Origin of the sequence: Corynebacterium sp. NML98-0116 (assembly GCF_001767255.1) — a bacterium.
GTDB lineage: Bacteria > Actinomycetota > Actinomycetes > Mycobacteriales > Mycobacteriaceae > Corynebacterium > Corynebacterium pseudogenitalium.
On the sequence record NZ_CP017639.1, the window covers coordinates 288,358 to 346,028 of the forward strand.

The 57,671-nt window shown below is 61.2% G+C and carries 34 protein-coding genes (1 of these 34 running past the window's edge); 27 read left to right on the plus strand and 7 right to left on the minus strand.

The window, feature by feature from the left end; all coding sequences use genetic code 11:
- Nucleotides 1–146: 146 nt before the first annotated feature.
- The 3 genes from BJP05_RS01205 to BJP05_RS01215 are packed head-to-tail and all read right to left on the minus strand — an operon-like array spanning nt 147 to nt 3,380.
- Nucleotides 147–1,910, minus strand: a complete 1,764-nt coding sequence (locus BJP05_RS01205) for a pyruvate dehydrogenase (protein WP_070361814.1) — start codon at nt 1,908–1,910, stop codon at nt 147–149.
- A 47-nt stretch (nt 1,911–1,957) separates the two neighbouring features.
- Complete coding sequence (locus tag BJP05_RS01210; RefSeq protein ID WP_070361815.1) at nt 1,958–3,142, minus strand: alpha/beta hydrolase; 1,185 nt, start codon at nt 3,140–3,142, stop codon at nt 1,958–1,960.
- On the minus strand, nt 3,135–3,380 hold the full coding sequence (locus BJP05_RS01215; RefSeq protein WP_070361816.1) for a hypothetical protein: 246 nt from the start codon (nt 3,378–3,380) through the stop codon (nt 3,135–3,137). The genes BJP05_RS01210 and BJP05_RS01215 overlap by 8 nt, the downstream gene beginning before the upstream one ends.
- An 89-nt stretch (nt 3,381–3,469) precedes the next feature.
- Here BJP05_RS01215 and BJP05_RS01220 point away from each other — a divergent pair, with 89 nt between their 5' ends.
- Nucleotides 3,470–4,312 (plus strand): carbon-nitrogen hydrolase family protein, encoded by an 843-nt coding sequence (locus BJP05_RS01220; RefSeq protein ID WP_070361817.1) that lies wholly within the window; start codon nt 3,470–3,472, stop codon nt 4,310–4,312.
- Here BJP05_RS01220 and BJP05_RS01225 read toward each other — a convergent pair.
- Nucleotides 4,269–5,369 carry a hypothetical protein gene (locus tag BJP05_RS01225; RefSeq protein WP_070361818.1) on the minus strand — a complete coding sequence of 367 codons (1,101 nt, stop codon included), beginning with the start codon at nt 5,367–5,369 and terminating at the stop codon, nt 4,269–4,271. The two genes, BJP05_RS01220 and BJP05_RS01225, sit on opposite strands and share 44 nt — an antisense overlap.
- A gap of 79 nt (nt 5,370–5,448) precedes the next feature.
- Here BJP05_RS01225 and BJP05_RS01230 point away from each other — a divergent pair, with 79 nt between their 5' ends.
- The 12 genes from BJP05_RS01230 to BJP05_RS01280 all read left to right on the plus strand — a co-directional run bounded on the left by BJP05_RS01230 (nt 5,449) and on the right by BJP05_RS01280 (nt 17,840).
- Nucleotides 5,449–6,801, plus strand: coding sequence for a sodium/glutamate symporter (locus BJP05_RS01230; protein WP_070361819.1), 1,353 nt, complete (start codon nt 5,449–5,451; stop codon nt 6,799–6,801).
- A gap of 265 nt (nt 6,802–7,066) precedes the next feature.
- Entirely contained in the window at nt 7,067–9,625 is a 2,559-nt protein-coding gene (gene clpB, locus BJP05_RS01235) for an ATP-dependent chaperone ClpB (RefSeq protein ID WP_070361820.1), read from the plus strand.
- Between the two features lie 22 nt (nt 9,626–9,647).
- Nucleotides 9,648–10,061, plus strand: coding sequence for a DUF4265 domain-containing protein (locus BJP05_RS01240; protein WP_070361821.1), 414 nt, complete (start codon nt 9,648–9,650; stop codon nt 10,059–10,061).
- 23 nt (nt 10,062–10,084) lie between these two features.
- Entirely contained in the window at nt 10,085–10,927 is an 843-nt protein-coding gene (locus BJP05_RS01245; protein WP_070361822.1) for a sulfurtransferase, read from the plus strand.
- Nucleotides 10,928–10,939: 12 nt separating this feature from the next.
- Nucleotides 10,940–12,097, plus strand: a complete 1,158-nt coding sequence (locus BJP05_RS01250; RefSeq protein ID WP_240492780.1) for a hypothetical protein — start codon at nt 10,940–10,942, stop codon at nt 12,095–12,097.
- A complete protein-coding gene (gene pyrE, locus BJP05_RS01255) occupies nt 12,087–12,620 on the plus strand; it encodes an orotate phosphoribosyltransferase (RefSeq protein WP_070361823.1) in 534 nt (177 codons plus the stop codon). The genes BJP05_RS01250 and pyrE overlap by 11 nt, the downstream gene beginning before the upstream one ends.
- Complete coding sequence (locus BJP05_RS01260) at nt 12,607–13,272, plus strand: RNA methyltransferase (protein WP_070361824.1); 666 nt, start codon at nt 12,607–12,609, stop codon at nt 13,270–13,272. The genes pyrE and BJP05_RS01260 overlap by 14 nt, the downstream gene beginning before the upstream one ends.
- A 12-nt stretch (nt 13,273–13,284) precedes the next feature.
- The gene (locus tag BJP05_RS01265; RefSeq protein ID WP_070361825.1) at nt 13,285–14,496 is read left to right on the plus strand and encodes a glycoside hydrolase family 76 protein; all 1,212 of its coding nucleotides are present in this window, start codon (nt 13,285–13,287) and stop codon (nt 14,494–14,496) included.
- A 45-nt stretch (nt 14,497–14,541) separates the two neighbouring features.
- Complete coding sequence (gene fbaA / locus BJP05_RS01270) at nt 14,542–15,582, plus strand: class II fructose-bisphosphate aldolase (protein ID WP_255366129.1); 1,041 nt, start codon at nt 14,542–14,544, stop codon at nt 15,580–15,582.
- 412 nt (nt 15,583–15,994) lie between these two features.
- The gene (locus tag BJP05_RS01275) at nt 15,995–16,231 is read left to right on the plus strand and encodes a ribbon-helix-helix protein, CopG family (RefSeq protein ID WP_070361826.1); all 237 of its coding nucleotides are present in this window, start codon (nt 15,995–15,997) and stop codon (nt 16,229–16,231) included.
- Nucleotides 16,232–16,256: 25 nt separating this feature from the next.
- Complete coding sequence (locus BJP05_RS10880; protein WP_240492810.1) at nt 16,257–16,478, plus strand: type II toxin-antitoxin system RelE/ParE family toxin; 222 nt, start codon at nt 16,257–16,259, stop codon at nt 16,476–16,478.
- Between the two features lie 189 nt (nt 16,479–16,667).
- Nucleotides 16,668–17,840: an aromatic acid exporter family protein gene (locus tag BJP05_RS01280; RefSeq protein ID WP_070361827.1), complete on the plus strand. Its 1,173-nt coding sequence runs from the start codon at nt 16,668–16,670 to the stop codon at nt 17,838–17,840.
- On the opposite strand, the gene BJP05_RS01285 is transcribed toward BJP05_RS01280, so the two are convergent.
- Nucleotides 17,837–18,721, minus strand: a complete 885-nt coding sequence (locus BJP05_RS01285; protein WP_070361828.1) for a hypothetical protein — start codon at nt 18,719–18,721, stop codon at nt 17,837–17,839. The two genes, BJP05_RS01280 and BJP05_RS01285, sit on opposite strands and share 4 nt — an antisense overlap.
- Nucleotides 18,722–18,771: 50 nt before the next feature.
- Here BJP05_RS01285 and BJP05_RS01290 point away from each other — a divergent pair, with 50 nt between their 5' ends.
- The 14 genes from BJP05_RS01290 to BJP05_RS11085 all read left to right on the plus strand — a co-directional run bounded on the left by BJP05_RS01290 (nt 18,772) and on the right by BJP05_RS11085 (nt 54,619).
- Nucleotides 18,772–20,061 carry an adenylosuccinate synthase gene (locus tag BJP05_RS01290; protein WP_070361829.1) on the plus strand — a complete coding sequence of 430 codons (1,290 nt, stop codon included), beginning with the start codon at nt 18,772–18,774 and terminating at the stop codon, nt 20,059–20,061.
- A 257-nt stretch (nt 20,062–20,318) separates the two neighbouring features.
- Nucleotides 20,319–21,482, plus strand: coding sequence for an ATP-grasp domain-containing protein (locus BJP05_RS01295; RefSeq protein ID WP_240492781.1), 1,164 nt, complete (start codon nt 20,319–20,321; stop codon nt 21,480–21,482).
- A gap of 85 nt (nt 21,483–21,567) precedes the next feature.
- A complete protein-coding gene (locus BJP05_RS01300; protein WP_145945224.1) occupies nt 21,568–25,689 on the plus strand; it encodes a YPDG domain-containing protein in 4,122 nt (1,373 codons plus the stop codon).
- A 116-nt stretch (nt 25,690–25,805) separates the two neighbouring features.
- On the plus strand, nt 25,806–26,402 hold the full coding sequence (locus BJP05_RS01305; RefSeq protein ID WP_070361831.1) for a hypothetical protein: 597 nt from the start codon (nt 25,806–25,808) through the stop codon (nt 26,400–26,402).
- 69 nt (nt 26,403–26,471) lie between these two features.
- Nucleotides 26,472–26,897: a helix-turn-helix domain-containing protein gene (locus tag BJP05_RS01310; RefSeq protein WP_168156158.1), complete on the plus strand. Its 426-nt coding sequence runs from the start codon at nt 26,472–26,474 to the stop codon at nt 26,895–26,897.
- A gap of 122 nt (nt 26,898–27,019) precedes the next feature.
- On the plus strand, nt 27,020–27,358 hold the full coding sequence (locus BJP05_RS01315; RefSeq protein WP_070361833.1) for a hypothetical protein: 339 nt from the start codon (nt 27,020–27,022) through the stop codon (nt 27,356–27,358).
- Nucleotides 27,359–28,015: 657 nt separating this feature from the next.
- Complete coding sequence (locus BJP05_RS01320) at nt 28,016–33,319, plus strand: Rib/alpha-like domain-containing protein (RefSeq protein WP_070361834.1); 5,304 nt, start codon at nt 28,016–28,018, stop codon at nt 33,317–33,319.
- Nucleotides 33,320–33,857: 538 nt separating this feature from the next.
- A complete protein-coding gene (locus tag BJP05_RS01325; RefSeq protein ID WP_168156159.1) occupies nt 33,858–39,236 on the plus strand; it encodes a YPDG domain-containing protein in 5,379 nt (1,792 codons plus the stop codon).
- 456 nt (nt 39,237–39,692) lie between these two features.
- Nucleotides 39,693–44,516: an Ig domain-containing protein gene (locus BJP05_RS01330; RefSeq protein WP_070361836.1), complete on the plus strand. Its 4,824-nt coding sequence runs from the start codon at nt 39,693–39,695 to the stop codon at nt 44,514–44,516.
- An 838-nt stretch (nt 44,517–45,354) separates the two neighbouring features.
- Nucleotides 45,355–46,698: a phosphate acetyltransferase gene (pta, locus tag BJP05_RS01335; RefSeq protein ID WP_070361837.1), complete on the plus strand. Its 1,344-nt coding sequence runs from the start codon at nt 45,355–45,357 to the stop codon at nt 46,696–46,698.
- Nucleotides 46,699–47,901, plus strand: coding sequence for an acetate kinase (locus BJP05_RS01340; protein ID WP_070361838.1), 1,203 nt, complete (start codon nt 46,699–46,701; stop codon nt 47,899–47,901).
- 162 nt (nt 47,902–48,063) lie between these two features.
- The gene (locus BJP05_RS01345; protein WP_070361839.1) at nt 48,064–51,336 is read left to right on the plus strand and encodes a Rib/alpha-like domain-containing protein; all 3,273 of its coding nucleotides are present in this window, start codon (nt 48,064–48,066) and stop codon (nt 51,334–51,336) included.
- 13 nt (nt 51,337–51,349) lie between these two features.
- On the plus strand, nt 51,350–53,788 hold the full coding sequence (locus tag BJP05_RS01350; RefSeq protein ID WP_070361840.1) for a hypothetical protein: 2,439 nt from the start codon (nt 51,350–51,352) through the stop codon (nt 53,786–53,788).
- Between the two features lie 540 nt (nt 53,789–54,328).
- On the plus strand, nt 54,329–54,619 hold the full coding sequence (locus BJP05_RS11085; protein WP_145945225.1) for a hypothetical protein: 291 nt from the start codon (nt 54,329–54,331) through the stop codon (nt 54,617–54,619).
- A 610-nt stretch (nt 54,620–55,229) separates the two neighbouring features.
- Here BJP05_RS11085 and BJP05_RS01360 read toward each other — a convergent pair.
- Nucleotides 55,230–57,494: a serine/threonine protein kinase gene (locus BJP05_RS01360; RefSeq protein ID WP_070361842.1), complete on the minus strand. Its 2,265-nt coding sequence runs from the start codon at nt 57,492–57,494 to the stop codon at nt 55,230–55,232.
- Nucleotides 57,481–57,671 carry the end of a transporter substrate-binding domain-containing protein gene (locus BJP05_RS01365; protein WP_240492782.1) on the minus strand. Its footprint extends 814 nt past the window's final position, so 191 of the gene's 1,005 nt are visible here — the last part of the coding sequence; its start codon lies off the right edge, out of view — the gene reads right to left on this strand; it ends in the stop codon at nt 57,481–57,483. Before BJP05_RS01365 ends, BJP05_RS01360 begins: the two co-directional genes overlap by 14 nt.

A 57,671-nucleotide genomic window follows, 5' to 3' on the forward strand; every position in this document is an offset into this window, starting at 1 on the left:
GTCGTGGGAACTTGCTTCGTGGACAGACGACGCGACCTGGGGAAACGCAAGTGCTGGTCGACGCGGGCGAGGCCGGCAACCCCCAAAACGCAAAGTGGCCCCGGACAAAAGCCCGAGGCCACAAAGCCGCAAAACCTAGCGCATCATTACTTGAACGTGATCGACGCTGCGCCGCCGATGTGGCGGAGGTTGGAGCGTGCCAGGTCGATCATGCGGCCGACGCCACCGTCGAGGACGGTCTTGGTTGCGGCGGCGGTGAAGCCCTTCATCATGTCCCAGGTGATGTTTGGTGGCATGGACAGGGCGTCCGGGTCGGTGACGATGTCGACGAGGACGGGGCCGTCGTAGGCGAGGGCCTCCTTGAGCTTCGGGCGCAGGTCGGCGGGGTCTTCGATGCGGAAGGACTTGATGCCGACGCCTTCGGCGATGTTGGCGTAGTTGACGCCGTCGTGGTCGGTTTCGTGCTCGGGGAAGCCTTGGACGAGCATTTCGAGTTTGACCATGCCGAGTGAGGAGTTATTGAACACGATGGTCTTCACTGGCAGGTTGTGCAGCTTGACGGTGAGCAGTTCGCCGAGCAGCATGCCGAGGCCGCCGTCACCGGACCAGGAGATGACCTGGCGGTCGGGGAATGCGGCTTGGACGCCGATGGCCTGCGGGAGGGCGTTGGCCATGGTGCCGTGCAGGAAGGACGCGGACTCGTCGCGCTTGCCGTTGGGGGTGAGGTAGCGGGAGGACCACACGTTGCACATGCCGGTGTCGACGGTGAAGTAGGCGTCTTCGTCGGCGAGTTCGTCGAGGACGGAGGCGGCGAGCTCTGGGTGGATTGGGGTGCGGGCTTCGCGGGCTTCCGTCGTGTACTTGCCGACGACCGACTCTAGTAGCTCAGCGTGACGCTTCAGCATTGCGTCCAGGAAGGAGCGGTCCTTCTTCTCCTCGATGTGCGGGAGGATGTTTTCGATGACGCTCTTGACGTCGCCGATGACGGGGTAGTGCACCTTGGTGCGGCGGCCGATGTGGGCGCCGTCGATGTCGATCTGGGCGACGTTCTTGCTGGGCAGCCAGTCGGTGTATGGGAAGTCGGTGCCGACCATGATGAAGAGGTCTGCCTTGTCGGAGGCTTCGTGGCAGGCGCCGTAGCCGAGGAGGCCGGACATGCCGACGTCGTAGGGGTTGTCGTACTCGATGTACATCTTGCCGCGGAAGGAGTGGCCGACTGGTGCCTTGATTTTTTCGGCGAGTGCGAAGACTTCGTCGCGGGCGTCCTTGGCGCCGTAGCCGCAGAAGAGTGTGACGGTGTCTGCCTCGTTGATGGCTTCGACCAGGCGGGCGGCTTCGGCCGGGTCTGGGTAGACGCGCTTGTTGCCGCCGGTGGCGTAGTTGCCGGACAGGGTTGGGGCGTCGGCAGTGACTTCTTGTGCGAAGACGTCACCTGGGACGACGACGACCGATACGCCGTTGCCGGACATGGTGTTCTGGATGGCGTTGTGGACGACGCGCATGCCCTGGTCGGCGGAGTTTGCCATCTCGCAGTAGGAGGAGCACTCCTGGAAGAGCATTTCTGGGTGGGTTTCCTGGAAGAAGGATGACCCGATGTGGAAGGACGGGATGTGTGAGGCAATCGCGAGGACCTTTGCGCCGTTGCGGTGCGCTTCGAAGAGTCCTTGGACGAAGTGGGTGTTGCCTGGGCCGCAGGATGCGCCGCACACTGCGAGTTCGTCGGTTGCGAGTGCGTCGGAGCCGGCGGCGAATGCGGCGGCTTCTTCGTTGCGGACGTGGACCCATTCGATGCCTTGGGTGCGGACGGCGTCGGAAAGCGGGTTGAGGGAGTCACCGACGAGGCCGTAGATGCGCTTGACGCCGAGCTCCTTCAGCTTGGCAACGAATGCCGAGGCGAAGTTCTGAGCCATTCCTAAAATCTCCTTTTATTTGAAGAATAAATTAACCGCTTATCATGTTACCTTTGTTCCTCCTGGAACTCGAAAGATTGTGTGAGATCTGACACAAAGGCCTCGTCTGTGAAGTAGGCGCTATGACCGCCCGTCACCCCAGGTAGGACGCGCGCGCCGTAGGCGGGATCAGTTGGCGACGCCCCCAGCACCGCCTGCGGACCGGACCTGGTCCACAGGATCGGATCGTCGGGAGAATCCACGGCGACCACGCGGGAATCTGGCCCGGCGAGCTGTAGGTCGCTCACGTGGCTACCGGCGACGCCGGCGCTGCCGACGAGCCAGAGCTGGTCGGTAAGCAGGCCGTGGTGGACGGCGGCCTCGGTGGCTACTCGTGTGCCATAACTGTGGGCGAGGACCACCCGGTGGGCGTTGGGGAAGCGGTCGGTGAGCGCGAGTTGGAAGGCGGAGAGGTCGTCGGCGCCGCGGCGCGCCGGGCCGGGGTCCAGCCCGTTGACCACGTTGGGTGGCGGGTCGTAGCCCTGCCAGAGGATAACGGTCGCGCCGGTGCGCTCGGCGAGGAACTGCGCACGGGCAAGCTCACCGCCCAAACCCTCGGGCCGGCCGGTGGACACGCCGGCGACCATCGTGATCACACGCGCCGGGTCCACGACGTCACCGACCGCCAGCGTCGCCGACACGGGCCCGGCTTCTAGTACGGTCGCGCCCGCGGACTCAACGAGCTCGCGGCGCGCCGGGTCGAGCGCGGCCAGGTTTGTCCGGTGTACCTGACCAAGGTCTACGCCGTGGCGCGCGATGAGCGGCACGTGCCCGCGCGCCGCCTCCAGGTCACGCTCGCGCGCCTTGCAGAGGGCCTCGAGATCGGCGGCGCACAACGTGTCGAAGGTCCGCGAGACCCCGTTCAACACCTGCACGGCCAGCGCGTAGACGGGGCTGTCGCGCAGGGAACGCGCCATCGCGTCGAGGCGCGCCTGCCAGGTGGCGTAGCGGCGCAGTACTTTGGCGGCCTGGGTGAGGTCGTCGGCGGGGTGGGCGAAGGTGGCGTCGACACGCTGGAGGCGCTGCAGGGCAGCGGCAGGTGCGGACCCGCGAAAACCTTCCCCTACCAGGTCGGACCTGGCAACGTGGCACGTCTGGGAACGCGCGCGGAACTCGGCGACGGCGCCATCGATCACGCCCGCGGCGACCATCAGCTGCCCGGCGTCTAGGGCAGGGCGGTACGCATCAGACATGGCGCAACGCCTCCGCGAGGCGGGTGTCGCAGTGGATGCAGTCGTCCGCAAATGAGGCGATGGATTCTAAATGTGCGTTGAGGGCGGTGGTGGAGGCGTCGAAAAGCGATTGGGCGCGATCCTCCAGCGAGTGCAACGCGGCGGCGCTGGCGCTGTCGCGCAGCTCAGCGCGGGGGAGCGACGTGCGGGCGACGCGGTGGGAGCGGGCGAGGGACGGGATAGTCGTTGAGAGATGCATGCACCCATCCTCGAAAACCCGCCGAAGCAGGGCAAGGAAAAACCCTGAAACCCTGTGGATAAAATTTCAGATTCGCTAAAGTTATCCACATGCGTATCGCATTGGCACAATTCACCAGCGGACCTGATAAAATGCACAACCTTTCGCGCATAGAACCCCAGGTCAGGGAGGCCGCGCGCCGGGGCGCGACGCTCATCGTGTTGCCGGAGGCGGCCTCGCACGCGTTCGGGGCCGGCCGCCTCGACTACCAGGCCGAGAATACCGACGGGCCGTTCACGCAGGGGCTGTTTTCGCTGGCCAAGGAGCTGGGCATGACCATCGTCGCGGGCTCGTTCCGCCCGGCGGACACCGTCGGCAGCATCAACCGCGTCTACAACACCACCCTGATCCTCGACGGCCACAGTGACACCCCACGCATCCTCACCTATGACAAGGTGCACCTTTACGACGCCCACAGCTACCACGAGTCCCGCACCGTCAAGGCCGGCGACACCCTGCTCACGTTCCAGCACGGCGACGCCACCATCGGCGTGGCCACCTGCTTCGACATCCGATTCCCGGAGCAGTTCAAGGAGCTGGCGGCGATGGGGGCGCACGTCATCGTGGTGCCCACGAGCTGGGCGGACGGCCCAGGCAAGCTTGAGGAGTGGCGCTTATTGACGCGCGCCCGCGCCCTCGACGCGGGCGTATTCATCGCGGCGGCCGGGCAGTCCCGCCCGAACCACGAGACCGAGGCCGGCGAGAGGTCCGGCCCGACCGGCATCGGGTTCTCCACTGTTGTGGCGCCGGACGGGCACCGGATTGTGGAGGCCGACTACGGCCCCGAGCTCCTCGACGCCGACATCGACATCGCGCAGGTCGCCGCCGTGCAGGAGGACGTCCCGCTGATTAGGCTTTCGGAAACTGGACCGCTGCGTCAGTCGCGCATGTAAGGACCCGGTCAGCCCCCGCAGCTTCGAGTGCCTCGCGGTACTCCGCAACCTCGGCGCCCTTGCCACACAGCACGATCTGGTGGTCCCACCACGTGCCCGGCGCCGACACGAACGCCGGCCCCGGCACCCAAATGGCCTTCGCGGAACTCTCGCCAAACTCGCCCGGGGTCGGCGCGACGCGCGTAACCTGCAGCCAAACTTGAGAATCGGCGAGCGAGTTGATGGTGCGGGTGTCGTAAAAATCGTCCACGTCCTCCCCGCATAGCACCAGGTGAACCTCGGGGCGGATGCGTTCCTCGATGAGCCCGAACACCACCGACTTCGCAGCCGCCCAACCGGTCCCCACCGCCACGAGCAGCATCTTCGGCCGGTTCGCCCGCACCGCAGGGCCTCGCGCGGCCCCCAACGTCAGGTAGTCGCCGACCTCCACATCCGGCCCGTCGAGGTGGAACTCCAGTTGCCCAAAGCGGTTCGGCGGCACCGCCGGAGCCAACGCCCACCACACGCCCTGGTTGCCCGCTCGCATCACCGGCAGCGCCTGCCCCGCCGCATAGCCCACCGCCGCGGAAGCCTCCGCCCGCACGACCCACGCCGACCCGTCCTGCGCAACCTGCGTCACCTGCGCCACCGACGCCGCGGCCACCCCGGCCTCGTCAGCCTCCCGCGACACCCGCTCCATCTCCCGCGCCGCACGCACCAACACCTGCGTATCGACGCCCACAACCCCACCAACGATCTCCGCCACCGCCGGAAACTCCGACGCCGGAAACCCAGTGCGCCGCAGATCCAACGCCCACTCGCGCAGCGGGATAAGGGTTGCCTCAGGGATTGCTGCCCCCGCCGACTCGGACTCCTGGGTGGCGGCGAGGGTGAACGAAGTGGCGTCGACAAGTACTTGGGGCACCTCCGTAGCACCTTCCGGAAAGACCATCGCTGCCTGCGGATACTGCTCCACAATCCGCCCAAACAGGGTGGCGCGCACCTCGGAATCCTGCTCCGCGAGCACTTGCAATGCGGCCGCATTCGGGCCATCCGCGACGGGGGCAAACTTTCTCATAGGGCCAGGGTACTGTTTCTCAGCCTCGGTGAGGTGGACTAGTGTGAGCAGGGAAACAATTAGAGAGAAAGGTGCCGCAGTGGACTACACGCCGTACACACTTCTGACGGATATCGGATGGATCTCCATCCTGCTCATCATCGGAAACGTGCTCCGAAACCGACTGAAAGTGTTACAGGCGCTGCTCCTGCCGGCACCGATCACCGCCGGACTGCTCGGGCTCATCCTCGGGCAAGAAGTCCTCGGCGTGATTCACTGGTCCGACCAAGTCGGCACCTACACAACGCTGCTCATCGCCGTCGTGTTCGCCTCCATGGCCTACTCCATGAACCTCGGCGGCTCCGTCGCCTCAGGCGCCCGCAACATGTGGGGCTACTCGACGGCCATGTTCATGGGCCAGTGGGGCATCTTCATCCTCCTGGGGCTGTACTTCTTCGCGCCATTCTTCGGCACCGAACCATGGTTCGGCATGATGCTCCCGGTCGGCTTCGTCGGCGGCTTCGGCACCGCCGCCGCCGTCGGCTCCGCACTTGAGGACATCGGCATCGCCGAAGCGTCCTCCATCGGATTTACCTCCGCCACCGTGGGAACCCTCGTCGCTATCGTTGGTGGCGTCATCGTTGCAAACTGGGGTATCCGGAAAGGCAAGGCAACCGAACTCCGTGGCACCCTCCCCGAAGACCTGCGCACCGGCTACATCGCCGCTGAGTCCGAGCGCCCCTCCATCGGACGCGCAACCACAAACCCATCCTCCATCGAACCGCTGGCACTCCACGCCGGATTCATCCTCATCACCGTGCTGATCGCCTACACCGTCAACACCTGGATCAAGAGCATGTGGAGCAACGTCTCCATCCCACTGTTCGCCATGGCCTTCGTCATCGGCCTTATCGGCCGCGGCCTGCTCGTCGCCTTCAAACGGCCCAACTACCTCGATCGCGAAACCATCTCCACCGTCTCCGGCGCCGCCACCGACTTCATGATCGCCTTCGGCATCGCCTCCATCGTCCCCGCAGCACTCGCCGGGTACTGGCAGGCCCTGCTCATCATGTTCGTGCTCGGCACCGTCTTCTGCGTCGTATGGATGGCCTGGGCCGGCCCGCTCTTCTTCGGCGAAAACTGGCTCGAGCGCGGCATCTTCGGCTGGGGCTGGGCAACCGCCGCCGTCGCGACCGGTGTCGCCCTGCTCAAGATGGTCGACCCCAAACTGAAGTCCGGCACTCTCAACGAATACGGTGTGGCCTACGTGGGCTTCGCCCCATTCGAGATCGGCATGACCATCCTCGCCCCAATTGCGATTATCGCCGGGTTCACCACCGTGTTCGGCTGGGTGTCGTTCCTGATCGCCGTTGCGGTGGTGGTCGTGGCGTTCGCGCTGAAGTGGGTGCCCGCCAAGAAACACGGCTCAGGGGCCGTGGCTGCCCAGGAATAGGGCCGGCATTTTCCTAGATGGTAGTAACAGGAATGTAGTAATCCGCTTTTTGGGGCCATTTTCGGGGATTACTACAATCCTGTTACTACCATTTGCGTTTTGACGTGGGGTTTCAGAGCGTTTCCAAGGGCTCGCCGAGCCCCAAAATCTGCAACGCCACCCCCGAAAACGCCCCACATCCAACCTTGAGTGGAACAGACTCAACTTCTCGTGCGTTAGGGAGAGTGAACAACAAAACAAAACGCAAAGAGAAAGGAAAACGGACATGTCTTCGTTTAACCCAACTACGAAAACGCAGGAGGCGTTGCAGCAGGCGCTGCAGCAGGCGTCGGCGAAGGGCAACCCGGATATTCGCCCGGCGCATTTACTTGAGGCGATCCTGAAGCAGGAGGACGGCATCGCGGCGCCGGTGCTGCAGGCGACGGGTGTGGACCCGCAGACGGTCGCGAAGGAGGCGGCTGAGCTGGTCAACTCCTACCCGAAGGCGGAGGGCCAGAATATGGCGAATCCGAACTTTAACCGTGACGGCCTGAATGCGTTGAACGCGGCGCAGGAGTTGGCGGGCGAACTCGGCGACGAGTTCGTCTCTACTGAGGTGCTGCTGGCGGGTATCGCGCGCGGGAATGATGACGCGGCGGAGCTGCTGAAGAAGCGCGGCGCTACGTTTGAGGCGATTAAGGCGGCGTTCCAGTCGGTGCGCGGCAATAAGAAGGTCACGACTGAGTCGCCGGAGGATCAGTTCCAGGCGCTGGAGAAGTATTCGACGGACCTGACGGCGCGTGCGCGTGAGGGCAAGATTGACCCGGTCATCGGCCGCGATTCGGAGATTCGACGTGTAGTGCAGGTGCTTTCCCGTCGTACGAAGAATAATCCGGTGTTGATTGGTGAGCCGGGCGTCGGTAAGACGGCGATTGTCGAGGGCTTGGCACGGCGCATCGTGGCGGGCGACGTTCCTGAGTCGCTGAAGGGCAAGACGCTGATTTCGCTGGACCTCGGGTCGATGGTCGCGGGCGCGAAGTACCGCGGCGAGTTCGAGGAGCGTCTGAAGGCGGTGTTGGACGAGATTAAGGAGTCCGACGGGCAGATCATCACGTTTATTGACGAGCTCCACACTATCGTCGGCGCTGGTGCCACGGGCGAGGGCGCGATGGACGCGGGCAACATGATTAAGCCGATGTTGGCGCGCGGCGAGCTGCGGCTGGTTGGTGCGACGACGTTGGATGAGTACCGCCAGTTCATCGAGAAGGATGCGGCGTTGGAGCGTCGTTTCCAGCAGGTGTACGTGGGCGAGCCGACTGTGGAGGACACGATCGGTATTCTGCGTGGCCTGAAGGAGCGCTACGAGGTGCACCACGGCGTGCGGATTCAGGATTCGGCGTTGGTGGCGGCTGCGGAGCTGTCGAACCGTTACATCACGAACCGGTTCTTGCCGGATAAGGCGATTGACCTGGTCGATGAGGCGGGGTCGCGTCTGCGGATGGAGATTGATTCTTCGCCGCAGGAGATTGATGAGCTGGAGCGTATCGTGCGCAGGCTTGAGATCGAGGAGATCGCGCTGCAGAAGGAGTCCGACGAGGCTTCGAAGGAGCGTCTGACGGATTTGCGTCAGGAGTTGGCGGATCAGCGTGAGAAGCTCGGTGAGCTGAAGGCGCGTTGGTCGAATGAGAAGGCGGAGATTGATAAGGTGCAGGCTGCGAAGGAGGAGCTGGAGCAGCTGCGTAACGAGTCGGAGATCGCGGAGCGCGAGGGCGATTACGCGAAGGTCTCGGAGCTGCGTTACGGCCGCATTCCGGAGCTGGAGCAGCAGGTCAAGGATGCTGAGGAGGCGGCGGGGGCGTCGTCAAGGACGATGCTCACGGAGGAGGTTTCTCCTGAGGTGATTGCTGAGGTGGTGTCGGCGTGGACGGGGATCCCTGCGGGCAAGATGATGCAGGGTGAGACCGAGAAGCTGCTGGACATGGAGGCAATCCTGGCTGGTCGCGTTGTGGGCCAGAAGGAAGCTGTCGTGGCCGTGTCGGATGCGGTGCGGCGTTCGCGTGCGGGCGTTGCGGATCCGAATCGTCCGATTGGTTCCTTCCTGTTCTTGGGCCCGACTGGTGTGGGTAAGACGGAGCTTGCGAAGGCGTTGTCGGAGTTCCTCTTCGATGATGAGGCGGCGATGGTGCGCATCGATATGTCGGAGTACGGTGAGAAGCATTCGGTCGCGCGTTTGGTTGGTGCCCCTCCGGGGTACGTCGGCTATGACGCTGGCGGTCAGCTGACTGAGGCTGTGCGTCGTCGCCCGTACTCGCTGGTGCTGTTCGACGAGGTTGAGAAAGCGCACCAGGATGTATTCGACGTGTTACTGCAGGTCCTCGACGAGGGTCGCCTCACGGACGGCCAGGGTCGCACGGTGGATTTCCGCAACACGGTGATCATCCTGACGTCGAACTTGGGCGCGGGCGGTGACCGCGAGCAGATCATGAACGCGGTGAAGGCGCACTTCAAGCCGGAGTTCATCAACCGTCTCGATGATGTGGTGGTGTTCGAGCCGCTGACGAAGGAGCAGCTGGTGGGCATCGTCGATATTCAGCTGGGCACGCTCGCCGATCGCCTTGCTTCTCGACGCCTCCAGCTCCGCGTTTCGGCCGCCGCGAAGGCGTGGCTCGCGGACCGCGGCTACGACCCGGCCTACGGCGCGCGTCCGCTGCGTCGTGTGATCCAGCAGGCGATCGGTGACCGGTTGGCGAAGGAGCTGCTGGCCGGCGCGATCCGTGATGGTGATGTGGTGCAGGTTGATGTCGCGGAAGGCGGCGAGGAGTTGGCGGTGTCGGCAGCGAAGTAGCGTTCGGGCTACACTGCTGTCCATGCAACCAACGACGACGATTTACACACGGGTGGCCGTGCCAGGCGTGGAGAACGAGCAACTTGAGGCTCACCAGCTTGGCGGCGGCCACTTCGTCATTGCATCGGTGCCGTTTGTGGATGTGTCGTTGGCGGTGGGGGACATCGTGGAGTGTGTGCGTGTTGGCGGCATGTTCCACGTGAATAAGGTCGTGGTGCGCGGGGGTGCGTCCACGGTGCGGATTTTGCCGCAGGGGGAGTCGCCGTTTTCGCTGGCGGAGACGTTGTTGGCGTTTGGCTGCCGGGTGGAGATGGGCCCGGGCGGGATGTTGGCGGCGTCGATAGGTGCGGATTGTCCGAAGGCCGGGATTGATGAATGGCTGGAGGGTTTGGCCGCGTCTGGAGTGATCCAGCTCGCACCTGGCTATACAGCGTGAGCCATACGCGTATGGTGTTATGTATGACTGTTTTTATTTCTCCGCAGGAGCTGTACGAACGTATTAAGTCCGGCAAGAAGCAGACGGTGCTCGATGTTTCTTGGGAGCCGGAGGCAGGCAAGGCCTGGCAGAAGTTCCAGTCCGAGCACATCCCGACTGCCGTCTACGGTGACCTGGAGGGCCACCTCGTGGGCATGCCGGGCCGCCGCGAGGGCCGCAACCCGCTGCCGTCGCTCGCCGTGATCGATGAGGCGCTCGAGGAGTGGGGCGTCGAGGCGAACCGCCCGGTCTTCATCTACGACCAGGGCTCCGGCGTCTTCGCCGCCCGGGCTTGGTGGATCATGCGCTGGGCAGGCCTGGAGCACGTCCACATTATCGACGGCGGCTTCCGCGAGTGGGAGGCCGAGGGCCTCAAGACCATCGCCGGCCCGGGCAACGTGGTTGTCCCGCGCGACCTGGAACTGGAGGGCAGCAAGCTTCCGGTGGCAACGCTGGAGGACGTACAGCAGTTCGAGGGCATCCTGATTGATGCGCGTGATGAGAAGCGCTTTGCTGGGCGTCGAGAAGTACTGGACTTGAAGGCGGGCCACATTCCGTCGGCGCTGAACCTGCCGGCCGCGGACCTGTTCTGCAAAGAGACCAGGAAGATCAAGGAGACGGACTACATCCGCGACCGCTTCGCAAGCCTGGGCGTGACGCAGAATACGGACCCGGCGAAGATGATTACGTACTCGGGTTCGGGCAACCACTCCGCGCTGCTCATCGCGGCGATGGAGCACGCGGGCCTGCCGGTGGCCACGCATTATGTGGGTGGCTGGTCGCAGTGGAGTGCACGGTTGGGGAATAAGGTCGCCACGGCACTGTAGTATCAATCTTCGATGATTGCTTACGTGTTGTTTGGGCTGGCCGCGCTGCTCGTGGTCGCGGCTGTCTGGTTGTGGTTTGCACCTGCGTCTCCCTCCTTATCGACGCCCCCTCCGCCACCAGCCGAGCCCTCGCCTGAGGCCGAGCCGGACGTGGAGCCTGAGGTCGAAGAGGAGCCTGCGCTCGAGGTGGAAGAGGAACCGGAACCCGAACCGGAACCTGCGCCGGAGCCAGAGCCACAGCTAGAGCTGGAACAGGCCCCGGAGCCGGAGCCGGAGCCCGAGCCAACACCGGCGCCCGAGCCTGCCCCGAAGCGCCCGCACCGCATGTCGGGCCTGCAGCTGCCGGGCGCGTCGCGCCGGGAGCGCCGCCTGTGGGCGGAGCAGCACGGCTTCCGCTTCTCCAAGGTGGATGAGTACCTGGTCGACGAGTGGCACCGGGGTGCGGCGGCGTCCGGTGCGGAACCGCGCGATGTCGTGGCGGGCCAGGTCTACGGCCATGATGTTCGCGTGGTGGACCTTGGCGGTGTGACGGTGGTGGCCGTCGCAACGGGTGAGGTCAGCGACATCGTGGTGGATATGCGCCGCCCGCAGTTCCAGGCGGATTCCTCGGCGGATTTGGTGCTGGTGGAAACCGTCGAGGGCTTCGAGCTGTTCACGAATGAGCCCGGTCCCGTCCTGCGCTTCATCGATGTGCGCGTGCGCACCGCCCTGCGCGAGATGCCCGAAAGCGTGTGCGCGGTGTGGTGCGAACAAGACTGGGTGTTGGCCCAGCTGGAGCGCGGTTCGACGCCACAGGACTGGGAGGACACGTTCGCGCCGCTGGCGTTGCTGGCGGACGCGGCACGCACGCTGCCACCGCGCGAGGCGGCGGCGCTTGCGCCGGTGCTCGGTGCCGAGGAGGCACTTGAGCCGGAGACCCCGCAGGTGCAGCGCCCGGAGGAACCACTCGAGCTGCCGACCCGCGTCACCGGCGGAGGTTTCGGCGAGCTGGAGGACCACGAGATTGGGGCGGATTCTGTGGCGCCGATCGCGGACGGTTCACCTGCCGATGACGGCGCGCAGCTCTATGATTTGACCAGAGTGCGCCGCGAGCAGCAGCCCTCCACAATTTTCAACGACACGTCAGACACCCCGGACACCGAGAAGGAGCCAACCGATCATGAACGATAAAGCACGCCTCGCAGAGCTGGTGAAGGAACTGGCCGTGGTGCGCGGCAAGGTCACGCTTTCCTCCGGGAAGGAGGCGGACTACTACGTGGATCTGCGTCGTGCGATGTTGCACCATGAGGCTGCGCCGCTGATCGGCAAGCTGTTGCGTGAGATGACGGCGGACCTGGAGTTCGACGCGGTCGGTGGTCTGACGCTGGGTGCGGACCCGGTGGCCACGGCCGTGATGCACGCCGCCGGCCGCCCGATCGACGCGTTCGTGGTGCGCAAGGAGGCGAAGAAGCACGGGATGCAGCGCCGGATTGAGGGGCCGTCGATTGTTGGCAAGAAGGTCCTCGTGGTGGAGGACACCACCACGACGGGCAACTCGCCGCTGACCGCGGTGGAGGCCGTGCGCGCTGAGGGCGCGGAGGTCGTCGCGGTGGCCACCGTGGTGGACCGCGCAACCGGCGCCGCCGACGCCCTGCACGAGGCCGGCCTGGACTACCGATTCCTGCTGGGGCTCGAGGACCTTGGACTCAACTGAGCAGGCTGAGCAGGCCAAAGGACCGACGGAGTGGAATGAGGGCCGCCACGGCGTAGGCCCGTGGGAGGGCCCGTGGCCGGATGACCCCCGCCTGGATCCGCAGTTTTTGGAGGAGGGGGATCGTCGCAACGTAGTGGACGCTTACCGCTACTGGTCGCTGGAGGCGATCCGCGAGGAGCTGGATCAGCGGCGCCACCCGTTCCACGTCGCGATTGAGAACTTTGAAAACGACGCCAACATCGGCACCGTGGTGCGCACCGCGAACGCGTTTCTGGCCGAGGAAGTCCACATCATTGGGCGGCGGCGCTGGAACCGGCGCGGCGCGATGGTGACGGACCGCTACCAGCACATCCGCCACCACGCGACGATCGAGGACTTCGCCCAGTGGGCCAAGGAGCACGACCTGCCGATTGTGGCGATCGATAACACGCCCGGCTGCGTGCCGCTCGAAACGGCGGAACTTCCGCAGCGCTGCGTGTTAGTGTTCGGGCAGGAAGGTCCCGGCATTACGGACGAGACGCAGCGCGAGGCGTCGATGACGTGCTCGATTGCGCAGTTCGGCTCGACGCGTTCGATTAACGCTGGTGTTGCTGCGGGCATCGCGATGCACGCGTGGATACGCCAGCACGCCGACTTGAGTACTGCTTGGTGAAAGGTGAAGGTTGTGGAAGAATCCGCCGCGGAAACATGGTCGCACCGCGCTGACCTGGCTCAATCGGCCGTGCAGGAGCGACACGCCTCCCGCCTGTGGGGGCTGCCGAAGACGAACCTCGCGGTGGTCACGTGGCCGCCGGGCTCGAAGGATCGCCTCTACTGGCACTGGCACTACTGGTGGCAGGCCCACTATTTGGACTGCCAAATCGACGCCGCTATTCGACGCCCCACCAAAACCCACAAGCGCCGCCTCAAAGACACCCTGCGTGGCATCCAGCGCCGCAACCTGGGCAAGCTGACGAAGAACAAGTACTACGACGACAAGGCCTGGCTGGCCCTGGCGTGGAACCGCGCCGTCGACGAGGGTTTGGCGCGCCGCACGAAGGCCCTCGACGCCCTGGAGTTCGACCTGCTCGCAGGCATCGACCCGGTGATGGGTGTGCTGCCGTGGCGCACGGAGGAAACCTTCTACAACGTGCCCTCGAACGGCCCGGCCGCCCTCTTGTTCGCGCGCACCGGCCGCCTGGACAAGGCCCGCGAGCTGCTTGACTGGACGTTCGACAACCTGGTCACCGAATCAGGCCTGGTGCAGGACGGGATCCGGATGCGGATGCATGGCCCGGAGGTCGTCGACAAGCTGTATACGTACAACCAGGGCACGGTGCTCGGCGCGAGCCTAGAGATCGCGCTGGCGTTGCGCGCCGACGTCGGACTTCGCGACGACGAGCCAATCGACTCCTTCGCGTACTCAAAACGCGCCGACGATTCCGTGTTTTACATCACACATATCCGGGCAATTGTGGAAGCGATTGTCCTGCATATGGCTACCCCCCAGGGGGTAATTCTGAACAAGTCGTACGAATCCGGCGACGGCGACGGCGGCCTGTTCAAGGGAATTCTGGCACGCTACCTTGCCGATGTTGCAGTGCGCCTGCCTGAAGATTCCCGCCAGAACATCGCGACCAAAAAGATAGCATCAAGGCTGATTATGGCCTCGGCGGAGTCCCTTTGGTCTCATCGTTTGGAAGTCGACGGGCTGCCGATCTTCTCCGCGCGGTGGACAGAAGACGCCCGCCTTCCCCACAATTACGGGCTCGGCCCATCGTCGCTGAGCGAAGCCGTCGGGTTGGTCCGAATTGATGAGAGGGACCTTTCAGTACAGCTTTCCGGGTGGATGCTCTTAGAGGCCGCGGCACGGGTGGCGGCTGCAAATAGTCAGTAAAGCAGGCATACTGGTTGGCGTACCTAAGAAGCTCTAGTGGAGGTTATCTTCATGCCAATTGCAACCCCTGAGGTCTACAACCAGATGCTCGACACTGCAAAGAAGGGCGGGTTCGCATACCCGGCCATCAACTGCACGTCGTCTGAGACCATCAACGCCGCAATTCGTGGTTTCGCAGAAGCCGAGTCTGACGGCATCATCCAGTTCTCGACCGGCGGTGCAGAGTTCGGCTCTGGCCTGTCCGTGAAGAACAAGGTTGCGGGTGCCCAGGCGCTTGCTGCGTTCGCACATGAGATCGCTAAGCACTACGACGTCAACATCGCGCTGCACACCGACCACTGCCAGCTCGAGGTTCTCGACGAGTACGTCCGCCCACTGATCGCGATCTCCCAGGAGCGCGTCGACCGCGGCGAGAACCCACTGTTCCAGTCCCACATGTGGGACGGCTCCGCTATCCCAATCGACCACAACCTTGAGGTCGCCCAGGAGCTCCTGGAGAAGGCGCACAAGGCCAACATCATCCTCGAGGTCGAGATCGGCGTCGTCGGTGGCGAAGAGGACGGCGTCCAGGCTAAGGCTGGCGCCAACCTGTACACCAGCGAAGAGGACTTCGAGAAGACCATCGACGCCCTCGGCACCGGCGAGAACGGCCGCTACCTGCTGGCCGCAACCTTCGGCAACGTCCACGGCGTATACAAGCCAGGCAACGTGAAGCTGCGCCCAGAGGTCCTCGACATGGGCCAGAAGGTCGCCGAGAAGAAACTCGGCCTCGCAGCCGGCACCAACCCATTCGACTTCGTCTTCCACGGTGGCTCCGGCTCCGAGAAGGAGAAGATCGAGGAGGCCCTGCGCTACGGCGTCATCAAGATGAACGTTGACACCGACACCCAGTACGCCTTCACCCGCCCAGTGGTCTCCCACATGTTCGAGAACTACGACGGCGTCCTGAAGATCGACGGCGAAGTGGGCAACAAGAAGGTCTACGACCCACGCTCCTACATGAAGAAGGCTGAGCAGGGCATGGCCGACCGCGTCATCGAGGCCTGCCAGGACCTGCGCTCCGTTGGCACCTCCGTGTCCAAGTAGTCGTACTGCTTGCTTTTCCTGAAACCCCCTGGGATCCTCGCGGTCCTGGGGGTTTCTTCGTGTGTAGGTTGTTTGGGCCTTTTGGGGCCCTGTGGGGGCCTGCTGTGCACCAGATTCCTATTCGTGGCCGGGCGACCTGGGGTTTTACGAAGCCGCTTCTCCAAAAACCTGGAATCTGGTGTCGCGTCCTTTAGCGCCAGTGCCAAAGGACGCAATCCCTTCCGCCGAATTCGGCAAAAGCCCAGGTCGCGAAAAATGCGGTGCGTCTATTGGCACTGAAAGCGTCTGGAAAGTTCCAGCAGTTCACACTTCATGCGGTTAGGTGTCTTGAAATGTGACTATTTTGTATTTGCTGTCGAGGGACTGCTGGCCTGGGGTGACAGGCTTGGCAGGCTTGTGTATACATGTATACATGAGTGGATCAGTGATTAGTTTGCGAATGGACGAAGTCCAGAAGCGTCGGCTTGACGAGCTTGCTACAAAGACAGGTAGGCCAAAGGCGTTCTACATCCGTGAGGCAATTGAGGCCTATCTTGATGACGCTGAATACATCTACGAGCTTCAGGCTGAGGCGGAAGCTGTTCGTAGGGGCGAGCTGGAAACTGTTACCCTCGATGAGCTAAAGGCCGAGTGTGGCCTGGCAGATTGAGTTTTCGCCTAGGGCACGAAAGGCGGTGCGGCGGTTAGACAAGCAGGTACAGCGTCGGCTTTTTCAAGTCTTGGGTGATTTGTCGCGGTTGAATGATCCACGCGTCCGCGGTAAAGCCCTTGTAGGTGGAATGTCAGGGTTGTGGCGGTGGCGTATCGGGGACTATCGGGTAATTGCTGAGATTCAAGATGACATCGTGACGGTGTTGGTGGTTGATGTTGGGCACCGTGGAGAAATTTATAGGTAGTGGACCGCCCTCACCCGCGCCGCTCCCGTCGACCTCCTCCGGTCGACCAGCGCAGGTCACGGCGTTTTGAGGCTTTTCGACGCCAAAATCCCGATTTCGCGCTGACCTGCATTGGTCAACGCTAAGAGGTCGACCGGAACGAAAAGCGAACGAAAACGGCACGACCACCCGGGGCGCTATGGTTATGGCATGGCGAAAGAGAGAATGGGTACGCGCGCGCGGTTGGCGTCGGTGGATCAGTCGATTCAGGCGCGGTTGATGCGTGTGCGTAAGCGCCTGTTGCCGATTCTGCAGATGGGTATCGCGGCGGGTATTGCGTATTGGATCGCGGGGGACATTATTGGCAACGCGAAGCCATTTTTTGCCCCGATTTCGGTGGTGATCATTATTGGCATGTCGGGTGGGGAGCGTATTACGAAGGCGATTGACCTCTCGATTGGTTGTGCGCTCGGCGTGCTGGTGGGGGATTCGCTGTTTTACAGGTTGGGGGATGGGGGTTGGCAGATTGCGGCGATTGTGTCGGGCAGTTTGTTGATTGCGTCGTTCTTTTCGAAGTCGCAGTTGGTGAATAACCAGGTGGCGATTGGTTCGATTCTGATCGCGACGATTATGCCGCCCGGTGCGGAGGTGACGGGTTTTGACCGCACGATTGACGCGGCGGTGGGCTGCATGGTGGCGTTGGCCACGATTGCTCTGATTCCGCAGGGGCCGATGGAGCCGGTGCGCGCGGAGATTTCGAGCTTGATGGGGTTGATGAGTTCAGTGCTTGACGACGTCGCCTCCGGCCTCACCGACCGCGACCCCTTGGTGATCGATGATGCTTTGGAGGCGATTCGCGGGTCGCAGACGGATATTGACGATATGGCGTCGGCGGTGAACGCGGGCAAGGAAACAACGAAGATTTCTCCGTTTTTGTGGGGCGCGCGCCGCTACATTAATTCCCTGAGCTTGGTGATCCCGCCGGTGGATAACGCGGTGCGTTCGTGCCGAGTGCTGGCGCGTCGGGCGCTGGTGCTGTGTGAGGACGGGGACCACGTCTCGCCGAAGCAGATTGAGTTGATCGATGTGTTAGCTAAGGCGTGCCTGGACATTTCTGAGGTGTACGAGGTGAAGTCGCGGCGTGCGCAGGCAACGGTGATCCCGCAGATCGTGAACGAGTTGCGAGCGGTGGCGCAGGGCTCCTCGGTAGACATGCTGGAGAAGGACGCTGTGTTGTCGGAGTACGCGATTTTGGCGCAGACGCGCTCGCTGACGGTGGACCTGTTGCAGGTGTGCGGCATGTCGAGGGAGTCCGCGCTGGCGGCGCTGGCGCCGACGTCGGACACGCCAGCGTACCCGCCGGAGTCCTTCGATTTGGACTAACCGCGCACCGACTGGATGTCGCGAAGGTGGCGGTAGAACGTCACCCGCTGCAGCGGCCGCGGGTGGGCGACACCATCCACCACCAGCGTGATGTCCTCCCCGCCGGACTGTAGAGCCCGGCCAGTCAGAACGGTCGCCGGGTCCGTGAGGGCCGGGGCGACCGTTTTGCCTTTCACAAACATCCCACCCAGTGGCATGCCCGCCAACCCCTCGAGTCGCTGCGGGTCCACGCGGCGCCCCTCCGGCACCACCAGCGGCGTGACCAGCCGTGACGCCGCCAGCCCCGGCGCATCCGGTGTGGGCACCAGGCGTGCCCCGAACTGCCCGAAGAACCGCGCCGACGGCTCCTCGCCGGTGCGCATCACCAGCTGCTGCGAGTCCACGACGATCTCGCCCACGTACTCGCTGCGCCCATCCCCGTGGGAGAGCGTCGCCGAACCGGCCACCACCACGCCCGTGTCCGTCCTAATGCACGGCGACGGCACCACAGGCCCCTCCACGGCCAGGTCCACGGAGCCCGCACCCCATGCCACCGCCGCCGGCGACGCCGGATCGGTGGGCAGGTAGGCCACCTCCACCCACATCACGTCCGCGCGCATCAGCCGCGTCAGCACCGCACTCAGTGCAGCATCACTGCCGGACACGACCACACGCAGCCGCTCTTCCGGCCGCTGCGGCGCCAGCTGCGGGGCACCCAGGTGCTCCACCGACGGCGACTTCTGGATCTCCGCCAGGCTCGGCGTCGGGTCGTGGGGGAGGGTGGAGCTGGCGGCGTCGAGAAGAAAAGAAAGCTCACTTCTCGACGGCACCTCCGGAAGTGTGACCTCCTCCGCACCCGGAACTGTGAGGGAGCTAGCACACGCACAATGAAGAAGACGCATGCCATTCACGCTACAATAAGCCCGGATTAGTGCCTATTAAAGGAGAGAGAATGTCCGCCATCATCATTGTCGGCGCCCAATGGGGCGACGAGGGGAAAGGCAAAGCCACCGATATCCTCGGCGGGAAAGTCGACTACGTAGTCAAACCCAACGGCGGTAACAACGCAGGTCACACGGTTGTTGTGGGTGGCGAAAAGTACGAACTTAAGCTACTGCCGGCAGGTGTGCTCAGCGAGAACGCGACCCCGATCCTGGGCAACGGCGTCGTTATCAACCTCGAAGCGCTTTTCGACGAAATCGACGGCCTCGAAGCCCGAGGCGCCAACGCCTCACGCCTGCGCATCTCCGGCAACGCGCACCTCGTCGCGCCCTACCACCAGACACTCGACCGCGTCCAGGAACGCTTCCTGGGCAAGCGCGCCATCGGCACCACCGGCCGCGGCATCGGCCCCACCTACGCCGACAAAGTCGCCCGCGTCGGCCTGCGCGTTCAAGACATCCTCGACGAATCGATCCTCCGTCAGAAAATCGAATCTGCCCTGGACGTCAAGAACCAAATGCTGGTCAAGATGTACAACCGCCGCGCTATTGAGGCCGACGCAATGATGGACTACTTCATGTCCTACGCCGAACGCCTCAAGCCCATGATTATCGACGCCGAAAACGTCCTCAACACCGGACTCGCCGAAGGCAAGCACGTCCTCATGGAGGGCGGCCAGGCCACCATGCTCGACGTCGACCACGGCACCTACCCGTTCGTGACCTCCTCCAACCCGACCGCCGGCGGCGCCTGCGTCGGCTCCGGCATCGGGCCGACCAAGATCACGGCGACCCTGGGCATCGTCAAGGCGTACACCACGCGCGTCGGCGCGGGCCCGTTCCCTACCGAGCTGTTTGATAAGTGGGGCGAGTACCTGCAGGAAACCGGCGGCGAAGTTGGCGTGAACACCGGCCGCAAGCGTCGCTGCGGCTGGTACGACTCCGTCGTCGCCCGCTACGCCGCCCGCGTCAACGGCTTCACCGACTACTTCCTGACCAAGCTCGACGTCCTCACCGGCATCGGCGAAATCCCGATCTGCGTCGCCTACGACGTCGACGGCGTCCGCCACGACGAAATGCCGCTGACCCAGTCCGACTTCCACCACGCCACCCCCATCTACGAAACGATGCCGGCCTGGGACGAGGACATCACCGGCTGCACCACCTTCGAGGAACTCCCGCAGAAGGCCCAGGACTACGTCCTCCGCCTGGAGGAGCTCTCCGGCGCGCCGATTAGCTACATCGGCGTCGGTCCTGGCCGCGACCAGACCATCGTCCGCTTCGACGTGATGGACCGCTAGCTTTCTGCTTCCTCCGAAGTTCGGGACCTGGGAGACGCTCCCAGGTCCTCTTTTTTGCTCGGGCCGAGGGGTGGATATGTGCCTCTCAACTTTATTCGGAAAATCGTGAACAAAATTGCGCTTTTTGTGACCGCGCACACAAGCAAATCTGTTCACAATTTCCCGACTCCGCTCGAGAGCACACCTTCTCCCTTCAGGGCGCATTCAGGCTCCTTCAAGTTTGCTCGCCCCATACGCAGCTGAATATGCTGACCACTATGAACGCAGCAATGCCCGAAGAGCAGCAGCCAGAGCAGCAACAGCAGCTCGACAACGAGCCCATCACTCAGCTCGACCCCGCGCGAGATTTGAGGTGCGATCCTCGCCAAGTGCTGGTGCTGGGCGATAGCGTGGTTGAGGAGGAGCTCGCGTGGTCCTTCAAGCAGCTCGGGTTTGACGTGACGCACCTGCACACCTCCGAAATTGCTGCGGAAGACATGCAGCAGCGGTATCCGTCGTTGACGGTGGCGGGCGCTGGGGTGGACTCTGAGGTGCTCAAGGAGCTGGAGGAGCGCGCCGGGTCGATTGTGGCGCCGTCGGTGGAGGCGCAGGAGCTGTGCAGTTCGCGTGAGGGCGTGCGGGCGACGGCGACGGATTCCTTGGGCTTGCCGACGTTGCGTTGTGAGTTCGTTCGTTCTCCGGAGGAGCTGGAGGAGGCGGCGTTGCGGTTGGGTTTGCCGGTCGTCGTGAAGCCGGGGCGCTCGTCGGAGGGGCAGGGCCAGACGGTGCTACGCAGCGAGCAGGATCTGCACGCGGAGGTAACCACAGCGTGGGAGGCGGCTGCGGAGGTGGACCCGGAGGGTCCGGTGGTCGTGGAGCGGTTTATTGAGTTTGATTTTGAGTTGACGATTTTGGCGGCTCGTTCGGTGGACCCGGCGACGGGTGAGTTGGCGACGTGGTTCTGTGAGCCGATCGGTACGCGGCATGAGCGCGGCCGTTTGGTGGAGGCGTGGCAGCCGGCGGTGTTGTCGGAGGCTGCGGCGGGGAACGCCCGGTCGATTGCGGCCAGGATTACGGGGGCGCTCGGCGGGCAGGGCTTGTACGCGGTGGAGATGTTCGTGGCAGGTGACGAGGTGTACTTTTCTGATGCGCGTCCGCGGCCGTCCTTGGATGGGTTGTTGACGCGTGCGACGCAGCGCCTGAACCAGTGCTCGTTGCACGCGCGGGCGGTGATTGGTCTGCCTATCGACGCCACGTTGGTCAGCCCGGGCGCAATGGTCCTGGTGGAGGACGTGGCGCCGAGCGTGGATGGCCTTGCGAAGGCGATGTCGGTCGCGGAGACTGGTGTGCGTTTTGTGGATGGTGCTGCGGTGGTGACGTCGACGGGTGAGTCGGCGCAGGAGGCGCGGGACCGGGCGACGCTGGCTGCGTCGCGCCTCTAAACCGGGTCCGTGTTGGATTTGGACTAGTTTGCTGGTTTAATTGACAGATTACTGCAATCTTTTTTGGAGATGGAGTTGTCTGCGCATGAACACTTCCCGGTTGGGTATGGCGGTGGTTGCTGCGGTGGTGGCGTCGTCAATTGTGGTGCCGCAGGCGACGGCGCAGATTGATGTAGATGCAGCGAAGCCATTTTTGGATGTGGTGGCGCCGGATTATGCGCAGGCGCTGCATTCGACGGAGGCCTTGTTTTCGCCGGGCAATCCGGATGATCCGGCGACGGTGAGCGGTTCGGTGAAGGTGCCGATGGAGGTGGCGCGTTCGGCGCGGACGGTGAGTGCGTCGGCGAAGGTGCTGACGAACCGCAAGGGGGAGCCGCTGGGGCGGCCGGTGATGGTTGATGATGGTTCGGGGAATTTGACGCCGGCGTTGCATCCGGGGACGTGGGCGCCGGTGCGTCGGGAGCCGATTCGTGTGTTCGCGCAGTGGTATGAGGGCGTGTATACGGAGCATTCGTCGCCGACGTTTTATACGGAGGTGGATGAGAACGGGAACTTTTCGCTGAAGCTGCAGCCGTATGTGGATGCGCGTGGGGTGGAGCGTGAGTTTTTGGCGGATGCGACGGTCGGCGTGGTTGGTTCGGGTGATCGCGGGCGTGATCAGTTGCGTGAGAAGCTGCGCGTCTGGGTGGAGCTGCCGGAGAGCGTCCGGGATGACTACCGCCTGATTCATCAACCGGCGGGTATTGTGCCGCCGACGAATTGGTTGGGCAATGTGACGCCTTCGTATGAAACGAATGGTTGGTGGCGTGGCGGCAAGGTGAATGGGTTCTTCGTGGCGTACCAGGACCGGAGGAACTCGGCGCAGCATCTGAAGGACCGCTCGAAGTGGGTTGAGAATGACGGCTCGGGAACTCCGTTTGGTGTGTACACGGGGCAGATGTTTTGGAATACGGTGGATACGCCGTATAACCGGCGCTACCAGGAGTCGATGACGAACAATGCGGGGGATGCGCCGGCTGCTGGGATGATGGTGGTCGGCTCCTACTTGTCGGATGAGGCAGTGGCGAAGACGCTCGAGTATGGCAAGAAGCAGTTCGGCAAGAAGGTGCGTAGCCGATCGTGGACTCCGGAGGATGAGAAGCAGCTGCAGCTGTGGATTAATGAGCAGGTTGCGAAGGACCAGAGCTGGATCGCGGAAACGGCGATGACCAGGACCGACGAGAACGGCGATTTCAACCTGTACTGGCGCGGTACCTACGGTGACACTTACAGCTATCCCGGTCTGGTAGGAAGCTGGCATCACCGGGTTGCGGAGTCGTGGGATGAAGGCTCGTGGGCCAAGGGCAATATGTATTCCAAGCACATCAACTGGGAATGGACCTATATTTCGATTTTGACGCCGGACGGCAAGGAGCTGCCGAACAACGTCGGTGCGATCCACCCGTGGGCACTGGGCTACTGGGGCGGCCCAGGTCCGAGTGGTGGCTACTTCGACTACTGGTCGGGCTCGGATGTGCCGTGGCTGAAGGCCTGGGCAGGCTCGGCGTACGCGGGGTCGACGCTGGTGAGCTCGCCGCGCTACGCTTTATCGACGGCCCCCTTGAAGTTCCACGTGGAGAAGCGGAATACGTTCAATAACTGGGCGCCTCCGGGGGAGACGGTTCGCACGTTTGGTTCGGGCGTGCCGCTTTCGAAGGGGTTGAGCTACAAAATCGTCTGGTATGACGATGAAGGCGAACGAGTTCACGAGTGCAAGGCAACGACGCCGGATGACCAGGCGCGCATTGCGTCGTGTGACTTCAAGGTGCCGGATGATGCGAAGAAGGGCGATACGTACATTGCCCGCCTGTTCTACGCGTCGGACGCTGGCAACGTGCAGGCGATGCTGGCGCAAGATTCGTTTGCGGTGACGCACATGTTCTTGGAGTACGGGGATCCGGTGCAGGCGGCCGTCGGTAGGCAGGCGCTTGCCACGCCGAGCTTCGATAACCCGGATTCGGATCCGTTGGAGGAGAAGCCGGAGCGCGCGGAGTTCCAGCTGGGCTCGCTGCCGTTCGGGGTTGACGCGTCCCAGGTGAGCGTGGATGATGAGGGCGTGGTCCGTTTCACGCCACGCATGGACCAGGTTGGCGAGCGCATTGAGATCCCGGTGGAGATGCTGGACCCGAGTAACAAGATCCAGCGTTATGATGCGCAGGGTTCGCAGGGCCCGGGCTCGCGTCCGGTGTCGGCCGCGATTGCGACATTCGTGCCGCACGTTGCCCAGTACGCCTTGGAGTACAAGGAGCAGCAGGTGGAGCCGGGGCAGACGGCGAAGTTCCCGGCACCGACGTTCGATGATCGCGCGACGAAGAAGCGTGAGAAGCTCACGTTCGAGGGCACCCAGTTCGAGCTGGAGCGCCCCGTGGAGGGCGTCACTATCGACGCCGACACCGGCGAGCTCACGGTCGATGTTTCGCACCGCCAGCTCACTGATGTTGAGGTCCCGGTCGTGGCGCACGTCCCGTACGAGGATCCGATCCGCGGCGTGGCGAAGGTTCGCCTCCGCATGCCGCTGCCGGTGCTGAGCACGGTTGAGCAGCAGTCAGTAGCGGCGGGTGCCCACCAGGAGCGTCTGGTTCCGACGGTGGAGCACGCCGGCAACGCACAGGCTCGACTGGAGCGCATCGGTGCCGAAGGGAAGTCTGTTGAGGGCGCCTCAGTAGACCTGGACCTGGATTCTGGCGCGATGCTCCTGACCGTTCCGGTGGAGACCAAGCCTGGCGATGACTACGTGATTGTCGTCTCCGCGCTCTCTACCGGCGAAGAGATCGGCCGCATTCCGCTGCGCGTTACCGAGAACATCGCGGACCTCTACACGCCGAAGTACCAGGGCGCGACGACGAAGGCCAACGGGGATATCACGCTGGACAACCTGGGCGATGCCCTGCCGAAGGATGCAGTGGTCTCCGTCAGCGGGCCGCTGGACTGGGGCGTTACCGTCGAAGGCGACGCGGTGAAGCTGCACGCGCCGAAGCACGCGACCCCGGGCACCGTGGTCTTCGATATCACGGTGCGCTACAAGGACGGCTCCTCCGACGTGATCTCGGTGCGCGTCCGCGTGGCCGCCCCGGTCACGACGACAGCGCGGACCTCCACCACACCGACCTCAGCTGCCCCTACGGCGACGGCGTCGACGTCCACCGCGACGCCTGAACCAGCACCGGTGACGACGAAGGGGACGTCGACAAGCGAGGCGACCTCGCAGGCCCCGACCACCCCAGCGACCGCGCCGGGCACCACCCCATTGCCGACCACCTCGGCGGCCCCGATTCCGCCGACGGACGCCCGCGCGAACTACGCCGACCCGAATAATGCGCTCGGCCGCGTGCCGGTTGACATGGGCGGACGCGCCATGACGCGCGATCCGTTCGCCGACTCGCTGGCGCTGGTGCGCAGCTACGAGATGCACGCCCCGGCCGGCGCGCACGGCTGGGAGTTCACCCTCGACGAGAACACCGGCCAGATCCACGCGGTTGCACCGTCGCAGGAGTTCCTGGCTGCGCTCTTCGAGGAGGCCTACGGCAGTGCCCGCGACGGTGTGGTGCAGCTGCGCCCGCCTGTGTGGGCCCAGTTCGCGGTGGACTTCCAGCACGTGCTTCGCCCGGCGGTCAACGTGATCGTCGAGCACGAGGACGGCCGCGTTGAGCTGGCCACAGCAGCCTTCGAGCTTCTCGACGCCCACAAGCACCCACTGCTCGACCGCACCGCGGACGCCGACGGTGATGGCGTGTCCAACCTCGACGAGCTGGAGCAGCGCACGAACCCGTTCGCCGTGCCCGCCCCGACCCCGACCACGGAGCCGGAGCAGCCAACCGAGACCACTACGCCTGCGCCAACGACGGCGCAGAAGCCGGATTCCGGTTCGGAGCGTTGGGAAGTGGAGAAGTGCATCGCGGTGTCCGTCGCGGCTGGCGTGCCGCTGCTGTTGCTGCTGCCGCTGGGTATCGCGGCGCAGGAGATCCCTGGCGTGCAGCAGGCGCTTGCTCCGATGCGCAAGGCGATGGCCGACGCGTTCGGCCCTGGTGGCCAGTCCGGCGTGAAGAACCCGGAGATCGCGCTGGCTGGCGCGGGCCTCCTGGCGTTCGGCGTGGCGCTCAGTGCGCTGATCTACACGCAGTGCGGGCCAGAGGTGGATAAGGACGGGCTGAGCAGTAAGAAGCCTTGATGGGACTTCTGCGGTTGAACATGATTACGGGCACCGGGACTTCGAAAATAAACGGTGTCGGAAATATGTTCGAATGGTTGATGATCGATAGGGTACCGGCGCAATAGTATGTGGGTATGTCGCTGAATCCTCTTGAGTCCGATCCACCGGAGTTTGGCAGCCAGCCCCATTGCTACATCCCAACTGAGCATAGTGATGACGGCGGTAAACGTTGGGACGTCACCGAGGAATTCGCTGAATACATCGCGTGGCTTCGAAAAGATCGAAAAGCGCCGCGTCAATATGCGAAGGTCAGCAGGGACTTTCTTGCCAAACTTAACTGGCTAAACAGGCCTGGGAGCTGCCTCGACGAATCGGATAACGTTGAGCTTTCGGACTCAGTCGTAAACGAGGATGGAGTACATCGAATTCCTGTAGGGAGAAAGGTTGAACCGACGCAATTGCCTAGTGATGTAAGCCTGATCTGGATGGGGGAGTTATACAGCCAGCACGACAATCCGGCGTCGGCTCACCGGGTCTACTTCAGCGATGTCTCTGACCTGGAGGGGAAACCCCGGAAACGAGTCTTTGTGGGTGGTGGCGGCACGAAAGATCAAACGCGACAAGGTAGGCAGACAAAGGATATTGCCAGAGCCATGGTTTCGGTGACTCGATTCGCGGCTGATGAAAAGAGCCAAGTCAGACCACCCGACCCCACTATGTATGCAGATTAAGCTAGTTGGATACAATGTCAGTAAGTTAAGCTATATATTGACTTTGTTGAGATGGAGGTGAAATTCAAGATGAACAGCATTCTCGATCAGTTGTATGAACAAGATAAAGCTGGCATTGACCAGCAGGAGGTGTTCATTGAGCTTATCCACAGTATGCGGACTTTGCGTAAGGAACGTGGATTATCGCAAGAGCAAGTCGGCGAGCGAATGGGCGGATTGTCCAAGGCGAGGGTGAGCCAAATTGAATCCATCAATCCCATATCCAACCTGCAGCTTCAAACCTTGGCGGACTACGCGGAGGCGATTGATGGTTTCGTAAGTATCGTCGTTTTTAAGCGTGATTCATATCCGACTATCACGGAGGAGCGTGCACGGCGAGCGCAGTATGACACTCGAGAAGCCACCTACGATGTCGAGTTGGTGAGTGAAGATATCGATTTGGCACGTGAGTTTGAAGAATATGGCACGTCGGATTTTCAACCGATACATGGGTGATTCAAGTGGTCGACAATGTCTATGAACTGTCCAACAGGTTCTTTAGCCACTCAACTTTTAGCACTCCCGCAGTGGCAGTGTTTCCAACGCCGAACAGTCCCAATCCTCATGGAAAGGCCCCTTTGAGCCTCGGCGCACAGCTTCCGACGCTTAATGAGGCAAACGCTCAAGATGAGGTGAAGGTTCGGTTGAACCTTGCTTTAAATGAGCCGGGGAAGGTGTATTACACCGTTCAGGCTGAAGGTGTGTGGGATAAACGAGATGATAGCCCCCAATTCGACTTGGGTGCATGGGAAACGTTTGTCTGCGATATCGCCCTTCCGCAGCTCTTTGCTGTTTGTAAATATGAACAGGTGGCGTTGACTCGTAGCCGCCAACTGATTCATGCTCGCTTTTCGCTCGAGACTGAACGCCGATTTATCGATGGTATGAGGCAGCGCCTGCGTATTGAAAATTCCTGATGTGGCGCTCGAGCTGGTCGCTTTATAGATCGACGTACTTGAGGAGAACGCGCCGGAGTTTCCGTCGGTCTACCTCAGCTTCTGTGTAGAGAACCAGAAGTCAACAAACCTATATCAACCGTACGAACGCCCCCATTGAGGGGCGTTCTGTGTTTGCAGGGAAGTTTTCGCCCACACTTTGCCCGATTTTTGTCCAGGAAAACTCGGAGAGAAACTCCTTTTGGCAATTGCTAGGCGAGCCGTCGAGCTAAAGGTCTGACGCAAATGCTGTGAGCGCTACGTTTATGTTTCGGTGGATGTGTTTGAGTTTTATTGCTGTTGAGCCTCAAGGAATGTTCGACGGTAATCTGCTTGGCTGCTGTCGAAAATCACAAGAAATAGGGCCGTTATCAATCCATTCTTAAAACGCTTTAACCAAAAGAAAAGTAACCGGCCGGGGAAGAGGCTTCAGTTTGAGTCGATGCAGGCTGCCGTGGATAACGGCCGAATAGGCGCTGAATCTGGGTGAAATTGCGCAAGTTTCTTGCGAAAAAGGATTCCAGGAACGGTGCATTCCTGTCGATATTGTTTAGTTTCGGGAAAGGTCTGTGCACCTTATTGACGGGCACGGACACAACTTTCTGGACATTCAGATCTTCGGGAAGAAGGAAGAAACATATGCGAAAGAGCATCACGGCACGTCGCGGTACTTCGATTGCTGCCGCGGCGTTGTCCTTTGCACTGGTGGCCCCGCTGGCTCAACCTGTTGCGTTTGCACAAGACAACCCTCCTGCAGTTGCCGGTGCTGACGCCAACAAGGAAGCGCAGCAAGCAGCAGCGAACGATGCCGATCCGTACGGCGCGATCTATTCGCCCGGCGTCAGCGGCGGAAAGCACACAATTAGCGGTAACGCCATGGTCTTCGACCAGCTACCGGGTAGCTCATGGGGTCCGAGCTTGCCAGAGTATGGCAAAGCGCTGCCAGCTGTGAACTCAGGAACCGGCGCAAACTTCAAAGGCGCTACCGTATACGCGCAGTGGTTTGAAAAGCCAGACAAGTCGGCCACCGGTGGCGAACCCAATGTGGCTTCACCTATCTATAAAACGACGGTCAATGAAGACGGCACGTTTGCGATTAATATGCGTCCGTACCTGGATCCGACAGGCCAATATCGCGAGTTTTGGGCGCAGTACGCTTTCACTGCAGGAATGCGTGGACAGCGGGTAAAGATCTGGGTTGATGGGTACGATCGCAACGAGTTCCGCGCTGCGCGTGGCTACGGTGAGCGCGTGATGCCTGATGGGACGGTTATTGATACCACTGGTGGTGTCTACTGGAATACCCCGACTGGTTATGTGTCTAGCGCGCACCAGCTCTTCGTCCGTAAGTCGAAGCCCGAGGAGATGCTTGGGTCAGAATCCGGATGGCGAGAGGTCTCGGAGCAAGAAAAGAAGATGCCGTGGTCGAACGGCGGAGCCATTACAGGTAAAGCGTACTGGAACCTGAACCAAGGTCTGGGCAAACAAGCTCAGAAAGATCTGGCTGGTCCAAGCGGTGACCGTAAGGTCAAGGGGCTGAAGGTTGTCGGTGCGTATCTCTCTGACAAGGCAGTGAACGCGATTACCAAATACGCTGAGGAGAACCGTGGATCAGAGTTCCAGGACCACACCCTCCGCGGTGCGGGTTGGGATATCCAGGATGAGACGAAACTCCAAGCGTGGATTCGCGACCAGATCAAGCAAAACCCTGATTGGATTGCAGAAAAGGTCACCACGACGACGGACGGTAATGGTGAATACCGTCTGCAGTTCAAGGGAACCTACGGTATCTCGCCGAACAAACCGGGGTATGTTCCGGAGGAGCTGGCGGGCACGGTAGCGAAGGACGCCGCCGATGGCACGTTCACTCCGAATGCCCTGTACCTCTACGCTGATGCCAAACACGTGAACTGGGACTGGATGTACGTGGAGGCTCCTGACCTGCCAGAGGGAACGTCCAACATGGGCGCTTGGCGTGGAAACGTGTGGCAGGGGTTGACGTCCACAAACTGGGGTGTGTCGAACCTGGCGACGTCTGAGCCGGCCGATCAATTCGATATGCGTGGTATGCAAGCAGTACTCCGCACCCCTAACTACAACATTTCGTCGTGGGACATGGTTCTGTTCCCGAACCGAATCAATTTCGAAGTAGCAAAGTACGATTCGAAGACGAAGTTCGCGCGGAAGGGTGACTCTACGTTCGCGCAGACCGCCAGCTTGCCAGCGGCGGATATGAACGCGTTGTATGAGGTTGAGTGGACGGACTCGAACGGCAAGGTCCTGCAGGTCTGCAAGGGTGCCGATTCGTCAGGCAAGCTGCTTCCGAGTGGTGAGGGCAATGGTCTCACTGCGTCCTCTGCCGGGACGTTGCCGAACTGCCCCGTGAGTGTTCCTGAGGACCTCAAGGAAAAGACCATCTACACGGCGACGCTGTATGGCTTGGACGAGAACGGCGCACGTATCCCGCTTGGGTCCGACTCGTTCACCGCCGTGGTTGGCATCGCGGCAGAGGTCGGGCCGGAGTACAAGGAGACCCCTGCACGCATCGGCGAGGAAACCTCGTCGAAGCCTGCGACGTTTGTTGACCTCGAAACGGGTGAGGCGATCCCTGCTGATGACAAACGCTTAGAGGGCGCAACGTTTGAGGTCGTCGAGGATGCGATCCCAGAGGGCTGGGTCGTGGCTGTCGACCCGAAGACCGGTGCAGTCACATTCACGGCTGGTCCGAACGGACGTGACGGCCATGCGCTCAAGCCTGGTGATATTGAAGAAATCCCGGTCCGAGTCACATACTCCGACGGTACGACGAACGGCGCGATTGCGCCTGTGCGTATTGCGGGTGAACGCGACGAAGTTGAACCAGCCTACGATGAGCAGCGTGTGGTTCCAGGAACACCTGCTTCGACTGAGCCAAAGTTCTTTGCTCAGCAGCTTGATGGAACTGTTACAGAGACCGCCGTTGAGCATCCTGAAGGTGTTTCGTTCAAGAAGGATCCAGCCTTTGAAACCCCGGCCGGGTACACGGTTGATGTAGATCCCGCGACCGGAAAGGTCACGGTGACTGCTCCGGAGAAGCCTGCCGATGACACAGCTGAGGTTGTCACGGTGCCCGTCGTTGTTACCTACAAGGACGGCACGGAAGATACCGTTGAGGCGGTGTTCAAGCTTGACACTGATGGTGACGGTGAGCCGGATGTCACGGATAAGGATGACGACGGCGACGGTATCGATGACGTCGATGAAGAGAAGGCTGGCACGAAATCGAAGGATGCAAACTCTGCGCCGTCGAGTATCGAAGATATTGACGACGCCACAGTCACCGTCCGCGAACCCATTACTCCGATCGCAGTGGTGGTTGAGAAGCTACCAACTGGTGGTTCCGTTGAGGTCACGGGGCTGCCGGATGGCCTGAAGTACAACAAGGAGACGGGCCAGATTGAGGGCACTCCGACAACGCCGGCGCCGAAGGATGAGCCTGCTGAGGTGACCGTGAAGGTTCTCGGCGAGGACGGCGAGCCGGTCGTTGATAAGGATGGCAAGCCGGTTGAGAAGACCTTTAAGATCACGGTGCAAAGCCAGGCAGGTAAGTACGACCCGCAGGGCAAGGACCAGGAGGTTGCGAAGAACGCCGAGCCGAAGGCTGAGGACTCGATCGCAAACAAGGACGAGCTTCCGGAGGGCACCAAGTACTCCTGGAAGGATGCTCCGAAGACTGACACCTCTGGTGACAAGAAGGCTGTCGTTGTTGTGACCTACCCGGATGGTTCCACCGATGAGGTGCCGGTGACCGTGAAGGTTGCCAAGGATCAGGCTGAGCAGTTCGACCCGGAGGGTAAGGATCAGACGGTTGAGACCGGCAAGAAGCCGGAACCGAAGGACAACGTCAAGGATGCGGATAGCCTGCCGAAGGGCACGACGTTCAAGTACAAGGAAGACCCGGATACCACTACCGCTGGCAACAAGCCGGTCACGGTCATCGTGACCTACCCGGATGGTTCCACCGACGAGGTACAGGCCACCGTGAAGGTGGAGGATCCGAAGAAGGAGGATCCGAAGCCGCAGCCGAAGAAGTCCGACGCTGACACCTATGATCCGCAGGGTAAGGATCAGACGGTTGAGACCGGCAAGAAGCCGGAACCGAAGGACAATGTCGAGGACGCTGACAGCCTACCGAAGGGCACGACGTTCAAGTACAAGGAAGATCCGGACACCTCTACCGCTGGCGACAAGCCGGTCACGGTTATCGTGACCTACCCGGATGGTTCCACCGACGAGGTGCAGGCCACCGTGAAGGTGGAGGATCCGAAGAAGGAGGAGCCGAAGCCGCAGCCGGAGCAGCCGAAGAAGTCGGACGCCGACACCTACGAGCCGCAAGTCCAGGACAAGACCGTCGCGCCGAATGAGGTCCCTGAGGCAAAGGATCACGTCACCAACATCGACGAGCTGCCGGAGGGCACGACCTTCGAGTACGAAAAGACACCGGACACCTCCACTGAGGGTGACAAGCCGGTGACCATCGTCGCCACTTACCCGGATGGCACCACCGACAAGGTCAACGCTAACGTCAAGGTGCAGAAGAACGCGACCGACGCCGACAAGAACGACCCGCAGGGCCAAGACCAGAAGGTCAAGACCGGCGGCACCCCGGACGCGAAGGGCAACATCAAGGACGCGGACAGCCTGCCAAAGGGCACGTCGTTTAAGTACAAGGAGAACCCGGACACCTCGAAGCCGGGCGTCTACGACGTCACTGTTGTTGTGACCTACCCGGACGGCTCTACCGACGAGGTGCAGACGACCATCACTGTCGGCACCGACGCTGAGCGTTTCGTGCCGGAGTACGACAAGGTCACGGGCGTTCCGGTTGATGGTGAGAAGAACACCAACGACCCGTTCGGTACCAAGGCTCCGGTGAAGAGTGCTGAGGTGAAGAAGCCTGAGGGTGCTGAGAAGTGGGCGTTCACCCCGCAGGAAAACGGCGTGCTCACAGCGAAGGCGCCGTCGATGAAGGATGTTTCTGACGAGTTCAAGGCGAAGCTGCCGGAACTCAAGAGCTCTGACGTCGAGAAGCGTTGGGATAAGTTCTTCGAGACGTTCAAACCGTTCGCTCGCCCGGCTGTCGAGGTTGACTTCACCTACGAAGACGACTCGACGAACAGCGCGACCGCCAACTTCGACCTGATCGGCAAGGACGGCAAGTCGCTGCTGGATCCGAATGGCGACTTCGACGGTGACGGCGTCACGAATGAAGCTGAGGTCAAGGCTGGCTCCGACCCTGCGAACGACGGCGAGAAGCCGGACACCACCGCGCCGACGGTGAACCCGATTACGGCTGGTGACACGAAGATCTCCGGCAAGGGCGACCGCCCGAACGAGACAATCATTGTCACGTTGCCGAATGGTAAGGAACTTGAGGCCACGACCGACGCGAACGGCAACTGGTCCGTGAATCTGCCAAAGGGCGTTGAGCTCAAGCAGGGCGACAAGGTCAACGTGAGGGACGGCCATGACAATAAGGCGAAGACCGTCACGGTTGCTGGCAAGGTCAACGCTGGAGCCTGCGCAGCGACTGCTGTGGGCTTCGGTCTGCCGCTGATCGCGCTGCTGCCACTGGGTCTGGCTTCCCAGATTCAGATCCCGGTCCTGAGTGACCTCGCTGGTCAAGTTGAGGCTCAGCTGCAGGCTGCGAACACCCGCATCCAGCAGCAGGCTGGCATCTTCAACCCGGAGATGGCACGTCAGGCGGAGCGCATCAACGCCCAGCTGCGCACCGTCGGTGCGGACCTCGGCATGGTTGTCGCTGGCATCGCGCTGATCGCTGCTGGTGTCCTGGCAGGCACGTTCATTTACGATGCCTGCAAGCCCGGCGGACCAAGCTCCTCTGTGAAGGATCTGGAGCTGAAGGGCTCCTCCGGAAAGTCGGTGAAGCTGTCCTCGAAGTAGGACAACAACGTATCGACGTCCACTCCGAAAGCACCTGAAACCGATACGCCGAAGACATAAAAGGATGGTGATGTAGCCTCCTCCCCCATACAGGGGGCTACATTTCGTAAATCTTGCCTAAAGTCTTGGTAAGAAAATTACAGTTGTTGCCTATTGTGTTTACTGCAATAGGTAGCAACTTTTACTTTTGCGTAATTGGCCGTAATTGTGTCGACAATTATTAACATTTGTCTTCCAGTTTAATTGAACTGGTCCTATTGGAACTGCGTCGATGAGTTCCATTTATAGTGACCAAAATGTATCACTAGAAAAAATTACTACATTCCACCTGTGCTTATCTGACATTTGTACTTCTTTGTGGTTGGGAATTAGAAAAGCCCTGTGGGGGTCCTGCATTTTCCATAGATTGATACAATTTACAGCGAGTGACTAATCGTTGACCACTGTCTACGTCCACCACCTGCAGTTTTGTGGTTTTACTAGACCTTGGCTGACAGGTAGGTGGTCACATTGATTAGATCATATGGAAGGAATGTTTATGCGAGGCCAATTTAAGGCACGTCGTGGCACGTCGATTGCTGCGGCTGCGTTGTCATTTGCATTGGTTGCGCCGCTGGCGCAGCCGGTTGCGTTCGCTCAGGACGTACCAGTTGTAGCGGCTGGTGCTGAGGCGCCTGCAGAAGCTAAGGGCAAGAACCAGCAGGTGCCAAACGCTATCTACACCAAGGGTGGGTGGCGTGACTACTACGGCTACCACGGCTACGCCTACATCAACAAGAACGGTAGTCCGGACAGCCGGGATGACCGTGACGAGCCTTTGAAGGGCAATGTCATCTACCTGCAGTATGTGAATGGGAAGGGCGAGGTTTCCCCGACGTTCTACACGCTGACAGACTCCGAAGGCCGCTTCTCCTTCGACCTGTCAGAGAAGGTCACCAACGAATACGATGCACCGGCATTCCATTTAGCTGGCGTTCAGGGCGGCAAGACCCGCGTCCGCGTGTGGGGTGAGAACCCAGATAAGGACAAGTACTCCGTCGTGATGGCCGGCGATATGCAGTCGGGCCGCTACACCACGCGTACGGATCGTACTCAGGAGTCGTGGAACTTTACGGCTGGTCCGTCTGGTTCGCGTATTACTGCTGGTCGTTTCGTGCTTGAGGAGAAGCCGAACCATGTTGGTTGGTTGGCGAAGCCGGAGGATCAGTGGACGCGTGCGCTTGATGGTCAGACTGGCCAGCCGACGGTGGATGGTCAGTTCCCGGACTATGGCGAATTTGGTGCGATCGACAGTCTTGCTGCGCCGAACCAGTCGCAGGTGTGGTGGGAGTCCGGTGAGGATGCAGGTTCGCTGCCGGGCTACTACAAGTACCAGCCTGGTCAGGGTGACCGTGCCGCTGGTGGTGTCGAGATTGTTGCCTCGTACCTTAATGATGAGGTCGCGCGTGAGATTGACGCGTGGAAGGACGCCAATGATGGTTACACGCCTGAGCAGGAGCGTGCGAACCAGGAGCGCATTATCAAGGCGTACCAGGCTGAGCACGGCGAAGGTTCCCATATTGCTGAGACGGTAGTGGTGCCGTCGAAGGCTGACGGCACGATTTACCTGCCGTTTAAGGGCACCTATGGTGTGTCTCGTACGCAGGAGAATCAGAATGCGCAGGTTTCCAACAAGCTTGCTAAGGGTGACTTTGGCAAGGTTGCTGAGACGTTTGAGACTGAGACTGGTGCTGCTCGGTATGATGCGTTTTCTGGTGGTGCGATTAACTCGGCGAAGCGCCGCCACATCAACACTGATTACATGTACATCTATCCTCGTATCGAGGGTCGGGATGTGAAGAATTCGGCGTTCCCGATGAACATGTTCCAGAATTACACCGATCAAGGTGGCATGACTGCGGGCTACAAGATGACTGGTCTGCAGTTCCCGTTGATGTCTGCGCAGCCGATCTTTGATATTCCGGAGTACAACTCGTATGACAATAAGGGTCGTGCCGGTTCCAAGGTGACCACCAAGACTGCTGGGTTGGTGCCGAATTCGGATTACGCGATCCGTTGGTACGCAACTGGTCCGGACGGTAAGCAGACTGAGATCAAGGATGCGATGTGCATCGCTAAGAGCGATGACAAGGGTGTTATCCCGTCGTGTGATTTCCAGGCGCCTGAGGATCTGAAGGCAACCACGGTCTACACCGCTGCCGTCGTTGACTATGACCCGGTGTCGAAGAAGGCGTCGGATCAGTGGGAGATGGCGGATTCGTTTACCGCTGTTGTTCCTGAGCAGCTTCCGTTGGGCTCGCGTTACGATACGTACTCGGCCGATAAGGTAGCGCCGTTGTTCAAGAAGCTGCCGGAAAATGTCGCTGAAGGTGCTGCGCCGAAATACTCGGCGGAGGGCTTGCCTGATGGCCTGACGATTGATGAGGCGACCGGCACAATCACGGGTACCCCAACCAAGGCTGGTACCACTGAGGTGACTGTGACCCGTACGGTTGATGTTGTGGTTGAGAAGAACGTGCCGGTCGTTGATGAGAATGGCAACCCGGTCTACGAAAATCCGGACGAGCAAGATCCGAAAAAGCGCGTCGAGAAGACTGAGAAAAAGACGGTTACCGAGCCTCGCCAGGAGAAGGTTGTTACCAAGATTGTGGTAACGGATTCCCCGCTTGCAGCTGGTACGGCTGGTACGAAGTACACCCAGGAAGTGAAGCCGGAAGGCTTCGGTCCTCTTCCGCAAGGCTTTGAAGTCAAGAAGGACTCCATCACGGTTGAGGGTCTTCCGGCCGGTTTGGAGTTCAAGGACGGCACAATCACCGGCACCCCGACGTCTGCGGTTGAGGCTTCTGAGGAGAAGCCGAACGTGACGGTGAAGTACGTGCTGGTTGACCGGGATGGCAAAGAGACTGAGCACACTGATGTTGTGCCACTGAATATCGCGCCGACGACCGATGTGTTTGAGCCGAAGTATGAGGACGGTAAGGGTAAGCCGGGCGAGAATGCTACGGTTCCTGCTCCGAAGTTCACTGACAAGGACGGTAACGACACCAAGGCTCCTGAGGGTACGAAGTTCACTCCTGGTGACAATGCGCCTGATGGTGTGAAGGTTGATGAGACCACTGGTGAGATCACTGTTCCGGTTCCTGAGGATGCGAAGCCTGGCGACAAGATCACTGTTCCGGTTGTTGTGACCTACCCGGATGGTTCCAAGGACAACGTCAATGTGACCGTCACGGTTGAAGAGCCTGGTGCTAAGACTGCTGATCAGGTTGAGCCGAAGTATGAGGACGGTAAGGGTAAGCCGGGCGAGAATGCTACGGTTCCTGCTCCGAAGTTCACTGACAAGGACGGTAAGGACACCAAGGCTCCTGAGGGTACGAAGTTCACTCCTGGTGACAATGCGCCTGATGGTGTGAAGGTTGATGAGACCACTGGTGAGATCACTGTTCCGGTTCCTGAGGATGCGAAGCCTGGCGACAAGATCACTGTTCCGGTTGTTGTGACCTACCCGGATGGTTCCAAGGACAACGTCAATGTGACCGTCACGGTGACGGAGAAGGATGTGCCACCGGTTCCGGGTTCGAAGGACAATGAGTCCTACGAGCCTGAGTACAAGCCAGGTTCTGGTAAGCCGGGTGAGGACGCCACGGTTGACAAGCCGGTCTTTAAGGATAAGGACGGCAAGGAGACCACTCCGCCGGCAGACACGAAGTTCGAGAAGGGCGAGGGTGCTCCGGAGAATGTGACTGTCAAGGATGACGGTTCGGTTGTGGTTCCTGTTCCTGAGGATGCGAAGCCTGGTGACAAGATCACTGTTCCGGTTGTCGTGACCTACCCGGATGGTTCCAAGGACAACGTCAATGTGACCGTCACGGTGACGGAGAAGGATGTGCCGCCGGTTCCGGGTTCGAAGGACAATGAGTCCTACGAGCCTGAGTACAAGCCTGGTTCTGGTAAGCCGGGTGAGGATGTCACGGTTGATAAGCCGGTCTTTAAGGATAAGGACGGCAAGGAGACGACTCCGCCGGCAGACACGAAGTTCGAGAAGGGCGAGGGTGCTCCGGAGAACGCGACTGTCAAGGAAGACGGTTCTGTGACCGTTCCTGTTCCGGAGGATGCAAACCCCGGTGACAAGATCACTGTTCCGGTTGTCGTGACCTACCCGGATGGTTCCAAGGACAACGTTGACGTCACGGTTGAGGTTCAGCCGAAGGATCCTTCGGTCAAGCCTGGTAAGAACACGACAGTTCCGGCTGACAATGAACCTCACGAGGTTGGCAAGGTTGAGAACCCGAAGGGTGATGAGTCCGGCAAGCTTGTTGACAAGGACGGCAAGGAGATTCCGGGTTCGAAGGTAGAGATCGACAAGGACGGCAACGTCAAGGTCACTGTGCCGAAGGGTACTGATCCGCAGGATGCCAAGGTTGTTGTGACTGACAAGGACGGCAATCCGGTTGGTGAGATCGATGTGAAGATCGTTGACCCGAACTCTGATGCTGCGAAGTTCGTGCCGAACTACGGTGATCGTAAGAATGTCGAGGCTGGTAAGACCGAGACGTCGAAGAATCCGTTTGAGGGCAAGACTGATGTTCCTGTGAAGGATGCAATTGGTACGCCTTCTGCTGGTTCTGAGGATTGGACGTTTGAGACTGGCAAGAGCGGTGTTGTCAAGGCAACGGCTCCTGACTACAAGAAGGTCGCTGACAAGATCGCCTCTGAGTTGCCGCAGATTGATAGCAGCTGGAATAACTTCAAGGAGATCTTTACTCCGTACGTTCGTCCGTCTGTAACGGTTGATTTCACCTATAACGATGAGTCGAAGAACCACGCAACTGCTGGTTTCGAGCTGGTTGGTAAGGATGGTAAGTCCTTGCTGGATCCGGATGGTGACTTCGATGGTGACGGTCACTCCAACCGTGAGGAGATCGAGAAGGGCTCTAACCCTGCCGATGAGAACTCGAAGCCGACGCCTGGTGAGGACGCTTCAGTCGCAACACCTGCCATCGATGACGTTCACGAGGGCGACAAGGCCATCACCGGTACCGGCGAGCCTGGCTCCAAGGTGACGGTGACCCACGATGGCAAGGAGATCGGTGTCGGTGTCGTCGGTAATGACGGCAAGTGGACCGTGGAGGTTCCAGGTGATGCTCCTCTGACGCAGGGTAAGACCGTGAAGGTTACCCAAGATGCAGGTAAGAAGACTGCTGAAAAGACGGTCCAGGGCCCACGGGAGGGTGATTCGAACAAGGACACCACTCCGCCGAGTGTGAACCCGATCAAGCCTGGTGATAAGACGATCACTGGTAAGGATGATCGTCCGAACTCGACGATTAAGGTCACGCTGCCGAACGGTAAGGTCATTGAGACCATTACCGATAAGGACGGCAACTGGAAGATTGATGTCCCGTCTGGTGTTGAGTTGAAGCCAGGCGACAAGATCACGGTGACTGATGAGGCGGGTAACTCGACAAACGCGCAGGTCGGTATTGATACCGGCAAGTGTGTTGCATCCGCTGTGGGCTTCGGTCTCCCACTGATCGCGCTCCTGCCGTTGGGTCTGGCTTCCCAGATTCAGATTCCGGTGCTCAGCGATGTGGCTGCACAGGTGAATGCTCAGCTGCAGGATGTGAACACTCGTATCCAGCAGCAGGCTGGCATCTTCAATCCGGAGATGGCACGTCAGGTTGAGCAGATCAACGCACAGCTGCGCACCGTTGGTGCGGATCTGGGCATGGTCGCTGCGGGTATCGTTCTGATTGCTGCTGGCATCCTTGCTGGCACGGTCATCTACGACAACTGCAACCCGAATGGTCCGAAGTCTTCGGTCAAGGACCTCGAGCTGAAGGGTTCGTCTGGTAAGACGATGAAGCTTTCCTCGAAGAAGGATGATGCGAAGGCGACCGCTACGCCGAAGAAGTAACGCGATAGCGCCCATCACCGCCTCCCCCCTTGCGGGGGGAGGGAAAGGGCTAAACGCTTACTAAGCATCTGCTAAGAAGAAAAGAGCTGCTGTTCGTCATCGCGACGAATGGCAGCTTTTTGCATGTTTGGACATTATTGGCGGAGGGGACGTCGAAAAGCCTGCGTCTTGCCAGGTGGCGTACAGATGTACCGAAGTGCTATAGGTCAAAGCTATTAACGTGCCTTCCTGGGCAAATGGCAAACAGTTCGCAGCTCATGAAGCTCTAAGTTTTTAACCCGCCGTAATGTACAAGCGTCCATAAATGGGCTAGATGTAAAAGGTCCACTGGATGCACAGACCTTTCATTGTTATTGTCGGATAACTGTAAACCATGTAGCGCCTGTGCCTACACCGGGAAAACGGTGATGCACGCGGCGGTGGCATGTTCTGAAATAACGAATGAAAGGAATTATTGTGCGAAGCTCCTATAAGGCACGCCGTGGCACTTCGCTTGCCGCGGCCGCATTGTCGTTCGCGTTGGTTGCGCCACTTGCGCAGCCGGTTGCGTTTGCTCAGGAGGCTCCTGCTGCAGTTGCGGGTGCTGAAGCTGCTGCTGATACGCAGAGCGGGAATAAGATGGTGCCGAACGCCATCTACACCAAGGGTGGCTGGCGCGATTACGGTGGCTACCACGGCTACGCCTACATCAACAAGGATGGTCGCCACGATGATCTGAGCTCGAACAACGAGCCGTTGAAGGGCAACGTCATCTACCTGCAGTACGTCACGGGTAAGAATGAGGTCTCCCCGGTTTTCTACACCCTGACCGACTCAGAGGGAAGGTTTTCCTTCGACTTGACCCGCAAGGTTACGGATCGCGTACATGCACCGGCATTCCATCTAGCTGGCGTTCAGGGCGGCAAGACCCGCGTCCGCGTGTGGGGTGAGAACCCCAACCCAGAGAAGTACTCGGTAGTAGCTGCAGGTGACATGAACTCTGGCCGCTACACCACGCGTACCAACCGTGTGCAGGAGTCGTGGAACTTCACGTCTGGTCCTGCTGGGTCGCGTATTACCAACGGCCGCTTTGTGCTGGAGGAGAAGCCGAACCACGTTGGTTGGTTGGCGAAGCCTGAGTCCGAGTGGACGCGTGCGCTTGATGGTGAGACGGGCAAGCCAACGGTTGATGGTCAGTTCCCAGACTATGGTGCGTTTGGCACCATTAAGAGCCTTGCTGCGCCGAATCAGTCGATGGTGTGGTGGGAGAACGGTGAGGATGCAGGTTCTTTGCCGGGGTACTACAAGTATCAGACTGGGCAGGGCGACCGTGCCGCCGGTGGCGTGGAGATCGTCGGCTCGTACCTCAATGATGAAGTCGCGCGCCAGATTGATGCGTGGAAGGATGCGAACAAGGGCTACACTGCTGAGCAGGAGCGTGCGAATCAGGAGCGCATTATTAAGGCGTACCAGGATGAGCATGGTGTAGGCTCCCACATCGCTGAGACGGTCGTAGTGCCGTCGAAGGATGATGGCACGATTTACCTGCCATTTAAGGGCACGTATGGTGCCAGCCGTGACAGGATCGGCAACGTATCAGAAGACGAGTTCGGCAAGGTAGCGCCGAAGTACGAAATGGACCGAGGCAGCCGTTACGGCGCCTTCACTGGTCTCGCTATTGGGAAGCGTCGTCACATCAATACGGATTACATGTACATCTACCCACGTATCGAGGGTCGTGATGTGAAGAATTCGGCGTTCCCGATGAGCATGTTCCAGAACTACGCTGATTCCGGCACTGTTATCGCGGGTGCGAACATGAACGGCCTGCAGTTCCCGTTGATGTCTGCACAGCCGATCTTTGATATCCCTGAGTACAACTCGTATGACAATAAGGGTCGTGCTGGGTCGAAGGTGACCACGAAGGCTGCGGGTTTGATGCCGAATGCGGATTACGCGATTCGTTGGTACGCAACCGATCCTGCTGGTAATCAGACCGAGCTCAAAGGTAAGGAGTGCATCGTCAAGAGTGACGAGAAGGGTGTGCTGCCTTCCTGTGATTTCCAGGCGCCCGAAGACCTGAAGGAAACCACCGTCTACACAGCGGCGGTTGTCAGCGTTGATCCTGTTTCGAAGAAGATGTCTGACCGCTGGGAGATTGCGGACTCGTTTACCGCTGTCGTTCCAGAGCAGCTGCCACTTGGCTCCGCAGGGGAAGAATACCCGGACAACAATGTTGCGGACCTGTTTGGCAACCTGCCGGATGACCTCGCTGAGGATGCGAAGCCGAAGTACTCCGCCGACAAGCTGCCAGATGGCCTTAAGATCGACCCTGAGACCGGCAAGATCACTGGTATTCCAACCGAGCCTGGCACTACTGAAGTGACCGTAACCCGTGAGGTTGAGGTCATGGTAGAGAAGTACGTTGGCGTCACCGATGAAAACGGTGACCCGGTTTGGGAGAACCCTGATGAGGAAGACCCCGCGAAGCGTATCCAGAAGACCGAGAAGTCTCGGGTTGCAGAGAAGCAGCTGGAAGAGGTCGTCACGAAGATTGTGGTGACGGATACGCCGCTGAAGGACGGTGTTGTTGGCGAGGATTACGAGCAGGAAGTAAAGCCAGAGGGCTTTGGTCCTCTGCCGCAGGGCTTCAAGATTAAGGAAGGCTCCCTCAAGGTTGAGGGTCTTCCTGACGGCTTGGAGTTCAAGGATGGCAAGATCACGGGTAATCCGACTGCTCCGGTTACGGCTTCTGAGGAGAAGCCGAATGTGACCGTGACCTACACCCTGGTTGATCAGGATGGCAACGAGACCGAGCACACTGATGTTGTGCCGTTGGCAGTTGGCGTCAAGACCACGGTTGATGAGTCTGGTAAGAAGCTGGTTGATCCGACTGATGAGAAGCAGGACACTGGTGTCAAGATCGTTAATCCTGACGACGAAACCAAGGTCTCTGCTAAGGATGAGGACGGCAAGGACGTCCCGGTCGAGATTGATGAGAATGGTAACGTTCACGTCACGCCGGGTACCGATGTTGATGGTCCGATCACGGTGACTGTTGAGGATCCGGATCTTGACGGTGGCAAGCAGGATGTTGAGGTTGAGGTCAACGGCCACAAGAAGGGTGTTGACGACAACGACTCCGACAAGACCACGGTTGATGAGTCTGGTAAGAAGCTGGTTGATCCGACTGATGAGAAGCAGGACACTGGTGTCAAGATCGTTAATCCTGACGACGAAACCAAGGTCTCTGCTAAGGATGAGGACGGCAAGGACGTCCCGGTCGAGATTGATGAGAATGGTAACGTTCACGTCACGCCGGGTACCGATGTTGATGGTCCGATCACGGTGACTGTTGAGGATCCGGATCTTGACGGTGGCAAGCAGGATGTTGAGGTTGAGGTCAACGGCCATAAGAAGGGTCGTGACGACAACGGCTCGGAGAAGCAGCCGGAGACGCCGAAGACCACAGTCGACGAAACTGGTACAAAGCCTGTTAACCCGACTGACGACGAACAAGACACCGGTATCAAGGTCCACAACGAGGACAGGGACACAGAGGTTACCGCGAAGGACGAGGATGGCAAGGACATTCCAGTCGAGATTGATGAGAACGGCAACGTCCACGTCACTCCAGGTACCGATGTTGATGGTCCAATCACGGTGACGGTCACCGACCCTGACCTGCCTGGTGGCAAGGTCGAGGTCGAGGTTGAGGTCAACGGTCATGAGAAGGGTCGCGATGACAACAACTCTGACTTCAAGGTTGATGATTCCGGCAAGAAACCGGTCGACCCGACCAACGAGAAGCAGGACACTGGTGTCAAGGTTCAGAATCCTGACAAGGACACCAAGATCTCCGCGAAGGACGAGGATGGCAAGGACGTCCCGGTCGAAATCGACAAGGACGGTAACGTTGTCGTCACGCCTGGTGAGGACGTTGATGGCCCGATTACGGTGACAATCGAGGACCCACGTCTTCCTGAAGGCAAGACTCAGGTTGAGATTGACGTCAATGACCACGAGAAGGGTCGCGACGACAACGGCAAGGCAGAGACCAACGTCAACGCTGACGGCAAGAAGCCCGTCGTGCCGAACGGAAAGGAGCAGGACACCGGCGTCATCATTAACAACAAGGATGGCGACACCAAGGAGTCTGCAACCGACAAGAACGGCAAGGACGTGCCGGTCCGTGTCGGCGACGACGGCAAGGTCTACGTCACACCTGGTAAGGATGTCGAAGGACCGATTAAGCTGGTCGTCGAGGATCCGGACCTGCCTGGTGGCAAGGCTGAGATCGAGATCGAGGTCGACAAGGCCCAGAACCCAGGTGGCGAGGAAAACAAGCCGGGAACCGGTGACCAAACCGACCCATCCGAGGGTGACAAGCTCGGCGAAAACGTTGTTGCGTCCTACCCGAAGACTGAGGTCAAGCCTGGTGACAAGGGTATTGCCAAGGTTCAGCTGAACAAGAAGGATGGCGAAAAGGTCGGAGAGGCCGTCGATACGCCGGCGGACACGACGGCGACGATCACCGATCGCACCGGTGGCGAGCTGCATGGTGCGAAGTGGGACATCAACACTGATGCTTCCGCGAATGTTACTGGTCAGGCCCCGTCGACGGAGGACCTCATGAAGGCCTTCAAGACGGCTGACGCTAAGGGCTGGGACGACTTCACGAAGAAGTTTGCACCGCTTGCAAACCCATCGGTGGATCTCACAGTGAAGAACAGCACTGGCGAGCACACTGGTGTGAAGGCGTCCTTCACCCTGGTTGGCCAGGACGGCAAGTCCATCTTCGATCCGAACGGTGACTTCGATGGCGACGGCGTGAATAACGGCGATGAGCTGAAGAAGGGCCTCAACCCATTCGACGGCAATGATGGCAAGATCAACGCTGGTCGCTGTGCCGCATCCGCCGTGGGCTTCGGTCTGCCGCTGATCGCGCTGCTGCCACTGGGTCTGGCTTCCCAGATTCAGATCCCTGGCCTGAGCGATTTCGCCGCACAGGCAAGCGCTCAGCTGCAGGCTGCGAACACCCACATCCAGCAGCAGGCTGGCATCTTCAACCCGGAGATGGCCAAGCAGGTTGAGCAGATCAATGCACAGCTGCGTACCGTTGGTGCGGATCTGGGCATGGTCGCTGCGGGCATCGTGCTGATTGCTGCTGGCATTCTGGCTGGCACGGTCATTTACGACAACTGCAAGCCTGGTGGTCCTTCGTCCTCGGTCAAGGACCTGGAGCTGAAGGGTTCGTCCGGTAAGACCGTGCAGTTGTCCTCCAAGAAAGAGCAGAAGTAAGGGACACGTTTAGCCCGCAGCGACCCCTCGCGGGTGACCGCGAGCTAAACGCTTACTGATCGCTCTTTGAACAGTGAAACGCTGCTGTCCGCCATTTGTGGCGGGCGGCAGCTTTTTGCATTCTTACGGGCGTGGTAATGGCTCGTCGCGCGCCTGCGCCTCAAATTGCTCGAAGCGTGTGATTAGAAGCGTGCGATGCAGGTCGCACATTCTCACCGGCTAGGGGCGGTTTTCGGCGACCAGCGTCGCACTACTTTAACACCTCGACACGAACGAGGATCACGCGAAAACAGCACGAAAGTTACGCGATGACCGCGCGAATTGAGATGGCGGAGTGCGGTTTCCACAGCACCGTACGCGCTCAGTGGCGTTATATCTTGGCTCGAGCACATCCCAAATTGCTCATAGCGTGCGATTAGAAGCGTGCGATGCAGGTCGCGCTTTCTCGCTGGCCCGGGGCGATTTTCGGCGACCAGCGTCGCACTCCTCAAACACCTCGACACGAACGAAGGCCATGGAGCGCCACCCCGCCCACCCCGAAAAGTTCCCAGGCTCAACTGTGAACGGGGAACAATCTTCGTGGACATGCGTCCCGACCTGGGGAAACATAAGCGTTGGTCGACGGGAACCGGCCCAAAACCGAAAATGGTTCCCAGGCGCGGGAACTGAACTTTCTTGAAAGGCGCACCAGCGAGCCAGCCACCGCCACCACCGCAAGTGAGACCCAAAGACCAATCTCAGAGAAATGTGAACTAGGCCCCATTTTGCTGCCCGCGTGTCGTGATGGGTCTGTAGAATGATACGCATTTATGTCCGCCACGATCGTAAAGGCTGGGTTATGGCTCAACATCTACTGCTCACCTGCACTAACACGAACCTCGGCAGTGCTGATGCTGACGCGCTCGCGGCACAGCACGGCCTTCACACCATCCACGTCACGGGGGAAACGCTCGCCGAGGCGTACGCCGCCTGCGCCGGTCAAGAACAGAGCACCTTGTTCGTGGGCCAGGGGGAGTGCTCCTTTGATGCGGAGCTCGCCGCAGCACTCGGGGCTTCGGTCATCGTGCTTATCGACGCCCCGCAGCGCGCACCCCTCGCGCAACGGATAGTGGAACGCCACAGTGCGACGCTGCTCGCCGTGGTCACGGACGTGCTGGAGGCGGCCGGCCTCACCATCCCGGAGGTCGCACCGGTGATGTCCCCACTGGTCTTCGGCTCCCACCTGTTGGACCAGGCCCGCGAGGTCGGCGCGCACATTGTCCTGCCGGAGGGTGAGGAGCCCCGCGTGCTGGAGGCGGCGCATAAGTTGTTGGAGGGGGGTGTCGCGAAGCTGACGCTGCTGGGGGACGTGGACGCGATCACCGCGAAGGCGCGGGAGCTTGAGCTGGACGTGTCGCGGGCGACGCTGCTGGATCACCGCACCTCCGACCTGTCTGAGGAGTTCGCGCAGGCCTTCGCCGAGCTGCGCAAATCCAAGGGCGTGACTCTTGAGCAGGCACGCGAGGTGATGCGGGACGTCTCCTACTTTGCCACGATGCTGGTGCACACCGGACACGCGGACGGCATGGTCTCCGGTGCGGTGCATACCACGGCGGAGACGATTAAGCCGGCGTTCCAGATCATCAAGACGCGCCCAGAGGCGTCCGTGGTGTCCTCGATCTTCCTGATGGTGATGCAGGGCCGTCTGTGGGCGTTCGGCGACTGCGCTGTGAACCCGAACCCGTCCGCGCAGCAGCTCGGCGAGATCACCGTCAGCTCCGCGTTGACCGCTGCTCAATTCGGTATCGACCCGAAGGTTGCGGTGCTCTCGTACGCCACGGGCGCCTCGGGTGCGGGCCCCGACGTGGAGCGCGCAGTCGAGGCCGTCGCCGCCGCCCGTGCTATTAATTCCGACTTAATTATCGACGGCCCCCTCCAGTTTGACGCTGCGTGCGATGAGGGCGTCGCGAAGCAGAAAGCACCCGATTCGCCCGTGGCGGGGCAGGCGAACGTGTTCATCTTCCCCGACCTTGAGGCGGGCAACGCCGGGTACAAGATCGCGCAGCGCACCGGCGGCGCGCTGGCGGTAGGCCCGATTCTGCAGGGGCTGAACAAGCCGGTCAACGACCTTTCGCGCGGCGCGACGGTCGATGACATTGTGAACACTGTGGCCGTGACCGCGATTCAGGCAGGGGTGAAGTAAATGAGCTACGTACTGGTGATTAACTCTGGTTCCTCCTCGGTGAAGTTCCAGATCGTGGACCCGAATTCGGATGCCTCGGACGCGCCGTTCGTCTCCGGGCTTGTCGAGCAAATCGGGGAACCCCAAGGCCGCATCACCATCAAGCACGGCGAGGACCGCTGGGTGTTGCAAAAATCCATCCCGACGCACAAGGACGGGCTGGAGGAGGCGTTCCACCGCCTGGCGCTGCGTGGCGTGAGCCCGAAAGACCTGGATGTGGTGGCGGTGGGGCACCGCGTGGTGCACGGCGGCATGGTGTTCAGCCAGCCTGAAATCATCGTGGACCAGGTCGTCGACATGATCCGGGACCTGGTGCCGCTGGCGCCGCTGCACAACCCGGCGAACATTGACGGCATCGAGGTTGCCCGCGAACTGCTGCCGGACATCCCGCACGTTGCGGTCTTCGACACCGGCTTCTTCCACTCCCTGCCGCCGGCCGCGGCGCTCTACGCCATCAACGCCGAGGTGGCCAGCCAGAACCAGATCCGTCGCTACGGCTTCCACGGCACCTCCCACGAGTTCGTCTCGGGCCAGGTGCCGGGGCTGATCGGGTCCGACCCAAACCACACTCGCCAGATTGTGCTGCACCTGGGTAACGGTGCGTCGTGCTCGGCGGTGGCGAACGGGCACGCGATCGATACGTCGATGGGGCTCACCCCGCTCGCGGGCCTGGTGATGGGCACGCGCTCCGGCGACATCGACCCAGGCATCATCTTCCACCTGGCGCGCCACGGCGGCATGAGCATCGACGAGATCGACGAGCTGCTGAACAAGCGCTCCGGCGTCAAGGGCCTGGCCGGCGTGAACGACTTCCGCGAGCTGCGCGCCATGATCGAAAACGAGGACGGCGACGCCTGGCTGGCCTACAACGTCTACATCAACCGGCTGCGTAGCTTCATCGGTAGCTACATGGTGGCGCTGGGCAGGGTGGACGCGATCACGTTCACCGCGGGCGTCGGCGAGAATGACAAGTTCGTGCGCGAGGACGCCCTGGACAATATGGAGGCCTTCGGTGTCAAGATCGACCCGGAGCGCAACTCCCTGCCCAACGACGGCCCGCGCATCATCTCCGCCGACGACTCTCGCGTGAAAGTACTTGTCGTGCCGACGAATGAGGAGCTCGCCATCGCGCAGAAGGCGGCGGCGCTCGCGCGCCGCGCGTAGCCTCCCGTGCGCCTGCCTGTCATTGTTCAACACCTTTGTTGTATGGCCGTTATTCGTTAGAATTTAAAACGGCATGTCAACAGCTGTAAAGGCAAATGTCTGCATAGTGAGTACACTGAGTAGCGTTTAGCAATTTACGGAAAGTTTTAAGAAGGAACGATGATGGGCAACGTGAGCGGTCGCAACGGGGCGAAGCGGCGAGGTGGGGTGTCGGTAGCGGCATGCGCACTTGGGGCATCGTTGATAATCACGGGTGCCCCGGCGGTGGCAGGTACAGCCACGGCGCAGGAGCCCACTGCTGAGTCCACGTCATGGAAAACGCCACGCACTGAGGCGGCCCGTACGGACGTCACGTTCCCGGACCTCGTCGTCGCGCCCGGCAAGACTGAATCGTCGAAGCCACAGCTGAAGCGCAACTTCTGGACTGCCGTCTGGAACAAGATCGGCACCCCCGTGAAGTGGGAGCTTAAGGAAGGCTTTTCGACGCCCACCGGCTGGCACCTCACGTTTTCCGACGACGGCACCCTCAACGCCACCGCCGGCGAAGGCATCGAAACCACTACGTTCAAGGTGCCAGTGACCATCACCTTTGCTGACGACTCCACCAAGGACGTCGAAGCCAACGTCACCCGTGCGGATGGCCCAACCATCGAGCCGGTCAAGGACCAGAAGTACTGGGAGGGTCGCCTGATCCAGCCGCGCCGCGTGATGGCGTGGAACGTCCCGGCTACCGCGGTCCTCGAAGTCGAGGGCCTGCCCGCGGGCCTGAGCACGTCGGCGCAGGCGCGCCTCGGCTCTGGTTCGTACTTCTTCATCAACGGCCGCCCGGCGCAGACCGGCACGTTCAACGTCACCGCGCGTGTCACCGGTGCAGGCGAGACGCTCGAGGAAACGTTCACCATCACCGTCGCCGACTCGGCTGAGCTCGGCGAGCCGGAGGACGCCGACATCGCACCTTCCGAGGTCCCGCCAGTGCGTCCCGGCACCGACGTGCACATCCCGCTCGACGTCGAGGATGCCTCCTCCGTGGAGGTTGAGGGCTTGCCGGAGGGCCTGGAGTACGACGGCGAGCAGCACGCGATCGTCGGCACACCGACGAAGGAGGGCACCTCCGAGGTCGTTGTGGACAAGGTCACGGAGGACGGCACGCACAAGCGTGATTCCTTCGAGCTGACGGTGGACGAGAGCGCACCGGAGCCAAGTGAGCCGACCGACCCGTCCGACCCTTCGGACCCTTCGGACCCCGAGGGTCCCGCCGCCCCTGACCAGTTCGAGTGGAACCCCATCAAGGTTCGCGCCGGCGAGGAAACCGGCGTGACCCCTGCTCGCTCCACGCAAGGCGTGCGCGTGCTCGCGGAGCCGGGTAACCCGGACTGGTTCACCGTCTTCGCCAACGGCGCCGTATACGCCGCCCCGTCGCGTGAAGTGAAGCCGGGCACCTACACCATGAAGGTTCGCACCGAGAAGGGCGAGCAGGACACCATCACCGTCGAGGTCACCGCAGCCGTCAAGGACTCCGAGCGCTACGACTCCTCCTACTCGGACACCTACGTCCGCGCCGGCGGCACCGCCACCTCACCTGCGCCGTACGCCCGCCTGGGCTACAACGGCATGGTCTTTGAGCGCCAGCCGTTGCCGAAGGAGGCGTCGTTTAGCACGAAGTCCGAAGGCGTGAAGCTGAACCAGCACACGGGCCAGATCACCCTTTCGGCGGACCTGGATGCTGAGGTTGGAAAGCCCATCGATGTGCCCGTCACCGTCACCTACCCTGACGGCAGCACGAAGGAGATCGTCGCGCACTTCCAGGTGCTGGCGCCGCAGTTCGCGCAAACACAGAAGTTTGAGTACGAGCGCCGCGAGGCCTTCGAGGGCGAAACCATCAAGGTCAATCTCACCGAACCTTTCGACCCTGCCTCCGACCCCGAGTTCGCCATCCTGACGAAGGCCTCCAAGTACCAGGGCTGGGACCTGTTTATCGACGCCACCACCGGCACCATCACCGCCACCGCCCCAGCGCAGGACGCGAAACCGCTGAACGTGGAAGTCGTTGCGCGGTACGCGGACGGTTCCCAAAAGACGGTCGTGGCCGTGATCGGCGTGCGGGACGCGAAGCCGCAGGCCTACACCTCCAACCTGGACTTTGAGGACACCGTCGTCGGCGACGACGGCACCGTCACCATCACGCCGAAGGGCGACATCCCGACCGGCGTGAAGTTCGAACTGGAAGGCGCAGCTGCGCTCGGCGGCGTGGCTGGTCTGCGCGTGGACGTCGACGAGAAGACCGGCCAGATCAAGGTCACCCTGCCGAAGGACGCCAAGCCCGGCCAGGGCTACGACCTGGGCGTGCGCATCAACTTCCCCGACGGTGGCTCGAAGGTAGTGCAGTTCAACGTCGCCCGCGACTCGCAGGCCCACCGCGAGCAGCCGTCCTGGATCCCACTGGGTGTCCCTGTCGGCGCGAACCCCGTCACGCACGACCCGAAGGTCGCACCGAAGGGAGCCACCTACGCCATCTCCGCAGACTTCGCCGCGGACGGCTGGAAGGCCGCCGTCAACGCGACCACCGGCGCGCTCACCGTCGCCGCCCCCGCATCGGCGCACGTCGGGGACCGCACCATGATCCCGATCGTGGTCACCTTCGAGGACGGCTCCCAGAAGCTCGTCGAGGTGCAAGCCACCGCCGTCAAAGCGATGGGCGGGGCAGTCTCCAACGCGTACGACCCAACCCAGGTCCGCGCAGGCGAAACCGTCACGCTCACCCCGACGCTGAAGGGCGCGCACTACTCGCTGCTCAACCCAGTCGGCGGCCTCGACACTCGTATCGACGCCACCACCGGCGCCCTCACCGTCGGCGCCCGCCCGAACGCAGTTCCGGGCGTACGCGAAGTCCCGGTGCGCATCAACTTCCCGGACGGCTCCACGACCATCGCGAACGCACGCATCTCCGTGTTGACCACCGACGGCAAGCCGTCCCTGGCCGAGGCCACCCCAGAGTTCAACGACACCATCAAGGCCTACCCGGGCAAGGCGACCACCTACGTAGTGCCGAAGCCGGCCGGGGCCGCCAAGGAGGCGTTTGCCCTCGGCCAGCTGCCGAAGGCGCTCGCCGACTGGAAGATCGGCATTGACGCCACCACTGGCGAACTCACCATCACGCCACCTGCTGGCACGGCACCTGGCATCGTGCCAGTCCCGGTCGTGGTCAGCTTCGCAGACGGCTCCCAGGCCACCAAGCTCCTCCGAGTGCAGGTGGTGAAGGGGCCGCAGGAGGTGGAGAAGGGGTCGTCGACAAGCAGTGAGATTCCGCCAGGGGTCAAAATCGCGGGCTTCGTGCTCGGCCTGCTCGCCTTCCTGGGCGGGCTCGGATACTCCCTGTACGAACACCGCGACTTCTTCCGCACATTCCTAGCATTCCCAATCAACCCGCAGCGCTGAGAGGACAACGACAGTGACCGGCAAAACCAACAAACAACGCATCGCAGCGATACTCGCAAGCGTTAGCGTCGCCGCAGGCATCGTCGTGGCTCCACACGCGGATGCGGCCATTACCCCAGGCAGCTTCGCCATCGGCGTCAACCGCGACTCCAACGTCGGCAACTTCCGCGTCGACGTGAACAAAGCGCGCGTGTCCTGGATGTACTTCAACCACCCAGAAAGCACCACGCGCCTGCTGCAGAACGCCTTCTACATCGACGGCGCCGTCAACGGCTCACCCATGAGCTACGTCGGCAACGCCACCGAAGTCGTCGAAGCTAAGCCCGTCGGGAACACCGACCGCGTCGTGCTGCGCCATACCGACCCCAACTCCGGCGTCGAAATGACCCGCACCTTCGTCGTTGGCGACGACTCCATCCAAGTCACCGTTGACCTGCGCAACACCACCGGCCAGGCCGCCAACATGCGCGTCGAGATGGCTAGCGGCATCATCGACCGCGACTTCCAAGTCACCGGCGTCCCCCGCGGCGACGGCTACCACGTCGACGTCAGCAACGCCTACAAAATCAACATCGACTTCATGGGCGCCACCAGCAAGGGCAAAGGCGAACAGCGCCACGACGCCATCAACCGCGGCACAGGTGACGACGCCCACTTCGTCGCCGGCGTCTGGGAACAAGACGTACCCGCCGACGGCACGCTGCGCGCCACCACCGCCATGACCCTCGACGTCGCCCAAGGCACCATCGACACCGACGGCGACGGCTTCCCCGACGAATGGGAAGAAAACGGCTTCACCGACGATAACGGCAATGTCTTCCCGCTCCAGAAGTGGGGCGCGGACCCCAAGAAGGTCGACCTCTTCCTCCAACTCAACTGGATGAAGTCCGAATGGGAAACCAAGAAGTGCTCCGAGCAGCGCAAATACGCGCCAACCGAGGAAGACTTCCGCAAGTTCCTCGACTGCTCCGAAGCCAACACCAACGTGTACCGCCCGTCGCGCCAAACCCTCAACGACCTCGTTGACGCCTTCGCGCAGCAGAACATCAACCTGCACATCGACGCCGGCGACTACTACAACCCAATGCGCCTCGAGCACCCACAAGGCGGCCCGACCGAAGACTTCACCCCGTACTACTTCGAAGGCAAAGTCCCCGGTATCAAGATGCTCGAGGACCGCGACCGCCTCCTCAACGGACGCCAAACCGTGTTCCGCGTCGGCGTCATCGGCGACCAACAAACCCGCACCAACTTCTCCTCAGGCAACGCACTGATCGGGGACGGCGCTTTCTACGTCGCAAAGAACCGCATGATGACCTCGCAGGACCAGCTGCGAAACACCATCCTGCACGAGTTCGGCCACAACCTCGGCCTGACCCACTCCGGGCCACTCGCCGACACCAGCCGCCCAATCTCTGACTACGTGCCCGGCTACCTCTCAGTCATGAACTACCTCTACCAGTTCACTGACTTCCGCTACTCCAACGAGCACTCTCGTCCGACGGGCAAGCTGCCGAAGGCATGCCAGACCGTCCAGTGCTACACCGGCGACTACGACATCGACCCCGACTGGCCAAACCTCGCCTTCATCGGCGGCCAAATCGGCCGCGCCAACGGCACCACCGGCACCCCCGGCCACGACGACCACGAACACGCCGACGACGAACCAACCGTCCGCGAACTCGAGGTCTACTCCGCCGAATTCAACAACGGCAAGGCCGGCCTGCGCGTGCGCAACGAGGAGCGCGCTGGCAACATCATCATCGCCAACCGCACCGACTCCAAGATCGCCTTGGAGCTGTCCAACCTGGGCATCGACATCCACAAGTTCCGCCTCCAGGCCACCTACCCAGGAGGCCGCTACGAGCAGGAATACACCATCGAAGGCGCCCTCAGTGACGAGTCCAAACTGCCCATCAGCGTCCCGATCACCAACACCGCCGGCTACACCGGCTCCACCATGCCGATCACATTCCGGGTGTTTAACCAGGACAACGATATTGTCGCCGACGAAACCATCGAGTTCTCCGCCCTCAACTACAACGGCGAAGACACCGCGAAGCTCATACGGGAACTTCGCAAGAAGAAGTCCGACCTGCTCAAGCGGGCAGAGCAGACCGTGGGCAAGGCGAAAGGCGGTGCCGGGCCACGCCCAACCAAGCCGCTGGCAACCCAGGCCAACGCCGTCATCCCGACCCGCGCCGGCCAAGCACCAGTGACCTCACTGAACGCCGCGCCGAGCGGAACCTACGACGCCCCGGCTCCCGCGCGCCCTGCCAAGCCGACCACTCGCCCAACCGCCCACCCTGCGCCTTCGACTGCGCAGCAGCAGAACCCAGGCAAGGGTGGGGAAACGGGTGGCCTGTCCGGCGGTGCCATCGTCGGCATCGTTGTCGGCCTGCTGGCGCTGCTCGGTATTGTGGCCGCAGCCGTCGGCCTAGGCGGCTTCTAAGCTCGCTGATTGGGTTTGTACCAAATTCCCCCAGGTCCAGATTGTGACCTGGGGGAATTTCTTTGGGGTAGGGGAAATTGAGGAATTTGGTGTCGGGCCGGGTGGGATGCGCACCAAATTCCCTCCCGAGAAACCCGCGACCTGGGGAAACACAAAACCTGCCCGCCGAAATCCTGGAATGTGGTGCGCCTTGCTAGGAGGCGGTGCCAAGGGACGCAACTCGAATTGGACCAGATGTTCAAACGTGCTGGTAGTAAAAGGACAAGATAAAAGGCGAATGCGTCTTTTGGCACCGGCGCCTCAGGCGGAGACACCAAATTCCCTCCCGGGAAACCTACGACCTGGGAAAACGTAAAACCTGCCCGCCGAAATCCTGGAATGTGGTGCCAGGTAGAGACGGAAAAGCAATGACCCCAGCGATTTGCAACTTAATGCAGGGATCGTCCTGGGGCCTTCGTTGGTCGAGGCTATCGGATTCGAAGGAGTAAGTCAATGGAGTGACACTAACGCCAATATCGTTTGGTATATATACTTCGCGCTATGACTGTACGAGAGAACCAGCCGATCTGTCAGAACCCGGAAGTCTCCGCTTCGCTCGCTGACCTAGAGTGTTGGTTCTCGGTTCCGCGTATGGAGACCTTTTCGGGCCAGAAAAATCCTGTCGACTTATACCTTTGGAATGCACAACTGGCCAAAGCATTCCTTGAAGACATTGAGCATTTTGAAGTACTGCTGCGCAATTGGATTGATCGATGTGTTGTTAAAGCTTGGGGGGGAGAGGTGGTATGGCAATATAAACTCTTCGTCGAATCCCGCTGGGCTGAACTTTAATAGCATTGACAAGCGGGGGTATAGCAAAGGCTAAAAGGCGTGCGGGAGAAGTGGATCCGCCTCCGGGGCGGGTGATTGTAGAGGTGGCACTCGATTTCTGGGTTCACATTTTTGATAACCGACATAGTGCGACTATCCACCCGAAGCTTATCTCGGCCATTAAACATCGTCATTCTATTGAAGAGTTTGTAAGCGAGATACAGATTGTTTATCGGTTGAGGAACCGGTGTGCCCATCACGAGCCCCTAGTCAAGGCGGATCGCGAGGTGGAGCTTGAAAATGTTGATCGCGCGTTGCGTGCAATTGAAAATGTGACCAGCTGGATAAGTCCTGATGCGGGTAGGTGGATAATGGGAAATTCTCGGGTGAGAGGGGTGTACGCTCGACGCCCCTAGTGGGGTGCGCACCAAATTCCCTCCCGAGAAACCCACGACCTGGGGAAACGCAAAACCTGCCCGCCGAAATCCCGGAATGTGGTGCAGGGCCGAGTGAGGCGCGCACCAAATTCACTCCCGAGAAACCAACGACCTGGGCAAACGTAAAACCCGCCCGCCGAAACCCTGGAATGTGGTGCGCGCAGCACCCGAAAGCCTAGAAACCCAAGCAAACCCTAGAACCACGTCACGGGACGGATCTTGTTGGCCATGTCCACGAGGTCGAAGCGGTGTTGGAGGTAGGGCGCCACTCTGGCCAGGGCGCGCAGGGTCCTGGCGAGTTCGTTTTGGAGTTCGTGCGCGGTGAACCTCGTGTCCAGGATGGGGGAGGGGTCGGGGTGGTGGCCGTCGAGGGTGTAGGTGAGGGCGGCGCGGAGGATGAAGACCTTGATCTGGAGGTAGCGGGGTTCGGTGTTGGGGATGCGTTGGAGGCGAAGGGCGGCCTCGCGGATGCGCGGCTCGGTGGGGTCGGTGACCAGGCTGAGGATGGAGGTGAGTTGGGCGAGGCGGTTGTGTCGGGAAGCGACGGGGACGCGGTCCAGGGCAGCGGCGGCAAGCTCGGGTTGATTTTCGTGCATGAGTTGGCGGGCCAGGCCGAAGGCGGAGGAGACGGTGGTGGGGTTGGTGCTCCAGACCAGGGCGTAGAGACGGATGGCGTGGAAGCGCAGCATGGCGGGGTTGGTGGTGACCATGGACCAGTCGGGGTCGAGGGAGCCGGTTTCGTGGAGGTGTTCGAAGACGGTGTTGGGGAGTTCGTCGAGGTGGCGGTTCATGCCGGCGGCGCCGCGGGCGACGCGGGGTTCCAGCAACGCGGTGTCGTGGAGGTCGGCGGATTGGAGGAGGAGTTCGGCGACGGCGGCAAGCGCTAGTTTGGAGGCGGATTCGCCGGGCAGGATTTGCAGGACGCGGGAGAAGGAGACCTGGGCGTCGGTGTATTTGCTGGTCAGCAGGTTGGTGATGCCGGTGTACCAGTGGTAGCGCCAGTTCTTCCGAAGGCCCTCGTCAAGTGAGTCGAGCCAGGTGCGCGCTTGGGTGGTGAAGCCGAGGTCGAGGAGGGTGCGGGCGACGGCGAAGGGGATTTCGATGGAGTCGGGGTGGCGGTCCTCGGCAAGCGCTTGGCGCAGGGCGGCAAGGGTTTCGGAGGGTTCGGAGTAGGTGGTGCTTTGGAGGGTGGCGGCGCCGGGGTCGGTGGCGTCGACAAGTGGGACGGGCAGGGCGATGTTGACTTCCTGGGGCGTGATGGTGACGGTGCGGGTGATGCCGTCGATGAGTTGGTCGGTGCGGAAGACGACGTGCTTGGTGCCGAACGTGCGGCGCTGCGGGGAGAAAAGTGAGTGTTGGGCAGGGAAGGTGCGGCCGTCGCGGATGGCGAGCACTTCGCGCAGGACGCCGAGGAGTTGGGCTTCGAGTTGGGTGACGGAGTCGAAGCGGTCGTCGCGGTTGGGGGCGCAGCAGCGGGCGATGAGTCGGTAGAGGGAGATGTAGCGGCGGAAGAGGGGTTCGGTGGTGGGGGTGGGGATGTCGGCGTCGTGTGGGAGGTCGATGATGAGGGCAGCGAGGGTGCGGCCGATGGTGTAGATATCGGATTGGACGGAGGGGCCGTCGGTAGCTACTTCGGGCGCTTGGTAGCCTTTGGTGCCGTAGATGAAGCCGTAGGAGCCGATGCCGGAGACCGCGCCGAGGTCGATGAGTTTGACCTGGTCTTCGGTGACGATGATGTTGTCGGGCTTCAGGTCGTTGTACACGACGCCGCGCGAGTGCAAGTAGTCGAGCGCGGGCAGCACTTCGAGGATGTAGGCGATCGCGATGTCAACGTCGCACCTGCTTATCGACGGCCCACCTACGTACTCCATCACGATGAACCCGCCGGGCACGCGTGGGTCGTCGATGAAGTTGAAAATCTTCACGATGCCGGGGTGGGTGATGTCGGCGAGGAACTCGCGCTCGGCGACGGCGGCGGCTTCCTCGTCTTTGTTGCGGGCCGAGTGCAGCCCCTTGAGTACCACGTTTCGCCCGGAGACGAAGTGGTCGGCGGCTAAATAGATCCAGCCCATGCCGCCGTGTACGATGGTGCCGAGCACTTCGTATTGTTCGGCGACCAGGTCGCCGGGCTTCAGCGCCGGGGCGGGGACGCCTTCGAAGGTGGATGGGTCCCGAAGGGCGTCGGTGGGGTTGATGGGGTGGACCCAGGGCAGTTCGACCATGCCGTCGGCGACGGTGCGGGTTTCGCGCTGCGTGCCGCGCAGTTCGCGGAACCGGTCGAGTGCGCGGCGCCGCGAGCGTTGCGAGGTATCCTCCTGCCGCTTCTCCTGCCGCAGCGCCTCGAGGTCTTCGAGGAGGGCGGACATGGAGTCGTCGTACTCGAAGAGGTCGTCGTCATCGTCGTCGTCGGCGAAGGGGTCGAAGGCGACGGCCTCGGTGCCTGGGTCATTCGTGCTCATTGGGTTCCTCCCGGTACATCAGCGGTGGGGGGTAGGGGTCTGTGGTGGAATCCGCCAGCCACTCCTGGAACATGCGGTGCCAGGTGCCGTCGGTGCGGATGCGCTCGATGGTCGCGTTGACTTGCCGCACTACTGAGTCGTGCTCAAGCGGGATGCCGACGGCATAGTACTGGGTGG

Bases quoted from the DNA above. Each gene is read 5' to 3' on its own strand.
- BJP05_RS01205 (WP_070361814.1), bottom strand. From the start codon at position 1,910: ATGGCTCAGAACTTCGCCTCGGCATTCGTTGCCAAGCTGAAGGAGCTC.
- BJP05_RS01210 (WP_070361815.1), bottom strand. From the start codon at position 3,142: ATGTCTGATGCGTACCGCCCTGCCCTAGACGCCGGGCAGCTGATGGTC.
- BJP05_RS01215 (WP_070361816.1), bottom strand. From the start codon at position 3,380: ATGCATCTCTCAACGACTATCCCGTCCCTCGCCCGCTCCCACCGCGTC.
- BJP05_RS01220 (WP_070361817.1), top strand. From the start codon at position 3,470: ATGCGTATCGCATTGGCACAATTCACCAGCGGACCTGATAAAATGCAC.
- BJP05_RS01225 (WP_070361818.1), bottom strand. From the start codon at position 5,369: ATGAGAAAGTTTGCCCCCGTCGCGGATGGCCCGAATGCGGCCGCATTG.
- clpB (WP_070361820.1), top strand. From the start codon at position 7,067: ATGTCTTCGTTTAACCCAACTACGAAAACGCAGGAGGCGTTGCAGCAG.
- BJP05_RS01240 (WP_070361821.1), top strand. From the start codon at position 9,648: ATGCAACCAACGACGACGATTTACACACGGGTGGCCGTGCCAGGCGTG.
- BJP05_RS01245 (WP_070361822.1), top strand. From the start codon at position 10,085: ATGACTGTTTTTATTTCTCCGCAGGAGCTGTACGAACGTATTAAGTCC.
- BJP05_RS01250 (WP_240492780.1), top strand. From the start codon at position 10,940: ATGATTGCTTACGTGTTGTTTGGGCTGGCCGCGCTGCTCGTGGTCGCG.
- pyrE (WP_070361823.1), top strand. From the start codon at position 12,087: ATGAACGATAAAGCACGCCTCGCAGAGCTGGTGAAGGAACTGGCCGTG.
- BJP05_RS01275 (WP_070361826.1), top strand. From the start codon at position 15,995: ATGAGTGGATCAGTGATTAGTTTGCGAATGGACGAAGTCCAGAAGCGT.
- BJP05_RS01280 (WP_070361827.1), top strand. From the start codon at position 16,668: ATGGCGAAAGAGAGAATGGGTACGCGCGCGCGGTTGGCGTCGGTGGAT.
- BJP05_RS01285 (WP_070361828.1), bottom strand. From the start codon at position 18,721: ATGCGTCTTCTTCATTGTGCGTGTGCTAGCTCCCTCACAGTTCCGGGT.
- BJP05_RS01290 (WP_070361829.1), top strand. From the start codon at position 18,772: ATGTCCGCCATCATCATTGTCGGCGCCCAATGGGGCGACGAGGGGAAA.
- BJP05_RS01295 (WP_240492781.1), top strand. From the start codon at position 20,319: ATGAACGCAGCAATGCCCGAAGAGCAGCAGCCAGAGCAGCAACAGCAG.
- BJP05_RS01300 (WP_145945224.1), top strand. From the start codon at position 21,568: ATGAACACTTCCCGGTTGGGTATGGCGGTGGTTGCTGCGGTGGTGGCG.
- BJP05_RS01305 (WP_070361831.1), top strand. From the start codon at position 25,806: ATGTCGCTGAATCCTCTTGAGTCCGATCCACCGGAGTTTGGCAGCCAG.
- BJP05_RS01310 (WP_168156158.1), top strand. From the start codon at position 26,472: ATGAACAGCATTCTCGATCAGTTGTATGAACAAGATAAAGCTGGCATT.
- BJP05_RS01320 (WP_070361834.1), top strand. From the start codon at position 28,016: ATGCGAAAGAGCATCACGGCACGTCGCGGTACTTCGATTGCTGCCGCG.
- BJP05_RS01325 (WP_168156159.1), top strand. From the start codon at position 33,858: ATGCGAGGCCAATTTAAGGCACGTCGTGGCACGTCGATTGCTGCGGCT.
- pta (WP_070361837.1), top strand. From the start codon at position 45,355: ATGGCTCAACATCTACTGCTCACCTGCACTAACACGAACCTCGGCAGT.
- BJP05_RS01340 (WP_070361838.1), top strand. From the start codon at position 46,699: ATGAGCTACGTACTGGTGATTAACTCTGGTTCCTCCTCGGTGAAGTTC.
- BJP05_RS01345 (WP_070361839.1), top strand. From the start codon at position 48,064: ATGGGCAACGTGAGCGGTCGCAACGGGGCGAAGCGGCGAGGTGGGGTG.
- BJP05_RS11085 (WP_145945225.1), top strand. From the start codon at position 54,329: ATGACTGTACGAGAGAACCAGCCGATCTGTCAGAACCCGGAAGTCTCC.
- BJP05_RS01360 (WP_070361842.1), bottom strand. From the start codon at position 57,494: ATGAGCACGAATGACCCAGGCACCGAGGCCGTCGCCTTCGACCCCTTC.